Source organism: Leucobacter massiliensis (genome assembly GCF_002982315.1).
GTDB lineage: Bacteria > Actinomycetota > Actinomycetes > Actinomycetales > Microbacteriaceae > Leucobacter > Leucobacter massiliensis.
Genome location: NZ_MWZD01000022.1, coordinates 114,891 through 172,561 on the forward strand (window position 1 = coordinate 114,891; position 57,671 = coordinate 172,561).

At 70.6% G+C, this 57,671-nt stretch carries 46 protein-coding genes and 2 tRNA genes (2 of these 48 cut by a window edge); 31 read left to right on the forward strand and 17 right to left on the reverse strand.

All coding sequences use genetic code 11. The annotated features are described in order from the left end of the window. Together B4915_RS12755 and B4915_RS12760 are read left to right on the forward strand one after the other, a co-directional pair. Nucleotides 1-1,300, forward strand: the 3' portion of a protein-coding gene (locus B4915_RS12755) for a DNA repair protein RadA (RefSeq protein WP_105806191.1). Its footprint begins 83 nt before the window's first position; only the last 1,300 of its 1,383 coding nucleotides appear in the window; its start codon lies off the left edge, out of view; it ends in the stop codon at nt 1,298-1,300. 30 nt (nt 1,301-1,330) lie between these two features. Continuing rightward, nucleotides 1,331-2,818 carry a malate:quinone oxidoreductase gene (locus tag B4915_RS12760; protein WP_105806275.1) on the forward strand — a complete coding sequence of 496 codons (1,488 nt, stop codon included), beginning with the start codon at nt 1,331-1,333 and terminating at the stop codon, nt 2,816-2,818. A gap of 130 nt (nt 2,819-2,948) precedes the next feature. On the opposite strand, the gene B4915_RS12765 is transcribed toward B4915_RS12760, so the two are convergent. Continuing rightward, nucleotides 2,949-3,716: an HAD-IIB family hydrolase gene (locus tag B4915_RS12765; RefSeq protein WP_105806192.1), complete on the reverse strand. Its 768-nt coding sequence runs from the start codon at nt 3,714-3,716 to the stop codon at nt 2,949-2,951. Between the two features lie 243 nt (nt 3,717-3,959). After that, nucleotides 3,960-4,382 (reverse strand): DUF6941 family protein, encoded by a 423-nt coding sequence (locus B4915_RS12770; protein ID WP_105806193.1) that lies wholly within the window; start codon nt 4,380-4,382, stop codon nt 3,960-3,962. A 240-nt stretch (nt 4,383-4,622) separates the two neighbouring features. Here B4915_RS12770 and argF point away from each other — a divergent pair, with 240 nt between their 5' ends. From argF to tyrS, 3 genes are all read left to right on the forward strand, one after another. Continuing rightward, nucleotides 4,623-5,549, forward strand: coding sequence for an ornithine carbamoyltransferase (argF, locus tag B4915_RS12775; protein WP_105806194.1), 927 nt, complete (start codon nt 4,623-4,625; stop codon nt 5,547-5,549). Beyond that, the gene (gene argH / locus B4915_RS12780; RefSeq protein ID WP_425436378.1) at nt 5,546-7,012 is read left to right on the forward strand and encodes an argininosuccinate lyase; all 1,467 of its coding nucleotides are present in this window, start codon (nt 5,546-5,548) and stop codon (nt 7,010-7,012) included. Before argF ends, argH begins: the two co-directional genes overlap by 4 nt. A gap of 62 nt (nt 7,013-7,074) precedes the next feature. Further along, nucleotides 7,075-8,397, forward strand: a complete 1,323-nt coding sequence (gene tyrS, locus B4915_RS12785; RefSeq protein WP_105806195.1) for a tyrosine--tRNA ligase — start codon at nt 7,075-7,077, stop codon at nt 8,395-8,397. 73 nt (nt 8,398-8,470) lie between these two features. On the opposite strand, the gene B4915_RS12790 is transcribed toward tyrS, so the two are convergent. Continuing rightward, the gene (locus B4915_RS12790; RefSeq protein WP_105806196.1) at nt 8,471-9,199 is read right to left on the reverse strand and encodes a polyprenol monophosphomannose synthase; all 729 of its coding nucleotides are present in this window, start codon (nt 9,197-9,199) and stop codon (nt 8,471-8,473) included. Between the two features lie 140 nt (nt 9,200-9,339). On the opposite strand from B4915_RS12790, the gene secA reads away from it, so the two are divergent. The 4 genes from secA to B4915_RS12810 all read left to right on the forward strand — a co-directional run bounded on the left by secA (nt 9,340) and on the right by B4915_RS12810 (nt 14,452). Next, the gene (gene secA, locus B4915_RS12795) at nt 9,340-12,135 is read left to right on the forward strand and encodes a preprotein translocase subunit SecA (RefSeq protein ID WP_105806197.1); all 2,796 of its coding nucleotides are present in this window, start codon (nt 9,340-9,342) and stop codon (nt 12,133-12,135) included. Between the two features lie 51 nt (nt 12,136-12,186). Next, entirely contained in the window at nt 12,187-13,164 is a 978-nt protein-coding gene (locus B4915_RS12800) for a DsbA family protein (RefSeq protein WP_105806198.1), read from the forward strand. A gap of 61 nt (nt 13,165-13,225) precedes the next feature. Then, a tRNA-Thr gene (locus B4915_RS12805) sits at nt 13,226-13,298 on the forward strand. 221 nt (nt 13,299-13,519) lie between these two features. Beyond that, the gene (locus B4915_RS12810; RefSeq protein ID WP_105806199.1) at nt 13,520-14,452 is read left to right on the forward strand and encodes a DMT family transporter; all 933 of its coding nucleotides are present in this window, start codon (nt 13,520-13,522) and stop codon (nt 14,450-14,452) included. Nucleotides 14,453-14,488: 36 nt separating this feature from the next. On the opposite strand, the gene B4915_RS12815 is transcribed toward B4915_RS12810, so the two are convergent. Next, nucleotides 14,489-15,034, reverse strand: coding sequence for a nitroreductase family protein (locus tag B4915_RS12815; protein WP_245907500.1), 546 nt, complete (start codon nt 15,032-15,034; stop codon nt 14,489-14,491). A gap of 349 nt (nt 15,035-15,383) precedes the next feature. On the opposite strand from B4915_RS12815, the gene B4915_RS12820 reads away from it, so the two are divergent. The 5 genes from B4915_RS12820 to B4915_RS12840 all read left to right on the forward strand — a co-directional run bounded on the left by B4915_RS12820 (nt 15,384) and on the right by B4915_RS12840 (nt 25,065). Further along, nucleotides 15,384-16,937: an S-layer homology domain-containing protein gene (locus B4915_RS12820; RefSeq protein WP_105806200.1), complete on the forward strand. Its 1,554-nt coding sequence runs from the start codon at nt 15,384-15,386 to the stop codon at nt 16,935-16,937. Nucleotides 16,938-17,140: 203 nt separating this feature from the next. Further along, a complete protein-coding gene (locus B4915_RS12825; protein ID WP_105806201.1) occupies nt 17,141-19,525 on the forward strand; it encodes an HtaA domain-containing protein in 2,385 nt (794 codons plus the stop codon). A gap of 52 nt (nt 19,526-19,577) precedes the next feature. Then, entirely contained in the window at nt 19,578-20,504 is a 927-nt protein-coding gene (locus B4915_RS12830) for an HtaA domain-containing protein (protein ID WP_105806202.1), read from the forward strand. Nucleotides 20,505-20,948: 444 nt separating this feature from the next. Continuing rightward, complete coding sequence (locus tag B4915_RS12835) at nt 20,949-21,389, forward strand: hypothetical protein (protein WP_146120116.1); 441 nt, start codon at nt 20,949-20,951, stop codon at nt 21,387-21,389. Nucleotides 21,390-21,576: 187 nt separating this feature from the next. Beyond that, nucleotides 21,577-25,065, forward strand: a complete 3,489-nt coding sequence (locus B4915_RS12840) for an HtaA domain-containing protein (protein ID WP_105806204.1) — start codon at nt 21,577-21,579, stop codon at nt 25,063-25,065. A gap of 4 nt (nt 25,066-25,069) precedes the next feature. On the opposite strand, the gene B4915_RS12845 is transcribed toward B4915_RS12840, so the two are convergent. Then, nucleotides 25,070-25,885 carry a heme ABC transporter ATP-binding protein gene (locus tag B4915_RS12845; protein WP_219845124.1) on the reverse strand — a complete coding sequence of 272 codons (816 nt, stop codon included), beginning with the start codon at nt 25,883-25,885 and terminating at the stop codon, nt 25,070-25,072. Further along, nucleotides 25,885-26,961: a FecCD family ABC transporter permease gene (locus B4915_RS12850; protein ID WP_105806206.1), complete on the reverse strand. Its 1,077-nt coding sequence runs from the start codon at nt 26,959-26,961 to the stop codon at nt 25,885-25,887. The genes B4915_RS12845 and B4915_RS12850 overlap by 1 nt, the downstream gene beginning before the upstream one ends. 149 nt (nt 26,962-27,110) lie before the next feature. On the opposite strand from B4915_RS12850, the gene B4915_RS12855 reads away from it, so the two are divergent. From B4915_RS12855 to groL, 3 genes are all read left to right on the forward strand, one after another. Next, nucleotides 27,111-28,277 (forward strand): heme/hemin ABC transporter substrate-binding protein, encoded by a 1,167-nt coding sequence (locus B4915_RS12855; protein ID WP_245907501.1) that lies wholly within the window; start codon nt 27,111-27,113, stop codon nt 28,275-28,277. 229 nt (nt 28,278-28,506) lie between these two features. Continuing rightward, nucleotides 28,507-29,286, forward strand: coding sequence for a LytR C-terminal domain-containing protein (locus tag B4915_RS12860; RefSeq protein WP_245907502.1), 780 nt, complete (start codon nt 28,507-28,509; stop codon nt 29,284-29,286). Between the two features lie 182 nt (nt 29,287-29,468). Next, entirely contained in the window at nt 29,469-31,091 is a 1,623-nt protein-coding gene (groL, locus tag B4915_RS12865) for a chaperonin GroEL (protein WP_105806208.1), read from the forward strand. A gap of 183 nt (nt 31,092-31,274) precedes the next feature. Here the strand turns inward: groL and B4915_RS12870 are convergent, their stop codons facing one another. From B4915_RS12870 to B4915_RS12890, 5 genes are all read right to left on the reverse strand, one after another. Further along, a complete protein-coding gene (locus B4915_RS12870; RefSeq protein ID WP_105806209.1) occupies nt 31,275-32,882 on the reverse strand; it encodes a sensor histidine kinase in 1,608 nt (535 codons plus the stop codon). A gap of 1 nt (nt 32,883) precedes the next feature. Continuing rightward, nucleotides 32,884-33,585, reverse strand: coding sequence for a response regulator transcription factor (locus B4915_RS12875; protein WP_105806210.1), 702 nt, complete (start codon nt 33,583-33,585; stop codon nt 32,884-32,886). Between the two features lie 91 nt (nt 33,586-33,676). Continuing rightward, on the reverse strand, nt 33,677-35,353 hold the full coding sequence (locus B4915_RS12880; protein WP_105806211.1) for a DNA repair helicase XPB: 1,677 nt from the start codon (nt 35,351-35,353) through the stop codon (nt 33,677-33,679). Nucleotides 35,354-35,438: 85 nt separating this feature from the next. Next, on the reverse strand, nt 35,439-37,391 hold the full coding sequence (locus B4915_RS12885) for a helicase-associated domain-containing protein (protein ID WP_105806212.1): 1,953 nt from the start codon (nt 37,389-37,391) through the stop codon (nt 35,439-35,441). 13 nt (nt 37,392-37,404) lie between these two features. Next, entirely contained in the window at nt 37,405-37,671 is a 267-nt protein-coding gene (locus tag B4915_RS12890; protein ID WP_245907503.1) for a hypothetical protein, read from the reverse strand. Between the two features lie 131 nt (nt 37,672-37,802). Here B4915_RS12890 and B4915_RS12895 point away from each other — a divergent pair, with 131 nt between their 5' ends. From B4915_RS12895 to B4915_RS12925, 7 genes are all read left to right on the forward strand, one after another. Then, a complete protein-coding gene (locus B4915_RS12895; RefSeq protein WP_105806214.1) occupies nt 37,803-38,180 on the forward strand; it encodes a cold-shock protein in 378 nt (125 codons plus the stop codon). After that, the gene (locus B4915_RS12900; RefSeq protein WP_105806215.1) at nt 38,173-38,931 is read left to right on the forward strand and encodes a DUF3027 domain-containing protein; all 759 of its coding nucleotides are present in this window, start codon (nt 38,173-38,175) and stop codon (nt 38,929-38,931) included. The genes B4915_RS12895 and B4915_RS12900 overlap by 8 nt, the downstream gene beginning before the upstream one ends. Nucleotides 38,932-39,212: 281 nt before the next feature. Beyond that, nucleotides 39,213-40,004, forward strand: a complete 792-nt coding sequence (locus B4915_RS12905; protein ID WP_105806216.1) for a sugar phosphate isomerase/epimerase family protein — start codon at nt 39,213-39,215, stop codon at nt 40,002-40,004. Continuing rightward, nucleotides 40,001-41,188, forward strand: a complete 1,188-nt coding sequence (locus tag B4915_RS12910) for a Gfo/Idh/MocA family protein (RefSeq protein ID WP_105806217.1) — start codon at nt 40,001-40,003, stop codon at nt 41,186-41,188. Before B4915_RS12905 ends, B4915_RS12910 begins: the two co-directional genes overlap by 4 nt. Next, on the forward strand, nt 41,181-42,275 hold the full coding sequence (locus tag B4915_RS12915) for an ABC transporter ATP-binding protein (RefSeq protein WP_105806218.1): 1,095 nt from the start codon (nt 41,181-41,183) through the stop codon (nt 42,273-42,275). Before B4915_RS12910 ends, B4915_RS12915 begins: the two co-directional genes overlap by 8 nt. Then, nucleotides 42,272-43,171 carry an ABC transporter permease gene (locus tag B4915_RS12920; RefSeq protein WP_105806219.1) on the forward strand — a complete coding sequence of 300 codons (900 nt, stop codon included), beginning with the start codon at nt 42,272-42,274 and terminating at the stop codon, nt 43,169-43,171. Before B4915_RS12915 ends, B4915_RS12920 begins: the two co-directional genes overlap by 4 nt. After that, nucleotides 43,171-43,956 carry an ABC transporter permease gene (locus B4915_RS12925; protein ID WP_181158591.1) on the forward strand — a complete coding sequence of 262 codons (786 nt, stop codon included), beginning with the start codon at nt 43,171-43,173 and terminating at the stop codon, nt 43,954-43,956. The genes B4915_RS12920 and B4915_RS12925 overlap by 1 nt, the downstream gene beginning before the upstream one ends. Before the next feature lie 65 nt (nt 43,957-44,021). Here the strand turns inward: B4915_RS12925 and B4915_RS12930 are convergent, their stop codons facing one another. The 3 genes from B4915_RS12930 to B4915_RS12940 all read right to left on the reverse strand — a co-directional run bounded on the left by B4915_RS12930 (nt 44,022) and on the right by B4915_RS12940 (nt 47,805). Continuing rightward, entirely contained in the window at nt 44,022-45,023 is a 1,002-nt protein-coding gene (locus B4915_RS12930; RefSeq protein ID WP_181158592.1) for a LacI family DNA-binding transcriptional regulator, read from the reverse strand. Between the two features lie 218 nt (nt 45,024-45,241). After that, a complete protein-coding gene (locus B4915_RS12935) occupies nt 45,242-46,282 on the reverse strand; it encodes an extracellular solute-binding protein (RefSeq protein ID WP_105806222.1) in 1,041 nt (346 codons plus the stop codon). 293 nt (nt 46,283-46,575) lie between these two features. Next, nucleotides 46,576-47,805 carry a DmpA family aminopeptidase gene (locus B4915_RS12940; RefSeq protein WP_105806223.1) on the reverse strand — a complete coding sequence of 410 codons (1,230 nt, stop codon included), beginning with the start codon at nt 47,803-47,805 and terminating at the stop codon, nt 46,576-46,578. 252 nt (nt 47,806-48,057) lie between these two features. Between B4915_RS12940 and B4915_RS12945 the strand changes: the two genes are divergently transcribed. After that, a complete protein-coding gene (locus B4915_RS12945) occupies nt 48,058-49,200 on the forward strand; it encodes a DUF3500 domain-containing protein (protein WP_281258215.1) in 1,143 nt (380 codons plus the stop codon). An 11-nt stretch (nt 49,201-49,211) separates the two neighbouring features. Then, nucleotides 49,212-50,195, forward strand: coding sequence for an RraA family protein (locus B4915_RS12950; RefSeq protein WP_105806225.1), 984 nt, complete (start codon nt 49,212-49,214; stop codon nt 50,193-50,195). A 93-nt stretch (nt 50,196-50,288) separates the two neighbouring features. Here the strand turns inward: B4915_RS12950 and serC are convergent, their stop codons facing one another. Continuing rightward, on the reverse strand, nt 50,289-51,407 hold the full coding sequence (gene serC, locus B4915_RS12955) for a phosphoserine transaminase (RefSeq protein ID WP_105806226.1): 1,119 nt from the start codon (nt 51,405-51,407) through the stop codon (nt 50,289-50,291). A gap of 367 nt (nt 51,408-51,774) precedes the next feature. Here serC and B4915_RS12960 point away from each other — a divergent pair, with 367 nt between their 5' ends. The 4 genes from B4915_RS12960 (at nt 51,775) to B4915_RS12975 (ending at nt 55,284) form a co-directional block, all read left to right on the forward strand. Next, nucleotides 51,775-52,467, forward strand: coding sequence for an iron-dependent transcriptional repressor DtxR (locus tag B4915_RS12960; protein ID WP_105806227.1), 693 nt, complete (start codon nt 51,775-51,777; stop codon nt 52,465-52,467). A 151-nt stretch (nt 52,468-52,618) separates the two neighbouring features. Further along, entirely contained in the window at nt 52,619-53,971 is a 1,353-nt protein-coding gene (gene gdhA, locus B4915_RS12965) for an NADP-specific glutamate dehydrogenase (RefSeq protein WP_105806228.1), read from the forward strand. A gap of 335 nt (nt 53,972-54,306) precedes the next feature. After that, nucleotides 54,307-55,035 (forward strand): NlpC/P60 family protein, encoded by a 729-nt coding sequence (locus B4915_RS12970; RefSeq protein ID WP_105806229.1) that lies wholly within the window; start codon nt 54,307-54,309, stop codon nt 55,033-55,035. 176 nt (nt 55,036-55,211) lie between these two features. Further along, a tRNA-Arg gene (locus tag B4915_RS12975) sits at nt 55,212-55,284 on the forward strand. Between the two features lie 416 nt (nt 55,285-55,700). Here B4915_RS12975 and B4915_RS12980 read toward each other — a convergent pair. Together B4915_RS12980 and B4915_RS12985 are read right to left on the reverse strand one after the other, a co-directional pair. Then, nucleotides 55,701-56,066: an META domain-containing protein gene (locus B4915_RS12980; RefSeq protein ID WP_105806230.1), complete on the reverse strand. Its 366-nt coding sequence runs from the start codon at nt 56,064-56,066 to the stop codon at nt 55,701-55,703. 52 nt (nt 56,067-56,118) lie between these two features. Beyond that, entirely contained in the window at nt 56,119-57,285 is a 1,167-nt protein-coding gene (locus B4915_RS12985) for a Na/Pi symporter (RefSeq protein WP_219845125.1), read from the reverse strand. Between the two features lie 131 nt (nt 57,286-57,416). On the opposite strand from B4915_RS12985, the gene B4915_RS12990 reads away from it, so the two are divergent. After that, nucleotides 57,417-57,671, forward strand: the 5' portion of a protein-coding gene (locus B4915_RS12990; RefSeq protein WP_245907504.1) for a MarR family winged helix-turn-helix transcriptional regulator. 213 nt of this gene lie beyond the right edge of the window; only the first 255 of its 468 coding nucleotides appear in the window; its start codon is at nt 57,417-57,419; its stop codon lies beyond the right edge, outside the window.

Below are 57,671 nucleotides of genomic sequence, written 5' to 3' on the forward strand. Positions count from 1 at the left end.
GCAGTGGGGCACCGTCGAGGAGCGGGCGAGGGCCGGTGCCTCGCTCGCGCGCACGACGCGGGCCGCGGCGCCCCCGGCCGGGCGCGAGGCACGACCGATCACGGAGCTGGTCGGTGCCGCGGTGAGTCACCGGCCGACCGGCATCGGTGAGCTCGACCGGGTGCTCGGGGGCGGCGTGGTGCCGGGGGCGGCGATCCTCTTCTCCGGCGAGCCGGGTGTGGGCAAGTCGACGCTGCTGCTCGACGTCGCCTCGCGTTTCGCCGCGCCGGGCGGCTCCGCCTCAGCCGCCGGGCCCGCCGTGGCGGGGCCGGGGGCTTCCGCGGGGGCCGGCCGGCGCGTGCTGTACGCGAGCGGTGAGGAGTCGACGGGGCAGATCCGCATGCGCGCCGAGCGGACCGGCGCGCTCTTCGACGAGCTGTTCCTCGCGAGCGAGACCGATCTGGCCACGGTCCTCGGTCACATCGAGGCTGTGGATCCCGCCCTGGTCATCGTCGACTCGGTGCAGACGCTCGCGAGCGCCGAGGTCGAGGGCAGCGCCGGCGGGCCCGCCCAGGTGCGCGAGGTCGCGGCGGCGCTGATCCGCGCGGCGAAGGGGAGAGGGACGCCGGTGATCCTGGTGGGGCACGTCACCAAGGACGGCTCGGTCGCCGGGCCGCGCCTGCTGGAACACCTGGTCGACGTGGTCTGCCACTTCGAGGGCGACCGGCGCAGTTCGCTCCGCTTCCTGCGCAGCCTCAAGAACCGTTACGGGCCCACGGACGAGGTGGGGTGCTTCGAAATGACGGATCGTGGCATCTCCGAGGTGCCCGATCCGAGCGGTCTGTTCCTGAGCCGGGCCGCCGCGCCCGTCAGCGGCACCTGCGCGACGGTCGCGATGGAGGGGCGGCGGGCGCTGCCGGTCGAGGTGCAGGCCCTCGTCGCGAAGAGCGCGACGCCCAACCCGCGCCGGGTGACGAGCGGCGTCGATCCCTCCCGGGTGGCGATGATCCTCGCCGTGCTGGAACGCCGGGTCGGCGCTCGGCTCCACGACCAGGACGTCTACGTGTCCACCGTCGGCGGGGTGAAGCTCGGAGAGCCCGCCGCCGATCTTGCGATCGCGCTCGCGGTGCTCTCCGCCATCGGCGACCGCCCGCTGCCGCACGACCTCGTGGCCTTCGGTGAGATCAGCCTCGCAGGCGAGGTGCGGCCAGTGGTCGCGGGGTCGCAGCGGGCGGGCGAGGCGGCCCGGCTGGGCTATGTGCGCGCCCTCGACGCCGCGTGCGAAACGGTGGACCGGGCGCGGAGGGAGGCTGGACTCTAGCTTCGGGGAAGGCGAGTAGACTTGCCGACCGTGACTAACAACACGGTAGACGTCGTCCTGATCGGCGGAGGCGTGATGAGCGCCACCCTCGGGACGCTGATCAAGCAGGTGCAGCCCGACTGGACGATGGAGATCTTCGAGTCCCGTCCCGAGGTCGCGACCGAGAGCAGCAATGCCTGGAACAACGCGGGCACCGGCCACGCCGCCCTCTGCGAGCTGAACTACATGCCGGAGGCCGCCGACGGGAGCCTCTCCCCGGCGAAGGCCATCGACATCAACGAGCAGTTCCAGCTCTCGCGCCAGTGGTGGTCCTCGCTCGTGAGGCAGGGCGTGCTCGGTGAGCCCGCCTCCTTCATCAACGCCACCCCGCACATGACCTTCGTGCGCGGCGAGGCGAACGTCGACTACCTCCGCCGGCGCTTCGAGATCCTCAAGCGCGAGCCGCTGTTCTCCGACATGGAGTACAGCGAGGATCCGGCCCAGATCGCCGAGTGGGCGCCGCTGCTCGTCGATCGCCGCTCGAAGGACGAGGTCTTCGCGGCCACGCGCTCCGAGAGCGGCACCGACGTCGACTTCGGCGCGGTGACCCGTCAGCTCATCGACCACCTCGTGGCGGCCGGTGCACGTCTCCACCTCGACACTCCCGTGAAGAGCCTGAAGCGGCGTGCCGACGGCAGCTGGGACGTGGGCGTCAAGGCGATCTCGGGTGTCGGCGTGCGCAACGTCAACGCGAAGTTCGTGTTCGTCGGAGCGGGGGGCGGCGCGCTGCAGCTGCTGCAGTCCTCGGGCATCCCCGAGATCCGCGGCTTCGGCGGCTTCCCGATCAGCGGCAAGTTCCTCAAGTGCGACAAGCCCGAGATCGTGAGCCAGCACCACGCGAAGGTCTACGGCAAGGCGGCGGTGGGTGCTCCGCCGATGTCGGTGCCGCACCTCGACACCCGCGTGGTGGACGGCAAGATGAGCCTGCTCTTCGGCCCGTACGCCGGCTTCAGCCCCAACTTCCTGAAGAAGGGCTCCTGGTGGGATCTGCCCGGCTCGGTGCGCCCGCACAACCTCGGGCCCATGCTGAAGGTCGGACTCACGGAGTTCTCACTGGAGAAGTACCTGGTGGGTGAGGTCCTCGCGAGCCGCGAACAGCAGATGCGCACTCTGCGCGAGTACATGCCGACCGCCCGCACCGAGGACTGGGAGATGATCACCGCCGGCCAGCGCGTGCAGGTCATGAAGAAGGATCCGAAGAAGGGCGGGATCCTGCAGTTCGGCACGGAGGTCATCACGGGCGGCGAGGGCACCATCGCCGGGCTGCTGGGGGCTTCGCCGGGCGCCTCGACCGCCGTGCACGCCATGCTGGGCGTGCTGTCGCGCTGCTTCCCCGAGCAGTTCGAGCAGCGCTGGCGCGCTGAGTTCGTCCGCCACGTGCCGGCCTTCGGCACCGGCCTCAACGGCGACCCGGCCGCGGCTGCCGCATCGCTCGCCGAGACGGCCGAGGTGCTCGGTCTGGCGCCCGTCACCGCCTGAGCCCGCGCTCGCGCGCCGCCGGAAGGGGCGGGATCCGTCATCAGGGGTCCTGCCCCTTTCTCCGTGCGTGCCGCGGCCCCGGCGATCCGCGAGCCGGGGCCGCGGCACAGGCCCGCCTGCGTGGCCGCGCCTACTCGGCCGCGAGCAGGTCTTCGAGGTAGGCGGCGGTGTCCTCCCAGCCCTCGACCGCGTGGCAGTCGACGCCGAGGGCGAGCACCGGGTAGTCGTTGCCCTCGGGGTCGAGGCGGTCGCCCACGAAGCGCATCTCGCCGAGCGGGATCCCCGTGTGCTGTTCGAGCTTGCGCATGCCGTAGGCCTTGTCGATGCCGCGGCGGGTGATGTCGACCGAGGTGGATCCGCCGCTGCGCACCTCCAGGCCGGGCAGCCGCTCCGCCACTGCCGCGCGCAGCGCGTTCTTCTTCGCACCGTCCGCGTCCCACGCCTGCTTCACCGCGACCGGGGCGCGCTGCCCGAGCGCCGAGAAGGTGACCTGCGAGCCGCGGTCCTCGAGGATGTCGCCCCAGGGCTCCGCCTCCCACAGCCCCAGTCGCTCGGCCTCCTCCCGCAGCGCGGTCAGGGCCGCGTCTCGTTCCTCGGCTGTGAGATTCTCACGGTAGACGGTCACCCAGCGCCCCTGCTCGCGGCGCTCGTAGCGGGTGCCGCAGGTCGGCAGCAGGTGCAGGCGCTCCAGCGACGCTTCCGCGACGTCGGCGTAGGCGTCGAGCCGATTCACCAGCTGCGCCTCGAACTGCTCGAAGTTGCCGCCCGAGATCACGGCGACCGTGGTGCGTTCGAGGAGCCTCGCGAACACCGCGAGCATGCGCGGGTCAACCGGGGACTTCGAGGGGGCGAGGGTGTCGTCGAGGTCGAAGGCGATGAGGCGCGGGATCCTGGTCACCCGTCGATTGTTCCACAGCGGGGGGGGGGGGGGGCGGGGGGGGGGGGGGGGGCCGGGGGGCCCCCCCCCGCCCGGGGCGGGGGGGGGGGGGGGGGGGGGGGTATGTGAGCCCGGTGAGGGTCTGCCTGGTGGGGGGGGGGGGGGGGGGGGGGGGGGGGGGGGGGGGGGGGGGGGGGGGGGGGGGGGGGGGGGGGGGGGCGGGGGGGGGGGGGGGGGGACGGCCGGGGCGCGGGACCGCGCGGCCTACTCCTCGTCGAGTTCGGGCAGCGAGGTGGCGTTGGCGTAGAAGCGCACGTCGACGCGTTCGAGGCCGGTGCCCTCGAAGACGATGCGGTAGCTGCCCGGCATGGGGATCTGCGCCTCGTTCAGCGGGAACACCATCGGAATGTAGCCGAAGCTGTCGTTGCCGCCGCCCAGGCTGAAGTTGCCCTCCAGGCTGAAGAGCTCGCCCCCGCCGACGGCGGGCTCGCAGCGGGCGCGGAAGGAGCGTTCGGGGTCGCCGCGCCGCGCCTCGTTCTCGTCGTACTCGACGACGACCACGAGCGTCGCCCCGAGCGGGGCGGGATACTCGGGGCGGTTGATCGTGTTGATGAACCCGGAGAGCACGCCGAGCGTGCCCTCGCGCACGTTCGCCGCGTCCGCCAGAAATGCCGCAGCTACCCGCATGGGTGCCCCCTCGTGTGCTCGTCGTGGCTTCCACTCTCGCAGATCGCGGCTGCGAACGGGGAGAACGTCATCCATTCCCGACAACTCGCTGCACTCCCGAGCCCGCCCGAAGCCGGATCCGGCCCCCTTTTTCCGGGTTCGCGTTGACTCGGCCCCGGCATATGAGGCCGGATCCGAGGCGGGCGGAGTAGGGGAGAGGGGAGGAATGGGCCGGGGGAGGGGAGCGGGTAGGCTTGACGGGTGACCAGGCACTTCCTTCGCGATGACGATCTGACGCCCGCCGAGCAGCTCGAGGTGCTCGAACTCGCCGCGCGCCTCAAGCGAGAGCCCTTTGCGGAGCGCCCGCTCGCGGGTCCCCGCTCGGCCGCGGTGTTCTTCGACAAGACGTCCACGCGCACCCGCTTCAGCTTCGCCGCCGGCGTGGCCGAGCTCGGCGGCAACCCCATCATCGTGAACCCGGGCGAGGCCCAGCTGGGCGTGAAGGAGTCGATCTCCGACACGGCGAAGGTGCTCTCGCGCATGGTCGACCTCATCGTGTGGCGCACCTTCGCCCACTCGGGCCTGGAGGAGATGGCCGCGCACGCCACCGTGCCCGTGATCAACTCCCTCAGCGACGACTTCCACCCCTGCCAGATCCTCGCCGATCTGCAGACCATCCGCGAGCGGAAGGGCGAACTGCCCGGCCTCACCGCCGCCTACGTGGGTGACGCCGCCAACAACATGGGCCACTCCTACCTGCTGGGCTTCGCGACGGCGGGGATGCACATCCGGGTCGCCGGCCCCGAGGGCTACCATCCGCGAGCCGACATCGTGGCGGACGCGACGCGGATCGCCGCCGAGACCGGCGGCAGCGTGACGATCCTCACCGACCCGGTGGCGGCGGTGCGGGGCGCCGACGCCGTGATCACCGACACCTGGGTGTCGATGGGGCAGGAGGACGAGAAGGCGGAGCGCGTCGCGACCTTCGGCGCCTACCGGGTGACACCCGAGCTCATGGGGCACGCGCAGGCAGACGCGATCTTCCTCCACTGCCTCCCCGCCTATCGCGAGTTCGAGGTCGCCGCGGAGGTCATCGACGGCCCCCAGAGCGTCGTGTGGGACGAGGCCGAGAACCGGGTGCACGCGCAGAAGGCACTGATGACCTGGCTGCTGAAGGAGAGCAAGTGACCGAGAACACGAACCCCGCCGCCGGCGACCGCACCGCGGCCGAGAGCGCCGCAAGCGGCAACCGGGCCGCCGAGGCCGGAGCCCTGTGGGGCGGGCGCTTCGCGAGCGGCCCCTCGCCGGCGCTCGCGGCCCTGAGCAAGTCGACGCAGTTCGACTGGGTGCTCGCGCAGTACGACATCCGCGGCTCGAAGGCGCACGCCACGGCGCTCGCCGCGGCGGGATACCTCAGCGCGGACGAACTGCGCGAGATGCGCGCGGCACTCGACGAGCTCTCGGCGCGCGTCGCCGACGGCCGCGCGCTGCCCGCCGAGGACGATGAGGACGTGCACTCGGCGCTGGAGCGCCTGCTCATCGAGATCACGGGCGTGCAGCTCGGGGGCAAGCTGCGGGCGGGCCGCAGCCGCAACGACCAGATCGCGACGCTCGTGCGCCTCTACCTGCTCGATCACGCGGCGATCATCCGCGAGCGGCTGCTCGAACTGCTCGACGCGATCGCCGAGCAGGCCCGCAAGCACCCCGAGGCGATCCTGCCCGGCCGCACCCACCTGCAGCACGCGCAGCCGGTGCTGCTCGCGCACCAGCTGGCCGCGCACGCCTGGCCCATCGTGCGCGATCTGGAGCGCCTGCGCGACTGGTCGGCGCGCGCGAGCGCGTCCCCCTACGGCGGCGGCGCCCTCGCCGGGTCCTCGCTGGGCCTCGACCCTCGACTCGTCGCCGACGAGCTCGGTCTCGGAGAGCCGCTGGAGAACTCCATCGACGGCACCTCGGCTCGTGACGTCGTCGCGGAGTTCGCGTTCATCTGCGCGCAGATCGGCATCGACCTGTCCCGGCTAAGCGAGGAGATCATCCTCTGGAACACGAAGGAGTTCGGCTTCGTGCGGCTGCACGACGGTTACTCGACCGGATCCAGCATCATGCCGCAGAAGAAGAACCCGGACATCGCCGAGCTGGCGCGCGGCAAGTCGGGCCGCCTCATCGGCAATCTGACCGGTCTGCTCGCCACGCTGAAGGGCCTGCCGCTCGCCTACAACCGCGATCTGCAGGAGGACAAGGAGCCGGTGTTCGACTCCGTGCAGCAGCTCGAGGTGCTGCTGCCCGCCTTCACCGGCATGGTGGCGACGATGAGCTTCGACACGGAGCGCATGGCCGAGCTGGCCCCGCAGGGCTTCTCGCTGGCGACCGACGTCGCGGAGTGGCTCGTGAAGCAGGGGGTCATCTTCCGTGATGCGCACGAGATCTCGGGTGAGCTGGTGCGGTTCTGCGAGGAGCGCGGGATCGAGCTGCACGAGCCGAGCGACGCCGAGCTGGCGCAGCTGTCGCCGCACCTCACCCCCGGCGTGCGCGAGGTGCTCACGATCGAGGGCTCGGTGAACTCGCGGATCGGCGCAGGCGGCACGGCTCGTGTCCGCGTCGACGAGCAGCTCGCCCGCCTGGATGAGCGCATCGCCGAGTTCCGCGCGTAGCGCGGGCTGCGTGCCGAGGCGCACCGCGGCCGGCAGCGCCGCGGTGCGCAGGGCGCGGTACGATGGCAGGCGTGTCCGCAGCAGATGAACGAGCCGAGATCCTGGCAGCCCAGCGCAACGACGACAGCTTCGCCACCCTCTGGGAGGAACTGGAGTGGCGCGGTCTGATCCACGTCTCCACCGATGCCGCAGCCCTCTCCGAGCTCCTCGAAGGCGAGCCCTTCACCTACTACTGCGGCTTCGACCCGACGGCCTCGAGCCTGCACCTCGGTCACCTCGTGCAATTGCTGCTCATGCGCCGCCTGCAGCTCAAGGGGCACAAGCCGCTCGGCCTCGTCGGCGGCTCCACCGGCCTGATCGGCGATCCGCGGCCCACCGCGGAGCGCGTCCTCAACTCGCCCGAGACCGTGGCGGAGTGGGTGCGATCGCTCGGCGAGCAGGTCTCGCGCTACCTGAGCTTCGAGGGGGAGAACGGGGCCCGCCTCGTGAACAACCTCGACTGGACGGCGCCGCTGTCCGCCATCGACTTCCTGCGCGAGATCGGCAAGCACTTCCGCGTCGGCACGATGATCAAGAAGGACATCGTCGCGAAGCGGCTGAACTCCGAGGAGGGGATCAGCTACACCGAGTTCAGCTACCAGATACTCCAGGGCCTCGACTTCCTGGAGCTGTACCGGCAGCACGGCTGCCTGCTGCAGTCCGGCGGCAGTGACCAGTGGGGCAACCTCACGAGCGGCACGGAGCTGATCCGCAAGGTGGAAGGCGCCACGGCGCACGCCATCGGCACGCCCCTCATCACGAACGCCGACGGCACCAAGTTCGGCAAGAGCGAGGGCAACGCGATCTGGCTCAACCCCGAGATGTGCTCCCCCTACACCTTCTACCAGTTCTGGCTCAATCAGGCGGACGCGGATGTGATCGACCGGCTGAAGGTCTTCACCTTCCTCTCCCGCGCCGAGATCGAGGACTACGCCCGCCAGGTGGCGGAAGAGCCCTTCAAGCGCGCCGCCCAGAAGCGGCTCGCCTTCGAGGTGACCCGGCTCGTGCACGGGCCCGCCGCAACGCAGGGCGCCATCGACGCCTCCGAGGCGCTGTTCGGGCGGGGGGATCTCGGCGTGCTCGACGAGACGACGCTGCGGGGCGCGATCGGCGAGCTGCCGAGCGCCGAGGGGTCGGTGGGGGATCCCGTCGCGGAGCTGCTCGTCAGCTCGGGCCTCGTCGCGAGCAAGGGCGAGGCGCGGCGCGCCATCCAGCAGGGCGGCGTGTACGTCAACAACGAGGCCGTCCAGGACGCGGATCGCGTGCTCGGCCCCGAGGATCTGCTCCACGAGCGTTACGCCGTGCTGCGCCGCGGCAAGAAGGCCCTCGCCGGCTTTACGGCCTGAGCCGTCGCGGGCGGACGCCGCACCCGGGCAGCGGCGTCCGCCCGCGAGCCGGGGCCCGGTACGCGCCCGCGGCTCAGCGCCCCCGGCGCAGGCGCCAGCCCCAGCGCAGGACCCCCCACAGCGCCTCCGCCACGATCCCGGCGCTCATCTTCGACCGCCCCGCCGCGCGCTCGACGAAGGTGATCGGCACCTCCGCCACCGGGCAGCCGAGTCGCTCGAAGGTCCACGCCGTCTCCACCTGGAACGCGTAGCCCTCGGAGTCGATCCCGTCGAGCTCCAGCCGGGCGAGCCAGCGCGCATCGATCGCCCGGAAGCCGCTCGTCAAGTCCCGCAGTCGCGAGCGCAGCGCCACACGCGCAACCGCCGTGCCCGTGCGCGAGATCCAGCGACGGTACCAGGGCCAGCCGACGATCCTGCCCCCCGCGATCCACCGCGTACCGATCGCCACGCCCCCGCAGCTGCGCGCGGCCTCAACGAGACCCGGCAGCTCCTCCGGAAGGTGTGAGCCGTCTGCGTCCATCTCCACCACGATGCGATAGCCCTCGCGCAGCGCGCGCCGGAAGCCCAGCGCATAGGCGGTCCCGAGACCGAGCTTGCGAGCTCGATGCACCACGAACACTCCGGGCGTGCCGGCAGCGATCCGCTCGGCGAGCCGTCCCGTCCCGTCCGGGCTGCCGTCGTCGATCACGAGGACGTGCGCCCGGGGAAGGTGACGCCGGATCCCGGCGACCGTGCCCGCGAGCGAATCCCGCTCCTCATAGCTCGGAAGAATCACCAGCACCTCGGCGGCGGGCTCGGCCATGGTGATCCTCGATCCTGGCATCTCCCCAGCCGGGCGGGGCCCGCGGCTTGCTAAGCTGGGGAGTTGTCACAATTCGGCAACGGCGGTGACCCGCGTCGCGCGTGACCGGACCACCGTGCAAACCCTACAGGAGAGTCAACGTGGCGACAGTTCTCGAAAAGCTTCTTCGTGTCGGCGAGGGCCGCACCCTGAAGAAGCTCCAGCGTCAGGCCAAGCTCGTCGCCGAGCTCGAAGACTCCTTCGCGGAGCTCAGCGACGAGGAACTGCGGGCCGAGACCGACGAGTTCCGCGAGCGCCTGGACAAGGGCGAGACGCTCGACGACCTCCTCCCCGAGGCCTTCGCCGCCGTGCGCGAGGCCGCGAAGCGCACCATCGGCCTCCGGCCCTTCGACGTGCAGGTCATGGGCGGCGCCAATCTACACCTCGGCAACATCTCCGAGATGAAGACCGGTGAGGGCAAGACCCTCGTCGCCACCATGCCCGCCTACCTCAACGCGCTCGCCGGCAAGGGCGTCCACGTCGTCACCGTCAACGACTACCTCGCCAGCTACCAGAGCGAGCTGATGGGGCGGGTGTTCCGTGCGCTCGGCATGACCACCGGTTGCATCGTCGCCGGGCAGGACCCCACCGTGCGCCGCGAGCAGTACAACGCCGACATCACCTACGGCACCAACAACGAGTTCGGCTTCGACTACCTGCGCGACAACATGGCCTCCAGTGCCGAGGAACGCGTGCAGCGCGGCCACTTCTTCGCCATCATCGACGAGGTCGACTCGATCCTCATCGACGAGGCCCGCACCCCGCTCATCATCTCCGGCCCCTCCTCGGGGGAGGCCAACCGCTGGTTCGCCGAGTTCGCCCGCATCGCCCGCAAGCTCGAAGCCGGCGTCGACTACGAGGTCGACGAGAAGAAGCGCACCATCGGCGTGCTCGAACCCGGCATCGAGAAGGTCGAGGACCACCTCGGCATCACCAACCTCTACGAGTCGGTCAACACCCCGCTCATTTCGTTCCTCAACAACTCCATCAAGGCGAAGGCCCTGTTCACGCGCGACAAGGACTACGTCGTGCTGAACGGCGAGGTGCTCATCGTCGACGAGCACACCGGCCGTATCCTCGCCGGCCGCCGCTACAACGAGGGCATGCACCAGGCCATCGAGGCCAAGGAGGGCGTGCAGGTCAAGGCGGAGAACCAGATGCTCGCCACCGTCACGCTGCAGAACTACTTCCGTCTCTACGAGAAGCTCTCGGGCATGACCGGCACCGCCGAGACCGAGGCCGGCGAGTTCATGTCGACCTACAAGCTGGGCGTCGTGCCGATCCCCACCAACAAGCCCATGCAGCGCAAGGACCAGCCCGACCTCGTCTACAAGAACGAGGAGGCGAAGTTCGCGCAGGTCGTCGAGGACATCGCCGAACGCCACGAGAAGGGCCAGCCCGTTCTCGTGGGCACCACCAGCGTCGAGAAGAGCGAGTACCTCTCGCGCCTGCTCGCGAAGAAGGGCGTCCGCCACGAGGTGCTCAACGCGAAGAACCACGCGCGCGAGGCCGCGATCATCGCGCAGGCCGGCCGCCTCGGCGCCGTCACCGTCGCCACCAATATGGCGGGTCGCGGCACCGACATCATGCTCGGCGGCAACGCCGAGTTCCTCGCCGTGCAGGAGATGGCCGCCCGCGGGCTCTCCACCGAGGAAGACCCCGACGCCTACGAGGCCGCCTGGGACGACGTCTTCGCCGCCGTCAAGGAGGCCGTCGCCGAGGAAGCCGAGAAGGTCGTCGCCGCCGGAGGCCTCTACGTGCTCGGCACCGAGCGCCACGAATCGCGCCGCATCGACAACCAGCTCCGCGGCCGCTCCGGCCGCCAGGGCGACCCCGGCGAGAGCCGCTTCTACCTCTCGCTCGCCGACGACCTCATGCGGCTCTTCAACTCGGGTGCCGCCGCGGCGCTCATGAACCGCGACAGCTTCCCCGACGACCTCGCCATCGAGTCGAAGGTCGTCTCGCGCGCCATCCAGAGCGCGCAGAGCCAGGTCGAGCAGCGCAACGCGGAGATCCGCAAGAACGTCCTCAAATACGACGACGTGCTCGACCGCCAGCGCAAGGCGATCTACGCAGACCGTCAGCAGATCCTCGACGGCGAAGAGATCCAGCCCCGCATCGCCTCCTTCCGCGAGCAGACCATCGACGCGATCCTCGACTCCCACGGCCTCGACGGCGACTGGGACTTCGACGCCCTCTGGAACGACCTGCGCCAGGTCTACCCGGTCGGTATCACCGTCGACGAACTGCTCGCCGAGGCCGGCGGAGCCCGCGTCGACCGGGCATTCCTGCGCCGCGAGATCCTCTCCGACGCGGAAGTCGCATACCAGAAGCGCGAAGAAGAACTCGGATCCGAGGCGATGCGCGAGCTCGAACGCCGCGTCGTGCTCGCCACCATCGACCGCCGCTGGCGCGACCACCTCTACGAGATGGAATACCTCAAGGAGGGCATCGGCCTGCGCGCCATGGCGCAGCGCGACCCGCTCGTCGAGTACCAGCGCGAGGGCTACACCATGTTCGAGGGCATGATGGGGCAGATCAAGGAAGAATCCATGGGTCTCCTCTACAACCTCGAAGTCAAGGTGCGACCGGCGGAGGGCCCCAAGGACCACGTGCACCTCGAAGGCGGCGGGCTGGAGCAGCAGCAGACCCCCGACCAGTCCAAGCTCAGCTACAGCGCCCCCGACGAGGACGGCGCCCCCGCCCTCAGCGGCGCCGAAGAGCCCCCCGCGCAGCGCGGCAAGGGCACGACGGCGAAGCAGCGCGCCCAGGCGGCCGGGGCTGCCCAAGCCGCCCCCGCTCAGCCGCAGCAGCGTGGCGCCTTCGGGCAGAACGTGCCCGCCGACGGTGCGAACGGCGCGAACCGCGCCGAGCGCCGCGCCAACAAGAAGAAGTAGACACAGCGAACCGATCGTGCGCCCAGCGCACGACGCGACTGAGGGATATCAATGTCACACAACAACAGCGGGCGCGCGTCGAAGAACGAGCGCCGTGCCGAAGCCCGCGAGCAGGCGCGGATCGCGCGCGAGCAGGAGAAGAAGCGCGAGAAGCGCAACAGGCTCTTCCTGCAGGGCGGCATCGTCCTTGGAGTCGTGGCGGTGCTCGCCGTCGTCGCGCTCATCGTCACGCAGACCGTCAAGCCCGCGGGCCCCGGGCCCCGCAACATGGCCTCCGGCGCCGCGATCTTCACCAAGGACCTCAAGGTCGTCGAGAGTCCCGCGCTCCAGCCCGGCGAAGACCGTCAGGCCCCCGAGTTCGACCGCAAGGAGCTGCCGCTCGACGTCACCGTCTACGCCGACTACATGTGCCCCGCATGCGGCAACTTCGAGCAGCAGTACGGCACCATGCTCGAGAACTACGTCGGCAGCGGCGACATCGAGCTCGCCATCTACCCCATCAACTTCCTCGACGGCACCTCACTCGGAACGAAGTACTCCACGCGAGCCGCCAACCTCTTCGCCTGCGTGGTCGAAGAACAGCCCGACGTCGCCTTCAGGCTGCACAACCGACTGCTCAGCGCCGAAGTGCAGCCGGAGGAGCGCACCACCGGACTCACCGACGACCAGCTCCTCGAACAGGCCGAGGCCGCCGGTGCCGAGCTCACCACCGAGCTGCGCCAGTGCGTCAAGGACCAGCGCTTCGCCAGCTTCATCAGCGCCAACTACAAGTCGGTGAGCGAAGACGGGATCCTCGGACTCGCCAAGGGCGCCCAGCTCGTCGACGACCCGAACACGGGCGCGCTGCAGCCCGCAGACGGACCGCAGCGCCTGCGCAGCACCCCCACCGTGATCGTCAACGGTGAGCAGTGGGTCGCCGGCCGCGACGGAGACCTCGAGTCCTACCTGCTCAAGCTGAAGAGCGAGATCGAGAGCAAGGGATCCGAATCGGACTCGGGCGCCTCCGGCGACAAGGGCGATACCGAGTAAGCCTCCTCAGAGCAGTCGCCGCGAAGCGGTACACTGCAGGTGGCCCCGGCGGGCCACCCTCGCCGCCTTAGCTCATCTGGTAGAGCAGCGCCCTTGTAAAGCGCAGGTGGTCGGTTCGAGTCCGACAGGCGGCTCGGCAGGAAAGCGGGCCTCGCATCGCGAGGCCCGCTTTCTGTATGCCGAGCCGCCTGCCGGACTCTGAACCGACCCCGGTGCAGCGCAGCTGCACCGGCTTCCCGCGCGCAACGCTGCGCGTTGCCCCGAGCGCGGAAAGCGAGTCCGACAGGCGGCGCGCGCGGGACGTGGCTTCGCATCGCGAGGCCGGTCCGGCCGGAGCGGGGGTAGGGTTGGGGGAGTGACGAGGGAACGGCTGAGGGTGTGGGCGGCGCTCATCGGCTCCGGCCTGGCCGGAGTGCTGGTGGCCCTGCAAACGCGCGTCAACGGCGGACTGAGCCAGCAGCTCGGCAACGGATACCTGACCGCTGCGGTCTCCTTCGGCTCCGGGCTCCTCGTGATCTGGATCGTGCTGCTCCTCTCTCCTCGCGGGCGCCGCGGCCTCGGACTGCTGCGCACCGAACTGCGCTCAGGCCGGCTGCCGCTCTGGGCGATCTTCGGGGGCGCGGGCGGGGCGGCCTTCGTGCTCGGACAGGGGCTCGTCGCGCCGCTCACCGGGGTCGCGCTCTTCACGGTCGGGATCGTCGCCGGCCAGGTGCTCGGTGGCCTCGTCTTCGACCGGCTCGGCCTCGGCCCGGGAGGCAGGATCGATCCGACGCTCACGCGCATTGCGGGCACCGTGCTCGCAATCGTCGCCGTGGGCATCGCGGTGGGCGTCGATCCCGGGCCCTACGTGCTGCTGGTGATCTTCCCCGTGGTCATCGGCGTGGGCGTGGCGGCGCAGTCCATGGTCAACGGACTGGTGCGGGCTGCGGCGCAGAGCGCGCTCACCTCCACGCTCGTCAACTTCGTCGTCGGCGCGACGCTGCTGTGGATCATCGCCGCGGTCTCGCTGCTGCTGCAGGGGTGGCCGCCGGCGTGGCCCAGCGAACCGTACTTCTACATCGGGGGCGTCGTCGGGACGATCTTCATCGCCATCGCGGCGGCGCTGGTGCGCACGGCCGGGGTGCTGCTGCTGAGCATGTCGAACGTGGCCGGTCAGCTGATCGCGGCGGTCGCCTTCGAAGCGGGTGCGCCATTGAGCGACGGCCTCACGAGCGGCATGGTCGCGGGCGCCGCCGTGGCACTGCTCGCGGTGGCCATCGCCGCGATCCCCGTCCGCCGAAGGCGGTAGCCCGGGATCCGGATCGCATGCGCGCCCGGAAGCCGATCAGAGCGCGGTGAGGTGGCGGCTCGCGTCGAGCGGCTTGCGCGGCTTCGGCTTGCGGTCGCGCTCGGGGATGCCGCCGACGTACAGCCAGCCGAGCAGGTATTCGGGCTTCTTCACGCCGAGGGCCTTGCGCACGGCCCGGTCCCGAGCCGCCGATCCGCTCTTCCAGATCGAACCCCAGCCCGCCTCGTGCAGCAGCAGACCGAGGTAGTGGGCGACGCCGCTCGCCACCGCCTCCTGCTCCCACAGCGGCACCTTCCCGCTCGCGCGCGGGCTCACCACGATCACCAGCACGAGCGGGCTCCGCTTGGCCTTCGCGACGTACTTCTCCCGGTCCCCGCCCGCCGCCTTCGCGAGGCCCTCGCCGAGCCGGGCGCGCGCCTCGCCGCGCAGCTCGATGATGCGCCAGGGGCGCAGCGAGGAGTGGTCGGCGACGCTCGACATGGCCGAGAGCAGTTCTTCGAGCTCAGCGCGGCTGGGCGCCTCATCGGTGTGCTTGGAGTGCGAGCGCCGGAGCCGCAGCGCCTCGAAGGCGGGGCCCGTCACCGCAGCACCATTCGGGTGCGCGCTCCGGCGCGTGGCATGGGGACGGCGCGGGGCGGTCGGGGCGGAACGAGGTGCATGGCGGCCTCCGGGAGCACGTGAACGGTCCGGCCCAGTGTACGCGGTACGGCTCGGGCTTTCGTGCCTGCCTGAGGCGGGTCTGCCTGGCCGGGGGCAGCCCGTTCGGAACCGTCCACGTGCACGAAACCCAGGCTCGACTTGCATCATCTGATGAAAGCGGCCAGACTTGAGCCCGGCGCTGAGGTAAGGCATGCCTCAGTTCGATCCGATGAGCGATGACCCGCCCGCGGTGGCCGATCCCCTAGAGAACAACTGAAGGAGTGCGCTCGGAATGACTGCACAGAAGAGCATGCGGAGACGAATCACTTCGCTCCTCGCCACCGGCACGGCCGCGCTGCTCGCGGCGAGCGGCCTCGCCCTCGCCCCGACCGCCGCGTTCGCCGAGGACGTCGCGACGCCGACCGTCACCGTCTCGAAGACCACCGGTCTCAACCCCGAGGGGGAGCAGATCACCGTCTCCGGGAGCGGCTTCGCGCCAGCGGGGTCGGCGACGAACGGTACGCGTCCGCCGCTCGCGGGCAAGTTCGGCGGAGCGTACGTGGTCTTCGGATCATTCCTGGACGCGTGGAAGCCGTCTGAGGGCGCGCCGTCCTCGGCGCGCAAGGTGCTGTCGCAGAAGTGGGCCGTGAGCGGTTCTGACATGGCCATCATCGGCGGCCCGGAAGGCGGCGCAGTCGAGGTCAGTCCCGAGGGCACCTTCTCGACCACGCTCACGGTGAGCAAGGACGATGCTGCGGCGCTGGCGGACGGTAACTACGGGATTTACACGTATCCCGGGAGCGGTGTGAGCTACGCGCCGTTCGAGACCTACACGCCGATCTCCTTCACGGAGGCACCCGCTGCTCCGACCGTCGCGGCGAACGTCACCGCTGCGTCGACCAGCGGCCTGACCGTTGCCGCGAACTTCACCGGTGCGAATGGAATCACCATCCCCGCGGGGGTGGGGGCACCAGGCCCGAGCGCCGGCGTCTACGCCGCCCTCGTCGAGGCTGGCACCTCGGGGGATCTGTCCATGGAGGATCAGGGCATCGCCGCGGCCTTCGTGCCGAATGCGCAGATCTCCGGCGGCGCGGGCAGCGCCACCCTGAGCCCGGCGAAGGCCGATCTCGACCGGAGCAAGAGCTACGAGGTGCTGTTCTGGTACGCGCACTCGAACCCGGTGCCCGAGACCATCATCGGCGTCGTCCCGCTCACCGTCACCGCGGCTCAGTGGGATGCGGTCTTCCCGAAGCCCGTCGATCCGAAGCCGACCGTGAAGTTCACCGATGTGAAGTCGGGCGACAAGTTCTACAAGGAGATTTCCTGGATGGCCGTGGAGGGCATCTCGACCGGCGTCCGCCAGAAGGACGGCTCCCTGCAGTACCAGCCGAAGAACAACGTGACCCGTGAGGCCATGGCGGCCTTCCTCTACCGCGCCTACGGCGAGAAAAACTTCACCGCTCCGGCGAAGTCGCCCTTCACCGACGTGAAGCCGGGCGACAAGTTCTACAAGGAGATCTCGTGGATGGCCGCCAAGGGCATCTCGACCGGCGTCCGCCAGCCGGACGGCAGCAAGAAGTACCAGCCGAAGTCGGGAATCACCCGAGAGGCAATGGCGGCCTTCATGTACCGGCTCGACACGGATGCGAAGCCGCGAGTGCCCGCCTCGTCGCCCTTCGCCGACATGAAGCCGGGGGACAAGTTCTACAAGGAGATCGCCTGGATGTGGCAGGCGAAGCTGTCGACGGGCAACAAGCAGCCCAGCGGCAAGCCCACCTATTCGCCGAAGAGCAACGTTACCCGTGAGGCGATGGCGGCGTTCCTCTACCGCGCAGACGCTCGCTGAGCGAGAGTCGCAGGCACATGCAGCGGGCGGGTCGTCTTCGGGCGGCCCGCCCGCTGCGCGTCCGGCGCGTGCGACTTGCATCATCAGATGAACTTGGCGATACTGGATCCGGAGCGAGTAAGGCTGACCTTACTGCCCGCCGGAGGAGATTAGGCGCCCGGCGGATCCGTCTCGCCGGAGTCCCGGGAAGGTGTTCTGAAACCATGGCTTCACGCTCGCGCACGCACGCCGCGCTCACCTCGGTCCTTGCCGCGCTGCTCGTCACAGGCTCCGCGCTGCTGGCCGCGCCGGCTGCTCACGCCGAGCCGGCCGCGCAGCCCGACGGCACCCTGGGCGCGGAGCCGCAGCAGGCCCCCGCTGAGCAGCAGGCCGCTCCCGATCAGGCGCCGGCCGATCAGGCCGCGGCTGAGCAGAAGCCGGATCCCGACGCCGTTCAGGCGGGATCCGACACCGCAGTGGCGGACGCCGCGGGGGATTCGCCCGTAGCTGACGCGACGCCCGACGCAGTGCCCGAGGAGGAGGCGGGAGCCGAGGCTCGCGACGCCGCTCCGCTGCCTGCGGATCAGGGAGTCACGGTGGAGCCGCTCGAGTTCCTCATCGCCCCTCAGGAGTCGCTCACGGTGACCGTCGTGGCCTCTGGTTTCGACGCTTCGGTCGACTCGATCGAGGCGGCGCTCATCCCGCGGGGAACCGAGGGCGAGGTGCGCCCCGACAGCGGGTTCGTCGCCCGTGCCGAGCCCGCGAGCGTGCTCGACGGAAAGGTCGAGCTCGCGCTCACGGCCGATGCGGCCCGCCTTGAGCGGGGCACTGAGTACGAGGTGCTGCTCTGGAAGCGGGACGAGTTCCCGCCCGCCGCGGGGAGCATCTACGCCCGAGCCGAGGCGGCGCTTGACGCGGCTCAGTGGGACGCGCTGCTCGGAGCGGCGCCGGTGGATCCGGCCTGGAACGAGAATGCGGCGGTGGGCTCCTTCGAGTGGGGCGTCCGCGCCTCGTTCCGCAAGTACGTCGAGGGGCCCATCGCGAAGGGCAAGATCACGGTGGTGAAGCCCGCCACCGGCACCGACGTCTACCGTTTCCCGCAGACCTCAAACGCCTGGGATCCGGAGTCGCGGACCGGCACGGCGTCCTACGCGGGGCGGGTGAACTTCAAGGGCCACGGCGGGGTTCTCGACCTCGACTTCGCGAATCCCACTGTGGAGGTGGTGAGCGCTTCGCGTGCCGCGCTGCTGGTCCCCTACGAGGGGAAGGCTCTCACGATCGCGACCATCGACCTGCAGGCTCCCGCGGATCAGAGCGGCCCGGCTGCGAAGACCCGGAAGCTGAGCGACGGATCGATCCGCTTCGAGCACGCGAAGGTGAAACTCACCGAGGCGGGCTCCAAGACCTACTTCGAGGAGTACGTGGGCGTCGACTACGAGCTCGACCGGCTCAGCTTCACCGTGGGTGCCGACTCGAAGACCGACAAACCGGTCGTGCCGCCGAAGAAGCCCGAGCCGGGCTCGAAGCCGAAGCCGAAGCCCGAGACGCCAAAGCCTCTGCCCGCAACGGACGGCACCGGAGCCAGCGGGGTCCAGGCTGCGGGCTCGCTGAACTGGGGGATCTCCAGTGCCTTCGCGAACTATGTCACGGGGCCGATCGCCAAGGGCTCGATCTCCACGAACGGGGTCGGCAGCTCGGGCGGAGGATACCTCTTCCCGCAGGCGGCGGGCGGCAGCTGGAACGCGCAGACCCACACCGGCACGGTGCAGTACTCCGGGGTGGTCACCTACACCGGCCACCGAGGGCTGCTGTCAGAGAGTTTCGCGAACCCCGTCATCACCGTGTCCAGCGAGACGACGGGGACGATCTCAGCTGGAGGCCGCAGCTTCACCCTCGATCTCGCCTCCGCGAGCAAGTCGGTCGGAGCCAACGGCGAGGTGAGCTGGAGCGGCGTACCCGTGCTCGGGGGCATCTCGGGTGGTGCCTCGGGTGGAAGCCAGTACACGCTCGCCGTCGATCCGCTGAGCTTCACCGTGGGTGCCGTCTCGCAGCTGAGCTACGGTTCGACCGAGGCCGGGGTGACCGCCAAGGTCAAGCGGACCCCGGCGGCCGCGCCGCCCGCCACGAGCGGGATCCGCGTGCTCACCGATGCTGAGAAGCTCACCGCCGGGGGGCGTATCGAGATCGAGGCAGGCGGCTTCGAGCCGGGCGACGAGGGGGTTCTCGTGGTCCTGTATTCCGACCCGATCGTGCTCGACGAGAACGCCACGGCCGACGCGAACGGCACCGTGCGATGGTCCGGCACCCTGCCCAAGGATGTCACGGGCACGCACACGATCACGCTGCAGGGCAGCACCGACGCGGGCGCCGTCATCGAGATCCGCGAGACGGACGATGCGAAGCGCACGAAGCTGGGCGACACGGTGGAGCTCGCTGCACTGGAGGACGGGGCCATCGCGGAAGCCGGCGTGGTCCCCGCGGTGACGGGCCGGGGCGGGCTCGCCCTCTGGGAGTGGTGGGCGAGCGCGCTCGGCCTCGTCGCCATCGCCGCGTGCACGACCACGCTCGCCATCCGTCAGCGCCGCGCCCAGCAGCCTGTCCGTCTCTAGCCACTTTTCCCGCGCGACGTGCGCGACACCCATCCAGGAGGAACCACCCGTGATGACCCGCTCGCTCCGCCGTGCCGCCGTGATCCTGGGGGGATCGGCGCTCGCCGGATCCCTGCTGATCGTTCCGGGGCTCGCCCCGGGCACTCCGGCATCCGCGGCCGAGGAGGCGTGCACGGTTTCCGGTGGCACGCTCGTCTGGGGGGTGAAGGAGAGCTTCCGCTCCTACATCAGCGGGAGCATCGCGAACGGATCCTGGGAGACGAGCGACGGCGCGGAGTACGAGACGCCCGCATTCTCCTTCACCGGGGCAAGCGGTGAGATCGATCCGGAGACCGGCACCGGCTCCGTCTCCTTCGCCGGCACGGTGCACTTCACCGGCCACGAGGGCGTGCTCGACCTGACGCTCGCCAACCCCACCGTCGAGTTCGAGGGCGACGGCACGGCCGCGCTGCTGCTCGACGCGCGCAGCACCGACGTGGAGGGAGAGGTGACGGTCGACGCCGAGCAGGAGTGGGTCGGCGAGGTCACCGTCGCGGATCCGCTCGCGCCGCAGGGAGGCGCGCTGCGGCTGAGCGATCTCCCGACCTCACTGACCAACTCGGGGGCGAAGGCCTTCGCGGGTTTCTACGAGGCAGGAGCGGAGCTCGATCCGCTGACGCTGTCGCTCGAGTTCGACGCCTGCGATGCGGCCGGAGCCGCTGCCCCCGCACCGGCGGACGAGGCCGGCGATGGGGCTGCTGCACCCGCCGCGACGGAGCCCGTCTCGGGCGCCGAGGATCCCTCCGGCGGCCTCCCGTGGCTGCCAATCGGCATCGGCGCCGCTGCGCTGCTCGTCATCGGCGTCACCGTGGGAATGCTCCTCGGCGGGCGCAAGCGGTCCCCCCTCCCGCAGCAGGCTGACGCGCCGCAGCAGGGCACTGCCCCGCAGCAGGCCGAAACGCCCGCAGCCCCCGGTACCCAGCCGCCGGCAGCCGACTGATCCCAGCTCCCGAGTGCGAGGCCGCGTCCCATCGTGCCCGGCCTCAGCGGCCTCGGCGCGGGGTGCCGCGGCGCGCGCCGGGACGACTGCCGCGGCGATGCTTGCCGCGGGGCCCAGCGATGCGCAGCGCTGCGCGCCACCAGCGCGCATCAGAGCTCCGGTTCGTCCTTGTGCGGGACTCCCGGGTGCAATAATCTGATGAAGGTTAGTCTGACCTAACTCTGGGAGTTCGCCGCGAATCAGGCAAGCGCCCAGGGCGGTCGGCGAACCCGTCCGAGGGGGCGGTCCGCCCCGAGTGGCGGGGTGGGTGCCCCGACGTCCAATCCAGGCACCCACCCTGTGACCGCCGACCTCGGGCGTGCGCGCACGCGATCGCGTGCGCGTGGAAACGGCGGCGTGGTCGAACGGCCAGGTCGCATCTTATCTACCGAAATGGAGATCGAGATGGGTATGAAGAAGCGCATGCTGAGCGGAGTCGCGGCGGGGATCGCAGCGGTGGGCCTCCTGGCGGGAGGGGCGAGCGCCGCGAGCGCGCTCAGCTACACCCCGACCCCCGCCGTCGACGGCTCGCCGATCACCGTCACCTCCACGGGCAGCCTCCCGGCGGGCGGCTACCGGGTCGGCGTCTGCACCGTGCAGACCTTCGGATCCGGCCCGACCGCGGCCCCGGCCTGCGGCGCACTCACGAACGTCACCCACGGCGGCGGCGTGCTCGTCGCGACCACCGGCACCGTGTTCGAGACCGGCAACGCGAACGCGCACAGTGTCCCGGCCCTGCCCGCCCAGCCGGCCGACTTCGACTGCGACGCCCCCGGCTCCTGCGAGGTCGTGATCGTCAACCACTCGACTCGCGCCACGGTCGAGAGCGCGACGCTGGCGTTCTGACGCCGTCACCGGGCGGGCCGGGGCGCACACGCCGTCCCGGCCCGCCCGGTCCCGCCGCGACCGCGGCCCACCACCCCTTCTTTCAAAGAAAAGGCGGCATCCCGACCCCGCCCCGGTTCGGGGGGCCCGGGAGTAGTTAAAAAGAGCCGGTCCCCGGCCCGCACCCCGAACGGAACCGTGACCGCCGATGCGCACACCGACCTCCCAGCACCACCGCCCCCGTCCGCGTCTGCCCCGCCTCGCAGCCGCCCTCGCTCTCGCCGCTTCGCTCCTGGTCGCGCCCGCCGTGTCCGCACCGGCGGCCCTCGCCGACGAGGGCACCGGCGTGTCGATCACCGAGGGCTCGGTGATCTGGGGCTTCAAAGAGTCCTGGCGCGACTACATGGGAGCGGACGGCACCGAGCTCGCCGGCGGCGTCGAGTGGACGGAGGACGGGCTCTTCGCCTTCCCCGTGGAGCGGGGCAGCTTCGAGCCGGAGACCGGCACGCTGATCCTCGAGCTCGCAGGGTCGCTGCACTTCACTGGATACTGCGGTGACGGCTTCTGCCAGCTCGATTCGCGGTTCGAGGAGCTGCGAGTCGAGATCGGGCCCGAACAGCAGCTCGTGCGCGGCACCTACTCCGGACGCCCGCAGGACGACCCCACGGGTCCGATCACGCGCCAGGAGGACGCGGTCTTCGGCGTGCTCGACATCTTCGACGTCACCCCCGAGACCCGTGACGGCGTCACGAGCTGGGACCGGATCCCCGCGGCCTCCGGCGGCATCCTCTACGGGGCGGGCACCCCCATTGATCCGGTCTCGATCCGCTACACCGGTCCGGGCGGCAAGCCCGACCTCGCCGAGCGCTGGAGTCCGCAGGGCGTCCCCGCCTTCACGCCCGGAGCAGAATGGACCTCGCAGCCTACCGCGAGCAGCGCCGCCGCGCCGGCCGTGCGCCTGTCCGAGTCGGAGCCGATCCTCTTCGTCACCGAATTCCTCGGCACCGACGTGGCGGGCCGTGCGCGGACCGTGTTCCGCGCCCTCGACCCGGTGACCCTCGAGGAGCGCGCCGCCACGGAGTTCGCCGCCGGATCCACGCAGTACCTGCGCACCGCCTTCGATCCCATCGCCAACACCACCTTCTTCATGGTCGGCGATACGGTCGACGAACAACGGACAGTGACCCTGCATGCGGCCCGCTGGACAGGCGACGGCTTCAGCGTCGAGGCCGTCGACAGCGTCGCCGGGGGCGCCGGGATCACCTCCTGGCCGCTCGCCGGGGGCGTGCTGGCGTGGACCGGCTCCGAGCTGCTGTGGTCGACGCTGCTGCGCGACCCCGGCGTCGACTTCACCACCGGCCACGTGCTGCACGGCTACCGGCCCACTGACTCCGGCTGGGAGCACACCCCCTACGCGGTGGAGCTTCCACCCGAGACACTGCAGGGCAGCGCCGCACGTGCACGGACCTTCTTCGGCAACGGCTCCGCCACCGACCGCAACGACCGGGGGCTCGTCGTGCAGGGCGACGGCAGCCTCGTCCTCGCGCCCGGCGGCAGCTACCAGGATCTCGCGGGTGCCACGGCGCCGCGACCGCTCGTGCGGCTCGCCCGCTCCGAAGACGCCACCCGCTGGACCGCGCGGCATCTCCCCGGGACGGTGGCGGAGAAGCCGGGAGTCGCCGCGCAGGCCTTCACCGGCATCGCCCGCGGTGCCGATGGCGGGCTCCTGGCCCACTCGGCGCCGGGGGTCGACGTGATCCAGTATCTCGTGCTCGAGGGCGACACCGTCGCCTCCTCCGAGACGGTGTCGCCCAGTGACACCCGGGCGGGCTCCGGCACCGCCGTGGCCGCCGATCCCGCGCTCGGATTCGACTACGCACTGAGCCCCGCCACCGGGACCGCTCAGGTGCTCTCCGGGCATCGCACCGTCTCCGAGCTCGAAGTGCCGAATGCCCTCACCCGGACCGCGGTCTTCGTCGTCCTCCCGGACCACGCGCTGCTCACCTCGGCGCACGCCGCAGACGATGGGACGATCACCCTCCGCAGATACGACTTCGCGGGCCTCAGCCCCACGATCTCCGCGCACCCGCAGCCGGCCTCGGTGGTGCTGACCCAGGGCGCGCTGAGCGCCCCCGCCGATCTCTCGGTCGTCGTCACCCCGGAGGCCGACGCGGAAGTGCAGTGGCAGCGGAAGCTACCCGGGCAGTCGCGGTTCCAGAACGTCGAGGGCGCGACCGGCACCGAGTACCGTCCCGAGCTCGGCCTCGAACTCGACGGTGCCGAGTACCGCGCGGTGGCCGCGAACGCCGCCGGACGGGTCGTCAGCGAGGCTGCTGCGGTCAGCGTCGCCAGCGCGCCGCGCTTCGAGGCGCAGCCGGTGAGCCTCACCGTCTACGCGGGGGATCGCGCCACGTTCTCGGCGCCGATGACGGAGGACGTCACGGGCGAGCAGCGGTGGGAGCGCCTCGTCGACGGTGCGTGGACCGCGATCGAGGCGGATGCGGAGCTCGAGCCCGCGGGGCACAAGCTCCGGGTGCACGCATCACAGGAGCTGGACGGTGCGATCTTCCGATCGGTGCTGTCGAACGAGGTCGGCGAGAACGTCTCCGAGGAAGTGACCCTGACGGTGCGGCCGCGGAGCGAAATCCCGCCCGAGGGGCTGCGCTTCACCGGCGTCGGCTTCGAGTGGGAGTTCAGTGAGGAGATGCAGGCGCGGCCGCCCTATGGCGGGGCGAACCACTTCAGCGCCGGCGTCTCCGATGGATCCGAGGCGAGCTACCGGGCCGCCTCAGGCACGGTGCGCATCCAGCACGTCGCGGCGGACGGCAGTCGCACGGACGCCTCCTACGCGAGCCGCTCGGCCTTCGTCGCCGCAGCTTCGCGGCAGCTCGTCACCCTCGGCGGCGGCGAAGCGCGCCTGATGCCCGACGGATCGGCGACGGTGCGCTGGAATGGGTCGTTCTCCGTGAACATGTACGGCGGCCTGGTCCCCTTCACGCTGACCGATCCGGTGCTCACCGTCGATCCCGCGGGCGACGGGCGGCTGTCGGCGGAGCTGGCCGGCTACGCCGGCGACATGTCGAACCCGGCCGCGAAGACGCCACTGGATCCCGTGAAGGACGCCACCGTCGCGGAGTTCTCCGGAGTGCGGGTCGACGTCCTCAACGGCTTCACCGTGGAACCGCACTACGCAGGTGTGGAGGCGCGCATCCCCGACGGGCACGCGCCCCAGTTGCGCGACGTCGAGGGGTGGGGGTCCTGGCCGCAGCCCTTCGTGGACTTCCAGCTGGCGACCGGCCTGTCCTCCTACTGGTACACCTCCGGCAGCACCTTCGACGCGAAGAAGGCCCCGAGCGCGATCCTCGTCGATTTCAGCTCCGCCGAGCAGGTGGTCGAGGGGCCCGGCTCCCCGGGCGGAGCGGATCCCGCGGGCGACACAACCGGAGACGGCACTGCGGCCGGGAGCGACGGCGGATCCGCGGCCGCGGACGCGGCGGCCGGCGGCGGTTCCGGCGCGGCGGCTGGCGGCGGCTCGGATCCGCGGGCGGACGGGCTCGCGGCCACCGGTTCGGAGCCGGGCGGCCTGCTCGCGGCCGGAGCTGCTGGCATGCTGCTCCTCGCAGGAGGTGCGGTGCTCCTCGCGCGCCGAGGCATGGCGGGGCGCTCGGGCGACGGCAGGGAGCCCGCCGAGGGGTGACCGCTCAGCTGCGGAGCGGGAGCACGATGCCGGCGCCGGTCACCGGGTGGGGGATCACCTCGACGGGGGTGCGATAGACCGCGCTCACGATCTCCGCGGTGAGCACCCGGCCGGGGCTGTCGCACGCCACGATCCGCCCTTCGCGCAGCAGCGCGATGCGGTCGGCGAAGGCGCTCGCGAGGTTCAGGTCGTGCAGCACGACGAGCACGGCGTCGCCGGCGCGGGCGCGATCCCGGGCGATGCCCAGCACCGCCTCCTGGTGTCCCAGGTCGAGGGCAGCCGTGGGCTCGTCGAGCATCAGCACGCCGGTGCGTCCGGCGATGACGCGCGCGAAGGCTGCCCGGGCGCGCTCACCGCCCGAGAGCGACGGCACCCTCCGGTTGCCCAGGTGGGCCACGTCGGCCACGCGGATCGACTCCGCGATCGCCTCATTGTCCTCCTCCTCGAGCGGGGTGCGGCGCCACGGCGCACGGCCCATCTCGACGACCTGGTGTACGGTGAAGGGGAACATGAGCTGGTTGTCCTGCAGCAGCACGCCGCGTCGCCGGGCGAGCTCGGGCAGTGACCACTCCGCGATGTCGCGACCCGCGAAGATGATGCGTCCGCTGTCGGGCGGAGTGTCGCCCGAGAGCAGGTTCAGCAGCGTCGACTTGCCGGCGCCGTTCGGTCCGAGCAGCGCGAGCACCTCACCGGCCTTGAGCTCCAGCGAGACGTCGTCGAGCAGCCTGCGCCCGCCGCGCGCGAGCACCACCGACTCCGCGGCGCAGACCACCGTCCCGGGCTCGGGCCGCTCGGGCAGCGTGAAGTGCCGGGCGGCCATCATCCCCACCCCCCGGAGCGCTTGCGGGTGCGGCGGAGCAGCCAGAAGAAGAACGGCCCGCCGACCAGGGCGGTGAGCATGCCGATGGGCATATCGGCGTTGGGTACGATCGTGCGCGCCGCGAGGTCGGCGAGGGTGAGGAGCAGCGCCCCGCCGAGAGCGGACGCGGTGACCAGCGGCAGGTGCGCCGGGCCGAGCACCATGCGCATGAGGTGCGGGATCACGAGCCCCACGAAGGAGATGATCCCTGCGAAGGCGACGGCCGCCCCGGTGAGCAGCGCGACGACGAAGATCATGGCGATGCGCAGCACCTCGACGTTGACGCCCAGATGACGGGCGTTGCGCTCGCCGAGCGAGAGCAGGTCCAGTTTGCGGGCGGCGAAGTACGCAGCCAGCAGCCCGAAGGCGACGACGGGCGCGACGATGAGCACCTGCGTCCAACGGCTCCCGGCGAGGCTTCCCAGCTGCCAGAACACGATCTGCTCCCGCGACTGCGTGTCTCCGAGGAAGGTGAGGAGTGCGATCGCGGCGCCCGCGATCGCGTTCACCGCGATGCCGGTGAGCACGAGCGTGACGACCTCGGTGCGGCCGTCGGCGCGGCTCATGGCGTAGACGAGCAGCGTCGCGCCGAGGCCAGCGGCGAAGGCGAACACGGCGGTGGTCCACTCGCCGAACACGGTCAGCCCGAAGACGATCGCGAGGCCCGCGCCGACGGCTGCGCCCGAGGAGATGCCGATCACGCCGGGCTCCGCGAGCGGGTTCCCGAAGATCGCCTGCATCAGCAGACCCGCCACCGAGAGGCCGGCCCCCACGAGCGCGGCCATCGCCACGCGGGGGAACCGGATCGCCCACAGCGTGGCGTCACCCGCGGGGTGCGCCGGGAGCGGCAGCCAGTCGATGCCGATCCGGTGCAGCAGCGAACCCAGCACCTCCTGCGGCGGCACGCCGAGCTGCCCTGTGCCTGCCGAGACGATGACGGACGCGATGAGCGCGAGCGCGAGCGCGACGAAGAGCGCGGTCTTCGTCGTGGTGCGGTGCGCCACAGCGGGTGACACGGTTGCCGGGGGAGAGCTCATGCGTGATGCGGTCGCCTTCATGCGGACGCGCCGGCGGGCCAGGAGCCCGTGCGGCGCGGCGAGGTGCTGGATCTTCGAAGTCCAGAATCATCCTACCTTCGTTGGGTTAGGCTAAGCATGGTCATTCATCAGATGAGGGAGTTCGCACTGTGGCACTGGGCGGAGCGGGAGAGCGCGACACGGTTTCGGTGTCGCCGGCCACGACTCGGGGGAGGTGGCGCAGGGGCACGGCCCTCGCCGTGCTCGCCTTCGCCGCGCTCGGCTTGGCGGGCTGCCAGACCGGTGCCTCGGGGGGCGCACCGGACGCTGCGACGTCCGTCGAACTGCCGCCGCTGAGCGAGCTCACCCCGCTCGAAGACCCCACCGCCTACGAGGGCCCCACCACGGCCGTGGTCGGCGGCCCCAGCATCCCGCCCCTGGATTCCGCCCCGGATCCGGAGCTCCCCGTCACCGTCGTGTCGCACGATCGTGGCGGCGAGGCCGAGGTGACCGTGTCGGACGTCTCCCGGGTGGTGCCGCTGTCGCTCAGCGGCTCCGTCGGCGAGCTGGTCCACGCCTTCGGAATGTCGGGGAACATCGTCGGCCGCGATATCTCGACGAATTTCCCGGGCAGCGAGGACATTCCGGTGGTGACCCGTGACGGGCACTCGGTCGATGCGGAGGGGGTGCTGGCGCTCGATCCCTCGCTGATCATCACGGACGGCAGCATCGGTCCTACCGACGTGGTGCTGCAGCTGCGCGACGCGGGCATCCCGGTCGTCACGGTGGATCGCGCGATCGACGCCGAGTCGAGCTACGTCACGGCGCAGCAGGTGGCCGATGCGCTGGGCGTCGGCTCGGCGGCCCCGGCCCTCATCGACAGGCTGCAGCAGGCCATTGCCGACACGGAGGCGGAGGTGCGGACCCTGCTGCCCGCCGAGGAGTCGAAGCGTCCGCGGGTGGCGTTCCTCTACGTGCGGGGGACCGCGGGGATCTTCTACCTCTTCGGGGAGGGAAGCGGGGTGGACAGCCTCATCCGCTCGATCGGCGCGGTCGACGCAGCGGAGGAGATCGGCTGGGAGGGGGAGAAGCCGATGACGGAGGAGGCGCTCATCGGCATGGACCCCGACATCATCCTCGTCATGAGCAAGGGCCTTGAGAGCGCGGGCGGCGTGGACGGCCTGCTCGCCGCTCAGCCGAGCATCGCGCTGACGACGGCGGGCCAGCACAGGCGCATCATCGACGTCGACGACGATGTGCTGTTCGCGGGCGGCACGCGCATCCCCGACGTCATCGACGGCCTCGCCCGCGCCGTGTATGCACCGGACTCGCTCTGAGCGACGCGCAGCGTCGCGCGGTCCCGTGCCGGGCGCGCCCTCGCGCCCGGCTGACGTGCGCAGCACGGAGGAAGACTCGCTGTAGGCGACGCGCAGCGTCGCGCGGTCCGGTGCCGGGCGCGCCCTCGCGCCCGGCTCTCCCTGTCATCTTCTTGGCAGGCGTGCCGTTGTACGCTTGTGGAATGCCGCCCTGGGGGTGGTTGCGCCGGCGAGCAAGAGGGAGATGAGCGTGACGCAGACGAGCGAGCAGGCTGCTGAGCGCCGTGGGTCGCGTGGCGACTTCCCGGAGGATCGCTTCGATCGCGTGGAGCCGAGTGGTCGTGTGGGGGCTCATCGCATCACTGCTCGCCCACGGTACGTGTGGCAGTACCTGGTGGCCGGGCTGCTCGGTTTCGCCCTGCTGACGACGCTCGGAATCGTGGTCGTCCAGGGAATGGGCGGCGCGGATGCGCTGCCGCTCGGCCGGGGGGACGGCGAGTCGGCGGCGCCGGCCCGCGTGCAGGCGGAGCTGAACCCCGATGCGACGGTCGCGGTGCTGAACGGGACGGAGACCCCGGATCTGGCGGCGACGGTCGACGGGATCATCACCTCCGAGCAGTGGGGGCAGATTCGCTTCTCGGGGGCGGCCGCATCCTCGGATGTGTCGATCTCGGCGGTGTTCTACGCGGATCCCGCCGACGAGGCCGCTGCGGAGGGTCTCGCGGCGAAGCTGGGGGGACTCTCCACCTACGTGACGGAGGACTACGCCGACTACGGGGTGCAACTGGTCGTGCTGCTCGGAGCCGACTACGCGGGACCCGGCTTGGAGGAGGCGCAGCAGGGCGGCGACGGCTCCCCGGAGGGATCGGACGCGCCGGAGAGTGACGAGGCCCCGGCGGGCGGTGAAGCGGACGGCGAGGCTGCGCAGACGGATCCGGCGACGGGGTGGCCGATCGATCCGGCGACGGGGTGGCCCGTCGATCCCGCGACGGGTCAGCCGACCGATCCTGCGACGATCCCCGCGGGCTGAGGCCGGCGTCGGGGACGCGGGCCGTGTTCGCTCTTCGCGAGCGAATCTGCTTGCACTCGTGATGCCTGAGTGCCAAGATTGGTGTTAGCAGTCGATTCGACTGAGTGCCAATATCCGTGATCCGGCGCCTGGCGCCGGCACGGAGATCAACACCACCGATACCTCCAGGAGGGGCGAACTACATGGCAAAGATCATTGCGTTTGATGAGGAAGCGCGTCGCGGGCTGGAGCGGGGTCTCAACACCCTCGCCGACGCCGTGAAGGTCACGCTCGGCCCGCGCGGTCGCAACGTGGTGCTGGAGAAGAAGTGGGGCGCCCCCACGATCACCAACGACGGCGTCTCCATCGCGAAGGAGATCGAGCTCGAGGATCCCTACGAGAAGATCGGCGCCGAGCTCGTCAAGGAGGTCGCGAAGAAGACCGACGACGTCGCGGGTGACGGCACCACGACCGCGACGGTGCTCGCCCAGGCGCTGGTGCGCGAGGGCCTGCGCAATGTCGCCGCCGGCAGCGACCCCATCGCGATCAAGAAGGGCATCGAGAAGGCGGTCGCCGCCGTCTCGGCGAAGCTCCTCGAGAACGCCAAGGAGATCGAGACCACGGACGAGATCGCGGCCACCGCGTCGATCTCCGCCGCTGACGAGCAGATCGGCCAGCTCATCGCCGAGGCGATCGACAAGGTCGGCAAGGAGGGCGTCGTCACCGTCGAGGAGTCGAACACCTTCGGCACCGAGCTCGAGCTGACCGAGGGCATGCGCTTCGACAAGGGCTACCTCTCGGCGTACTTCGTCACCGACGCCGATCGCCAGGAGGCGGTCTTCGAGGATCCCTACATCCTCATCGTGAACAGCAAGGTCTCGAACATCAAGGACCTGCTCCCCGTCGTCGATCCGGTGATCCAGTCGGGCAAGCAGCTCCTCATCATCGCCGAGGACGTGGAGGGCGAGGCGCTCGCGACCCTCGTGCTCAACAAGATCCGGGGCATCTTCAAGTCGGCCGCCGTCAAGGCTCCCGGCTTCGGCGACCGTCGCAAGGCGATGCTGCAGGACATCGCGATCCTCACCGGCGGCACGGTGATCTCCGAGGAGGTCGGCCTCAAGCTGGAGAACGCGACGCTCGACATGCTGGGCACCGCGCGCAAGGTCATCATCACCAAGGACGAGACCACGATCGTCCAGGGCGGTGGCGATGAGGAGCAGATCCAGGGCCGCGTGCAGCAGATCCGCCGCGAGATCGACACGACCGACAGCGACTACGATCGCGAGAAGCTCCAGGAGCGTCTCGCGAAGCTCGCCGGCGGCGTCGCCGTGATCAAGGCCGGCGCTGCGACGGAGGTCGAGCTGAAGGAGCGCAAGCACCGCATCGAGGACGCGGTGCGCAACGCGAAGGCCGCCGTCGAGGAGGGTGTGCTGCCCGGTGGCGGCGTCGCGCTGATCCAGGCCGGCAAGGACGTCTTCGACTCGCTCGACCTCGCGGGTGACGAGGCCGTGGGCGCGAAGATCGTGCAGGCCGCCGTTGAGGCTCCGCTGCGTCAGATCGCGCTCAACGCCGGGCTCGAGCCGGGCGTCGTGGCCGACCGCGTCGCGAACCTGCCCCTCGGTCACGGCCTGAACGCCGCGACGGGCGAGTACGGCGACCTCGCCGCGCAGGGCATCCTCGATCCCGCCAAGGTGACCCGCTCGGCGCTGCAGAACGCCGCGTCGATCGCCGGCCTCTTCCTCACCACGGAGGCCGTGGTCGCCGACAAGCCGGAGCCCGCCTCGGCTGCGCCGGCCGGCGATCCGACCGGTGGCATGGACTTCTAGTCCGAACCGGATGACCTCAGGGGGGCCGCACCGTCAGGTGCGGCCCCCCTGCTGCGTCTGCGGCGCTCCGCACCGCCGCCCGCGCACGCGGGGAGAGGCGCGTGCGCACCCCGGGGGCGCCGGCTCCGCGATGCATGCGTCCGGGCCGCAACCCCCGATCGCGCCGGTGCGCGAGCGGATGCTTCAGGGGCGAAGCCGGGGGACCGGGACGGTGTCGTCGGTCGGGCCGGCGGCGGGGAGCTCGACGCGGAAGGTCGCTCCGCCACCCGGGGTCTCGTGCACGCTGACGCGGCCGCCGTGCGCATCGACGATCGATTTCACGATGGCGAGGCCGAGTCCGGAGCCGCCGGTCTCCCGGTTGCGCGAGGTGTCGGCGCGCCAGAACCGCCCGAAGATCTTGTCGCGGATCTGCTCGGGCACGCCCTCGCCGTGATCGACGATGTCGAAGCGTGCCATCGGGGTCTCCGGCGGCACCGGGCGGGTGGTCGCCCCGGACGTGCCGCCCGGGCGGGGCGTCTCGGCGGGGCCGTGCGGCGTCTCGGAGGAGCCGGGGGCGCCTTCGGGCTGCGCCGTCCCAGCGGACACCACGATCTCGATGGGGCTTCCGGCCGGGGTGTGGCGCATGGCGTTTCCGATGAGGTTGGTCATGAGCTGCCGCACCTTGTGCTCGTCTCCGACGACCTCGGGTCCGCTGGGGTCCTCGACCACCGTGACCTCCCGCTCGGGGGCCTGCGCGCGGGCGTCGAGGGCGGCGTCGTGGGCGAGCCGGTTGAGGGGGAGCGGGGCGAGTTCGAGGGGACGGCGCTCGTCGAGCCTGGCGAGGGCCAGCAGATCCTCGACGAGGGAGGTCATGCGGATCGATTCCTTCTCGATCCGCTCCATCGCCTGCGCGATCTGCTCCTGATCCTGCAGCGCGCCCATGCGGTAGAGCTCGGCGTAACCGCGGACCGAGACGAGCGGGGTGCGGAGCTCATGGCTGGCGTCGCCGATGAAGCGCCGCATCCGCTCGATGGTGCGGGCACGGTCCTCGAGGGATCCGTCGAGGCGGTCGAGCATGACGTTGAGTGATTCGCCCAGGTGACCGACCTCGGTGTGCGGGCTCGTCACCATGATCCGCTTGGAGTAGTCACCGCGGGAGATCTCGAGCGCGGTCTTCTCGACCTCCGCGAGGGGCAGCATCGTGGCGGTGACGAGCAGGCGGGTGAGAGCGGCGCCGAGCAGGATCACGGCGATGCCGAATGCGGTGAAGATGACGACGTAGTTGGCGATCGTCTGCGTGATGTACGAGGTGGAGCTGGCGATCAGCAGCGAGCCGCTGGGAACGTTGTTGTCCCGGATCTCGAGGAGGATGGCGCGCCACTCCGTGCCGCTGGGGCTGCGCAGTGTGATGAAGTCGCCGCTGCGCTGGTGCTCTGCGACCACGTCGAGGGTGAGCGGCTGGGCGGGCAGCTCGGGGAGGGCGCGCTCGGTGGCCTCGTTCGCCCCGACGAAGCGGTTGTCGCGGATGAGCGTGCCGTCGGCGTCGAGGATCGCGACGTAGTACTCGCGGTTGGCGAAGAGCACGTCGTTGGCGGTGAGCCGGCCGAGGTCGGCGTTGGGGGCGAGGGCCGGGCTCGGATCGCTGCGCAGCTGCTCCAGCTCGGTGGTCTGCTGGTTGATGAGGGTCGGCCGCAGCAGCGCCATGGTGCCGACCCCCGCCACGATCAACCCGAGGAACAGGATGAACACCGTGACGCCGGTGATCTTCGCGCGCAGCGAGACATCGGTCCAGCGATCGGCGAGACGGGACACCCTACTTCGTTTCGGTCTTCAGCATGTACCCGAAGCCGCGCTTGGTCTGGATGAGGGACTCCTCGGTCAGCGGGTCGAGCTTGCGCCGCAGGTAGGAGATGTACGATTCCACGATCCCGGCGTCGCCGTTGAAGTCGTACTCCCACACGTGATCGAGGATCTGCGCCTTCGACAGCACGCGGTTGGCGTTCTGCATGAGATAGCGCAGCAGCTTGAACTCGGTGGGGGAGAGCTCGACGGCGCTGCCCTCGACGGAGACCTCGTGCGTGTCCTGGTCCATGGTGATGGGGCCGACCGTCAGCACCGACTCCTCGTCCTCCTGGATGGTGCGGCGCAGCACCGCCTTGATGCGGGCGATGATCTCGTCGAGGCTGAAGGGCTTGGTGACGTAGTCGTCGCCGCCGACGGTGAGCCCTTCGACCTTGTCCTCGGTGTCGTCCTTCGCGGTGAGGAAGATGATGGGGGCGGTGTAGCCGGCCGAGCGCAGGCGCTTGGTCACGCTGAAGCCGTTCATGTCGGGGAGCATGACGTCGAGGATGATGAGATCGGGTTCTTCCTCGAGGACGGCGGAGATGGTCTGGGCGCCGTTGGCGACGGCGCGGACGCCGAAGCCGGCGAAGCGCAGGCTGGTGCTGAGCAGCTCGCGGATGTTCGGCTCGTCATCGACGATGAGGATCCTGGGTCCCTTGTGCTGTGGTGTCATGCCCCCAGCATCTGATAGTTCGCTATGAAGTGGCTGACAATGCTGGACGGGGTGCAGACGGTCGGGGCGGCGACGCCCGAGTCCGGCCGGCTCAGTGACTCGGGGAGCCCGCGAGCTCGTCGGCGTCCATGATCGTGTAGCTGTAGCCCTGCTCCGCGAGGAAGCGCTGCCGGTTCTGCGCGAAATCCTGGTCCACGGTGTCGCGCGCGATGAGCGTGTAGAACGACGCGGTGAGCCCGTCCGCCTTGGGGCGCAGCAAGCGGCCGAGGCGCTGCGCCTCCTCCTGGCGGGAGCCGAAGGAGCCCGAGATCTGGATCGCGACGGAGGCATCGGGCAGGTCCACCGAGAAGTTCGCGACCTTGGAGACGACGAGGATCCGCTCCTCCCCGTCGCGGAAGGCCTGGAACAGCCGCTCCCGCTCGTCCACCGGCGTCTGGCCGGTGATGAGCGGAGCGCCCAGGGCCTCCGCCATCGCCTCCAGCTGGTCGATGTACTGCCCGATGACGAGCACGCTCTCGCCTGGGTGACGCTCGATGATCCTGCGCGCGACCGCTTGCTTCGCGAGCGTCGAGGAGGCGATGCGATAGCGATCCTGATCCTCGGCGACGGCGTACTCCATGCGCTCGGAGTCGCTGAGCGCGATCCGCACCTCGAAGCAGGCGGCCGGGGCGATGAAGCCCTGCGCCTCGATGTCCTTCCAGGCCGCGTCGTAGCGCTTCGGGCCGATGAGGCTGAACACGTCACCCTCGCGGCCGTCCTCCCGCACGAGCGTCGCGGTGAGCCCGAGGCGGCGGCGCGCCTGCAGCTCGGCGGTGAGCTTGAAGACGGGAGCGGGCAGCAGGTGCACCTCGTCGTAGACGATCACGCCCCAGTCCTGCGCGTCGAGCAGCGAGAGGTGCTGGTACGCGCCCTTCCGCCGGCTGGTGAGGATCTGGTAGGTCGCGATGGTGACGGGCTTCACCTCCTTCACCTGCCCGGAATACTCGCCGATCTCGTCCTCGGTGAGCGAGGTCCGGCGCAGCAGCTCGTCGCGCCACTGGCGGGCCGAGACGGCGTTCGTGACGAGGATCAGGGCCTTCGCGCCGACAGCCGCCATCGAGGCCGCGCCTACGATGGTCTTGCCGGCTCCGCAGGGCAGCACGACGACGCCCGAGCCGCCGCGCACGAAGGCCTCGACGGCTTTCGCCTGGTACTCGCGCAGCTGCCAGCCCGACTCGGCGAGCTCGATGTCGTACGGCTCGCCGGGCGTGTAACCCGCGAGGTCCTCCGCGGGCCAGCCGCGGGCGACGAGCTGCTGTTTGAGCTCGCCCCTGGCCCACGCCTCGACGGGATAGCTGCGATCGTCGAGTCGGTTGCCGAGCAGCGGAGCGATCTTCTTCGCGCTGGTGACCTCCCGCAGGATCGCGGGGTCGTCGCAGCGCAGGATCAGCTCGCCCGCCAGTTCCTCGCCGAACTCCTCTGCCGAGGCCCGCTCGATCGTGAGGCGGCCGTAGCGGCGCATGGTGTCCTCGATCTCGCTCGCCACGCCCGTCGGCACGGGGAACTTCGCGTGGCGGTTGAGGGTGCCGAGGATCTCCTCGGCGGTGTGGCCCGCCGCGCGGGCGTTCCACAGCCCGAGCCGGGTGACGCGGTAGGTGTGGATGTGCTCGGGCGCGCGTTCCAGCTCGGCGAAGACGGCGAGCTCGTGGCGCGCTTCCTCCGCGTCGGGGTGCCCGACCTCCAACAGCACGGTGTGGTCGCTCTGCACGATGAGGGGACCGAGAGTCATAGCGGTCAAGTCTACGCCGCCCGTCTGCGGGCCGGCTGCGGCCGAGCGGTGCGAGGCGGCTCGGTCCCTGCGGGGGCGGAGCGGCTCAGGCCGGTTCGACCGCGGTGATGAGGTTCACGGGGAGGGTGCGCTCGACTCCCGCCGCCGGGTCGCTGGCTCGGAGCCTGCCGGCGTTGAGCGAGACGGGCAGGAGAACGAACTCGTGGAGCCGGCCGCGCGCTTCGGCGGTGACGCGCACCGTTGCCCGGTCGCGGATCGCGAGCTCGAGGCGGCGCGTGAAGTCGCCGCTGCCCGGCTCGGCGCGCGCCGCGGCGTGGACCCGCTCCACCAGCTCGGCGAGCGCGGCGGGGAGGGGCGGAGGCTCCGCCGCCCGGCTCATGCCCGGCGCCGCGGCGGTCGGGGATCCTCGCCCGGCCGCCCCTGCGGGCGCTCTCGCCCCTCGGGGCCCCGTTTCGTCGGCCGCCGTGCCGGCCTCGTCGGGGGAGCCGGCCTCGTCGGGAGAGCCGGACTCGGCGGGCGCCGGCCGGCTCGGCTGCGAACGTGAGGCGAGGTAGCGCGCGTCGGAGAGGGCCGTGAGCACGTGATCCACGCGCAGCCGGGAGGCGAGCGTCGTGTCGTCGATGCGCTGCAGCTGGAGATGCTGGAGCGCGCGATCCACGGCGAGCGTGTCGGCGAGTTCGGGGCGGGCCACCTGGATGCGGGTGCGACCGCCGCCGTCGAGCGACTCGCTCACGACGAGCCCGCCCACCCGTTCGGCGAGCGAGCCCAGCAGGTAGTCGAGGGGCTGCGGGATCCCGGTGAGCGAGACGCGAGCGAACAGGGCCCGCGCCTCTTCCGGCGCGGTGCCGTCGGCGAATGCCTCGGCGAGCGATGCCTCGGTGATCCGGCGCGTCGATGCGGCGCCGATGTGCTCCGGGGCGGTGAGCGCGGCGAGCGCGGCCTCGTCGCGCGGGTCGAGGGGGCCGGGGACGATGACGCTGAGGTCGGGCTGCACATACACCCCGGGCGCGGGATCCGGCAGCAGCTCCTCGGCGAGACGCTGGGCGCGGCTTCGCTCCCCGCGCAGCAGCAGGGCGCCGGTGCGGCTGAGCGAGCCCCGCGAGCTGAGGCCGAGGTATTCGGCATCGGCGAGGAAGTCGTCGACCGCGGCGAGCTCGGGGGCGGGAAGCAGCGGGTAGCGCCGGGGCAGCGACGCCGCCGCCGCGGCGAGCGCGTTCGAACCGCCGAGTGCGTCGCGGAGCGGCTCGGGCATCGCCGAGCTTGCAGCGACCGCGAGTGCGCTCCAGCGTCCGCGGTGGTCGGCGGCGAGCCAGCTCTCCGCTTCGCTCGTCACGAGCAGCGCCGTGGCGACCGGCGCGGTGAGTCCCGCGCGTGCGATCGCGGTGAGCGCGTGCGTCGCCTGCGCGGCCTCGATGCCGATGCTCTCGGCGAGGGCGCGCACCGCCGCGACCGCAGCGGAGCCGTTGCGGTTCAGCCGCAGCGGACGCGAGCGCAGCAGGCGCAGGCACTCCGCCGCGTGCCCGACCGCGGTGAGCGCTGCGGTGACCCAGCTGCCCTCGTCCTCGTCCGGTGCGCCTGCGGCAGTGTGCTCCTCTGCGACAGCGGCGGGGCCCGCCGTCTCCGGCGGGCGAATCGTGCGGGCGTCGGAGGTGCCGCCTGCGGGTCTGGGGCGGGCGAGCGCGTCGGGGTCCGTGCCGGCCGCCCGGAGGGCCTGGTGCAGCGCCTCCGTGACCTCGGGGAGGGCGACGGGGCGGTGCTGCTCGATGCCGACGAGCCCGTCGGCGCGGAGGGCGTCGAGGATCGTCTCGTCACCGTCCCGAATCTCCCCCTGTGCGAGGCGAAGGAGCCCGCCGAGTGCCTCGCCCCGGAGCGGGGTGAGCGCGCGGAGGATCGCTTCCGGGCGGAGCAGCTCGGAGGCGAGGCCGATGGGGTCGGCGACGCCTGCGGGGGCCTGGGGTCGCCGGCGTCGGACGAGCCGTTCGAGCTCGCTGCGGTCCATCTCCGCGATCGCGGAGGCGAGCGCCAGCGTCCCGCTCATGGTGTCGCCGCGGTTACTGCCGCTCGCCGCGGCGGAACTCCGCGCGCCGGCGGCGCTGGCTGATGATGAGCAGCGCGATCAGCAGGATGAAGCCGAGCGGGAGACCGATGAGCGAGATCCCGTAGACGAACGGCCACAGGCCCTCGGCCATGGCGTAGCGATCGTTCAGCCCCACGATGAGGGTCGCGAAGAACGAGAGGAGCGCCGTCGCGATGATCGCGAGGGACGCGTAGGCGAGGATCCTTTCGAGGATCGACGGTGGTCTGGATTCGGTGGGCATCCGTGCCATGGTATCGGCTGTGGCGCAGAGGCGGACGGAGGGGAGCGAGGTAGACTGGGCGGTGTATGCGAGCGCAACGGCTCGCGGCAGATGGACACGGGCGGGGCGACTCGCTGGAGAGGGACGAAGGCATGCCGAACGGCAAGGTCAGGTTCTACGACGAGGACCGCGGCTTCGGGTTCATCCAGGGGGATGACGGAGCTCAGGTGTACCTCCACGCCTCGGTGATTCCCGATGGCGCCGACATCGCGGCCGGCACGCGCCTGGAGTACAGCGTCGCGGACGGCCGCAAGGGTCCGCAGGCGCTCTCGGTCCGGGTGATCGACACGCCGCGGCTGGCGAAGCGCAACCGCAAGTCGGCCGACGAGATGGCCGTGATCATCGAGGACCTCGTCAAGCTGCTCGACGGGCTCGGGAGCCGGTTGAAGCACGGTCACTACCCCGAGCGCTCCCAGTCGCGCAAGGTGGCCACCATGCTGCGCCGGGTCGCGGACGACTTCGATGTCTGAGCGCTCCGGGAGCGCCGAGGCCGCCGAGCTCGCGGTGACGGACGAGGGGTCGGATCTCTCGGCGGAGGGGGACTCTGCGCCCTCGGGTGCGCCTTCCGCGGACGAGGCGCTCCTCGCCGCGAGGGATCAGGCACGTTCGGCGCTCGCCGAGATCACCGATCCTCGCACCGTGGGAGCGGACGACGGCCACGAGGTCCACGAGGACCACGTGCTCACCCTGTTCTTCGAGTGCCGGCTGCCGGGCTACCCGGGGTGGCGCTGGGCCGCCACGCTCGCGCGGGTCGACGAGGGCTCGCCGGTGAATGTGCTCGAGGTCGAGCTGCTGCCCGGTCCTGGGGCCGTTGTCGCGCCCGAGTGGGTGCCCTGGTCGGTGCGCCTCGCTCAGTATCGCGAGTCGCAGGCGCGGCAGGCCGCAGACGAGGCCGGTGCGGCGGAGGCGGCCGCAGCTGAGCTGGCCGATGACGGGCTCGACGAGGACGACATCCTGGAGAACGACTTCAGCGACTTCGACGATGAGATCGACGGCGTCGAGCTCGAGGACGAGCTGGGTGACGCTGAGGGCGGATCGGATGCCGAGGGCGACGAGGACTCCGACCCTGAAGGCGATGACGGTGACGACTCGGAGGATCGGGCGGACGAGGCCGACGACACCGAGCTCTTCGACGACGAGGACGATGATCCCGACGACGCCGAGGAGGACGACGCCTCCGACGAAGACGCCGAGGAAGCCCCCGGCGCCGAAGAGGAGTAGCGGCAGGGACACCCGCCTCAACCGAGTGCCCCGCGGTCCCTCCGGCCGCGGGGCACTCGCGTCTTGTGGCGCCGCACACGGAGCGCCTCCGCCGCCAGGCTGCCCGCAGCTGCCGCTCGCTCTCGAGCGCGCCAGAATGACATCGATTGGAAAATGACTCATTCATGGCTCGGGACAGGCTGCGTCATTCAGTCAAAAGGCTATGAAAAGTCAGCACTTGACAGGCTCTAGCGCGTCGCGGAAGATGGTGAGGGTCAAAATGAAATCGATTGTGAGGAACGATGTTGTTATCCGCAACGACGGTGGTCTACCCGCAGGGTGAGCTGCCGGCCGCCGTTCGGGACGTCGCGAGCGCCGGACTCGACGGGATCGAACTGCAGGGGCACCACGCGCTCTGGCTGCTCGCCGACGAGGCGCGAGAGGACGCCTTCCGGAGCTTGCTCGCGCGCAGCGGACTTCGCGTGAGCGCGGTGATGCTCGGGTACCTCGACTCCGAGGAGGCGCTGCAGCAGCTGTCGCGGGTCGTCGACCTCGCCGCCCGCCTCGGCGCAGGAACCGTCCCGGTGCTTCCGCCGCGCAACGGCACCGCGGACGATGCCGCATTCATCGAACTGCTCGGACGCCTGGCACACCATGCCGAGGGAGCAGGCGTCCGCATCGCCGTCCATCACCACCTCGGCACCCTCGTCAGCGACGCGGAGGACATCGACCGGCTGCTCGACGCGACGCTCGGGCTGCCGGGCGTCGGACTGCTCCTGGACACGGCTCACCTCGCGCTCCACGGCCCCGGCCTCGAGGAGCACCTCCGGCGATGGAGCGGCCGGATCCTCCACGCGCACCTCAAAGATCTCGTGGCCGATCACGGCGTCAACGCGGAGCGCGCCGGCCCGCGCGACGCCCAGCAGCATTTCCGCACGCCGGGGGAGGGGGCGCTGGAGCTGGGCTCCGTGGTGCGCACCCTCGCCATCGAGGAGGCCCGGCCCTGGCTGAGCCTCGAGATCGAGACCTTTCACCGCCCCCCGCTGGACTCGCTGCTGATCGGCAAAGCCACTATCGAAGGAGCACTGCAATGACCGTTCGCGCCGCACTCGTCGGCCTCGGATTCGCCGCCCAGGAGCTGAAGCTCCCCGGCTACCTCGCCGCTCGCGACCTCGTCGAGATCGTCGCCGTCGCCGACCCCGATCCGCACGCCCGCGCCGTCATCGCCCAGCAGCTCGGCCTCCCCCCGGAGGCCTGCCATGAAGGGTACGAGGAACTGCTCGCGCGGGCCGACGTCGACTACATCGATGTCTCGACGCCCCACCTCACCCATCTGCCGATCCTCGCGCTCGCCGCTGAGCGGGGGGTGTCCGTCATCTGCGACAAGCCCCTCGCGATGTCCGTCGCGGAGGTCGACGAGATGATCGGCCTGGTCGAACGCTCCGGCATCCGGGCTGGGGTGCACCACAACTACGCGCACTTCCCCTCGCACGCTGAGATGCTGCGGCAGATCGGGGCGGGCGCGATCGGGCGCGTCGACACCGTCACGATGAGCGCGCACTCCGTGTACGCCCCCGGGGTGATGCCGGGCGAGGACGGCTGGCGGGGCGTGGCCCGGCTCGCCGGCGGCGGGATTCTCATGGATTACGGGATCCACCTGCTCTACCTCTCCCTGCGGCTCCTGGGCCCGGGCTTCATCCCGCGCACGGTGACCGCGCGGGTCGACAAGCGCCGGATCCGCGCGGACGCCGACGTCGAAGACACCGTCACCGTCCACATCGAGGGGGAGCGCGGCGAGACCGCTGCGCTCACGCTGACCTGGGGCACGGGCACGAGCGGTCACACCGTCGTCGACGGGGAGACCGGCACTCTCCAGATCCGGTACCCCGACGGCTTCTCCGCGCAGCACAACGTCGCGCACGAGCTCCAGATCATGCGCGGGCGGCTCGGTGATCCCGAGTCGATCCCGGTCGAGTGGGAGCGGCTGCCGCTCGAGTGGTACTACGGTGGCTCAATCCGCTCCTTCGCCGAGTACGTGCGCGGCGGCGAGCCGAGCGGCGTCGCCACCCTCGACGAGGCGCGCGCGACCATCTCGCTCGCGCTCTCGGCGTACGAGTCCGTCGCACTCGACCGTCCGGTCGAGGTCCCGCTGTCGCCCGCTTCGCCACTGTACAGCCTCGGCGTGACGGGAGTGCACCGGATGGAGCTCGCCTCCGACAACGTGATCCGGCGCAGGGGACTGTACCGTCCGGCGAGTGATGAGGGTGCGCATGAGTAAGGTCACGCTGACAGGGCTGCTGAAGTCGCCCTCGCCGCAGCAGCACGGCGCGCGAGTCGAGATCACCGGGCTCGCAAAGAGCTATGACGGCCGCTCATGGGCGGTGCAGGACCTGGAACTGAGCGTGGAGCCCGGCGAGTTCCTCACGATCCTCGGCCCGAGCGGTTCGGGCAAGACCACCGCGCTCATGATGCTGGCAGGCTTCGAGACGCCGAGCCGCGGGGAGATCCACCTCAACGGCGAGCCCGTCGCGGCGCTCCCCGCGTACAAGCGGAACATCGGCATGGTCTTCCAGAGCTACGCCCTCTTCCCGACGATGAGCGTCGAGGACAACATTGCCTACCCGCTGAGGATGCGCAAGACGCCCCGTGCCGAGCGTGAACGTCTCGTCGACGCGTCGCTCGAGCTCGTGCAGTTGCAGGCGCATCGGAAGAAGCGGCCCGGTCAGCTCTCCGGCGGACAGCAGCAACGCGTAGCCCTGGCACGCGCGACGGTCTTCACCCCGGGACTCCTGCTCATGGACGAGCCGCTGGGCGCCCTCGACCGCAAGCTGCGCCAGACCATGCAGAACGAGATCGCGAACATCCACCGCTCGCTGGGCGTCAGCGTCGTGTCGGTCACGCACGACCAGGAAGAGGCGCTCAGCCTGTCCGACCGCGTGCTCATCATGGCGGACGGGAGGATGCAGCAGCTCGGCACGCCTGCCGAGATCTTCGAGCGCCCCCGCAACGCCTTCGTCGCGGACTTCATGGGGGAGGCAAACGTCATCGACGCCACCGGCGGGCGCCTCGCCGCAGGCTGCATCGACGTGCGCGGCTCGGCCGAGCTCGGTGGGGCGGCGCTCGTCAGCGTGCGCCCCGAGCTCGTCGCCCTCGCCCCCGCGCCGCTGGATGCCGCTTCGGGCACCGTCACCGCGGTGACGTACCAGGGCAGCACGGTCCGCTACGAGATCCGCCTGCGGAACGAGGAAACCGTCGTGGCGCGGCTGGCGACCGGGCCGGCGCAGACGCCGCTCGCGCGGGGCGAGTCGGTGCGGCTCACGGTCGACGCCGGCTCGATCGTGCCGCTGGAGGATGCAGGGCGATGACGGCGACGTTGACCGCCGCGAGCCCGCGGGACGAGGTGCCGGCCGTCGCCAAGGCGCGCTTCACCGTGCGCCAGTTCGCCGTGCTGCCGATGCTGGTGCTCTACGCCGCCCTGCTCGCGTACCCGATGGGACTCATCGCCGTGCGCGCGTTCACCTCATCTGACACGGGGGAGTGGACGCTCGCCAACTTCAGCCGGCTCGTGACCGAGCCGGTCACCGGCATCGTCGTGCTCGACACGCTCCGCGTCGCGGGCGTCACCACGCTGTTCTGCCTGGTCCTCGGCTACGTCGTCTCGTACACGATCGCCCGCATGCCTCGCTGGGGGTCCTTCCTCGAGGGGCTCGTGCTGATCCCGCTGATGACGAGTGTGCTGGTCCGCGCCTTCGTCTGGATCGCGCTGCTGGAGGACCGTGGAGTCGTCAACACCCTGCTGATGACGCTGGGCATCACCCAGGAACCGATTCAGCTCGTCTACAACGAAACCGGAGTGCTCATCGGCATGGTCCACGTCATGCTCCCGCTCACGATCATCCCGATGCTCGCCGTCTTCCGGCAGATCGATCAGCGCCTGCTGCGCGCCTCGGACTCGCTCGGGGCGAGTCCGTGGACGACGTTCTGGCGCGTCTACCTGCCGCTCAGCCTTCCCGGGGTGATCGCGGGGGGCCTGCTGTGCTTCGTGCTCTCGCTCGGCTTCTACGTGACGCCGGCAATGCTCGGCGGCGGGCAGACGATGCTGCTGGCCCAGCAGATCGAGGTCCAGGTGCAGCGTCTGCTGCAGCTCAATCAGGCGAGTGCGCTGTCGCTCAGCCTGATCCTGCTCGTGCTGGTCGCGTGGGCGCTCGTCGCCATCGCGCGGATCGCGCGGCGCGCCACGCGAAAGGGGGAGGAAGCATGATGCGATTCCGGATCGGGGGCGCGGCCGTCACGCTGCTCGCGCTGCTCACGCTCGTTTACCTGGTCGCGCCGACGATCCTCGTCTTCGGCATGGCCTTCAACTCGGCGCCGGACCTTTCGTTCCCGCCGAGCGGCTTCTCGATGCAGTGGTTCCAGTCTTACCTCGAGAGCCCGGTGTGGGTCGATGCGACGATCCGGAGCCTCGTCATCGGCGTCGTCTCCTGCGCACTCTCCGTGATGTTCGGCACGGCGGCCGCTGTCGGCCTCGCACGCACCCGCGGACCGGTGTTCAATGCGATCAGCGCGATCATCGGCCTTCCGCTCGTGGTGCCCGGGATCATCATCGGCCTGGCGCTGTTCGATCTGTACTCGCGCATGCATGTCGTCGGGGACCTCACCGCGATCATCCTCGCCCACACGATGCTCGGGGTGCCCTACGTCTTCGTCAACGTCATGGCGAGCTTCACGCGGTTCGATTTCCGCTTGGAGCAGGCCTCCCTGGGACTCGGCGCGGGGCCGTGGTCCACGTTCCGCCACGTCACCTTCCCGGGGATCCTCCCCGGGGTGATCGCGGGATCGTTCTTCGCCTTCATCTCCAGCTGGGACGACCTCGCCGTCACCATGCTCATCGCAGGCAGCACGAGCCGTACCCTGCCGGTGGTCATGTTCAGCGGGATCCGCTTCAACGTGGACCCGACGATCGCGGCGGTGGCGGCAATCCTGACGGCAGTCGTGCTCGTCCTGGCGGCAGCCCGCACGCTCCTCGAGCGTCGGATGCTCCGCTGAAACAATCTCCTGGCGGGGGCGGGGTCCGTCCAACCCTCTCCCGCCAGGAACCTCCCGAGGGCCGGTTACCGGGTGGACTCGCGCTCGCGCAGCATGCCGTGGAGCACACGGCGCCGGGGCCCCTGCGGCTCCCGTCCCTCGATGAGTTCGAGGATCGTCGCGCTGGCGATGCGGCCGAGTTCCCTGGTCTGGCCCGAGACCGAGGTCACCGGCGGCTTCGCGACGCGGAACCAGCTCGGGTCCTCCATCGCCGCGAGGCCGAGATCGTCCGGGATGCTCACCCCGCGGTCGCTGAGGGCACCCATCACGCCGGCCATGAAGCTGTTGCTGGTCACGAGGACCGCCGTCGCCTCCCCGGATGAGAGCTCGCCGGCGATGCGGGCGCCCTGCTGGTAGCCCCATTCCTCTGAGTAGCTGCCGTGACAGAGCACCACGCTGACCTCGGGGGAGGACTGCGCGGCGGCCACGGCGCCCCGTCCGCGCAGTCGTGCGGTGCTGAACTCTTCAGGCCCCAGCACCACGTAGATCCGGGTGTACCCCCGGCCGATGAGGTGCTTCGTGGCGAGGGCAGCGTCGCCTTCGTCGTCCATGCAGATCGAGTAGCGGCTGTCATTCTCGCTCTGACGGATGATCTCGACGACGGGAGGGTGCACCGCGCCGGAGAAGGCATCGTCAACGCCGCGCGGGGTGCAGGGCGCGTGCAGGATCCCGTCGACCATCTGGCTCTGGAAGGCGAGGGCGTAGCGCCGGTCCAGTTCGGGGTCGTTCAGCGACTGGCCGATGATGAGCCCGTAGTCGCGCTCGTTGAGCTCCAGTTGGATGCTGGACACGAGAACGTTGAACACCTCCGAGGTGAGGTCCGGGATCAGGACGCCGATCATGCCCGTGCTCGATCGGCGGAGCGCGCGGGCCTGGAAGTTCTGGACGTAGCCGAGCCGGGATGCCTCCTTGAGGACGCGTTCGCGCGTGTCCGGCTTCACCAGGGAGGACTCGTTGAGCGCGCGCGACACGGTCGACGGCGAGAGGCCCAGCTCACGCGCGATCGAGTAGATGGTGGGTGGCTTCATTCCTGCTCCAATGCTCTGGCACTCGCTGGTTTGCCCACGCGCTGTGATGACGGTGTCGCGCTGGTGCCCGATCTCACTCGGGGTCGCCGGTCCGCGAATCGCCCGGCGGCGGCGCGCGGCGCCGCGACGCATCGTGGTCATCCTACTCAATGTTCGACGCGGAGCGGGGCAGGCGGAACAGCGTCCGCCTGCCCCGCTCCGCGTCGGGCCCCTCGGGCTCAGCCGTAGAGGAAGGACTGCCAGGCCTCCATCATGGAGGTGGCGTTCTCCGCGTAGAACTTGGCGTCGGGCCGGAACTGCACCGACATGGCCTGCTCGCTCGTCGGCAGCGTCTCGACGACGGCGGGATCGAGGCCCTCGAGTGCGCCCTTGTTGGTACCGGCGTAGTTGATCTCCTCGACGAAGGCCTGTTGCTGTCGCACCTGCGTGGCGAAGCGGATCAGTTCCTTCGCCTGCTCCAGATTCGGTGCGCCCTTGGGGATCGCGATCCAGTCGGTCGCGAGTGCCGCCTCGTTGAAGGTGAAGGACCTGCCTGCATAGGCGCCGCCGCTGGGCAGCACGCCCAGGGTCGCCTGCCCGCTCGACACGAGCTGCAGGCCCTGGGCGTTCGAGTCGTAGACGATGAAGCTGTCACGGATCTCCGCGAGCTTGTCGAGTGCGCGGTCGACGTCGAGCGGGTAGAGCTCGTCCTTGTCCACGCCGTCGGCGATCAGCGCGAACTCAAAGAGCTGAGCGTCGGGTCCCCAGGACGGGACGGCCCGCTTGCCGGGGAACTTCTCGAGGTCCCAGAAGTCCTCCCAGGACTGCGGTGCCGAGTCGCCCTCCCCGAAGGCGCCCGTGTGCCAGGCCATGACGTTGGAGGAGAAGTCGAGTCCGACCGCGTAGTCGGTCACCGCTCCCTCGATGAAGTCGTCAGGGTCGACGACGCCCGAGATGTCCTCGAAGAGCCCCTTGCCGGTGCCGAGGCCGAGATCGGTGGTGGATACCGTGACCGCGTCCCACTGCACGTTGCCGGTGTCGACCTGCGTCTGGAGCGCCGCGATGCCCGTATCGGCATCGGCGACGGCGATCCCCGTCTCCTCGGTGAAGGGGTCGAAGAACGCGGCGCGCATCGCCTCCGCGTATTTGCCGCCCCAGCTGGCGACGGTGATCGCCTGCGGCGCCCCGTCCGCTGCGTCGCCGGACGAGCCCGGTGCACTGCAGCCGCTGAGCAGGAGCAGGCCGCCCGCGAAGGCGGCGATGGTCTTGCCGAATCTCATGTTTCAATCCTCTCGTGGTTTCCGCGGACGGCGGCGCGCTGCGGTGCGCGTCGTTCCCCGCCCCCGGGGGGTGCGTTCGTGCGGGCGAGCGCTCCGCGCCGTCCCGAGGATATGCCGGCCGCCGTGCTCAACTATAGAATCGATTGCATTCGCTGTCTAGAGGGAGATTGTGCGGAAATCGAGCAAGTAAATGGATCAATCCCGAAAGCGTGGCCTCAAAAGATAGATCGATTGCATTCCGCACCCGACGGCCTGTGGGCCGTCTCCGAGAGCGCCGCGGCACAGCGGCCCCCTCAGCCCGCGAAGGCGGCCCTGATCTCGTGGTGCGGTAAGGCGTAGCTCCGGTGCCCGTCACGGCCCTCGCAGTCGCGAGCCGCGACCAGGGCGTTCACCACCGCCTCCTCGGTCGCCTGCACGACCGCCTCGAACAGCGGATCGACGGCGCCCCACGCCAGGTGCTCCAGCCGCTCCCTGCCGGCCTGAGCGGGACCCATGCGCGAGGAAAGCACACCCTCATTGGCGGTGGAGAGCGCGAGGAAGATGTCCCCAGAGAAGTGACTGCCCGTCGTTCCGGTGCGGGCGAGACCGAGCGGCACTCGGCGCGCGAGAGCGCGGCACTGATCGGGCAGCAGCGGTGCATCGGTCGCCACCACGACGATCACGCTGCCCGCCCCCGGCGGCAGCGCGGCGCCGGTGCCGGACTCGCGTTCGAACCATCCGCTCGTCTCCAGCGGACTGGGCGCCGAAGAGCCCGGTCCGAGGGGCCGCCCGGCGACGCGCAGCTCGCGCCGGGAGCCGAAGTTGGCCTGCAGGAGCACGCCCACCGTCCAGCGCTCCCCGCCGGCGGCGGCAATCCGTGAGGCGGTGCCGGTGCCGCCCTTGAAGCCGTAGCAGTTCATGCCCGTGCCGCCGCCCACGTTGCCCTCCGGCACCGGACCGCCTGTGGCTGCCTCGAGCGCAGCCGCTGCGTGCTCCGGCCGCACCGCGTCGGCATTGATGGAGTTGAGATAGCCGTCCCAGGTCTCGCCGACGACGGGAAGCATCCACGCGCGAGCCGCTTCGGGGTGGTGCTCCGCCATCCAGTGATCGATGCCCCGATGGACCGCGCCCACCGCGTGCGAGTTGGTGATGGCGATGGGAGCCTGGAGCTGACCCGACTCCTCGATCCAGCTACGCCCAGTGAGCTCGCCGTTGCCGTTGAGCACCGCCACCCCCGCCGCGCACGGGAGCGCGGCCCGGTCCTTGCCGCGGGGGAGGATCACCGTCACCCCCGTGCGGACGACCGGATCGTCGTCTGCGCAGAGCGTGACGAACCCCGTCTCGAGGCCGGGGACGTCGGTGATGGCGTTCCAGGCCCCGGCTTCGCCGTCGAACGGCACGCCGAGTTCCCGCGCACGGGGGTCGTGGACATCGGTGCCCGCCTCTGCGCCCGCTGGCCCGACCGGTCCCGCGCCTTCGCCGGCGTTCGCCGGCTCGCAGGCCCGCGCGCCTGCTGCCGGGTCCGGGTGGGTGGCGGCACCCATCTGGGAACGTCTTGTCGTATTCTCCACAGTTCCTCCACAATCGATGTCAATACGAACACATCATTCGTCCGCCAGGGGGTGAAGTCAAGTCGGCACTGGACTCCGCGGGGCCTTGCGCACCCGACTCGAGGAAGCCCGGGGCTCCCGGGCTTCCCAAAGCTGCAATCGATTGATATGTTGTGCCGAGAACGATCCAGGATCCACGCACCGGACAGCGACCGGGCGTGGTTCGACGCATGAGAGAGGTGGTCCGTGTCCACTCGAAATACGGCAGCATTCATGGCCGAAGAAGCGAGCGCGCTCCTCAGCGCGCTCACCGCCCAACAGCGAGCGCGCATCTGCGCCCCGGCGAACGACCGCGTCGGCCGTCACTGGTATTTCACCCCGGCCGAGCGAGACGGCGTCGCCCTCGCTGACCTGAGCCCGCGCGCGCAGCAGAACGCCCTGCGGCTCCTGCGCAGCGGGCTCAGCGAGGCGGGCTTCGCGCTCGCCACCTACATCCTCGGGCTCGAGAACCTGCTCGCCTGCGAAGAAGGATGGATGGAGCAGTACCCGGGACGCCCCGGACACGGCCGCTCGCGGGATCCCCAGCTCTACTTCGTCAAGATCTTCGGCGATCCGGCGGACGAGACCTGGGGGTGGCAGTTCGCCGGCCACCACCTCGTCGCGCACGCCTTCGTCGAAGACGGCCGAGTCGCGAGCCTCACCCCCCACTTCATCGGGGTGAATCCCGCCGCCGCGCCGTCGATCGGCCGCAACCAGTTCCGCCCGCTCGCGGGAGAGGAACAGATCGCCATCGAGCTCGTCGCGGGTCTGAACGGCGCGCAGCGGCAGCGCGCGGTATTCTCGAGCGTCGCCCCGAGCGATATCCTGCAGCAGAACCGGCCCCTCGTCGACGACGCGGCGCTGCCCTCCGCTCCGGCCGACATCTATCCGGCCGACGTGCCGCGCGAAGAGGTCGTCGGCTTTCTCGCCGGCCTCGGCATCGACGCCGAGGCCGCCGATGCCGCGCCCGACGGCCCCGAGATCGCCGCATACGCCGCGACGGACGCGGGCGCTCGGGGCGTGCGCGTCGCCGAGCTCGACCCCGCAGGGCGGGAACTGGCGTCCGAGTTGCTCGCCCACTACGTCGAGCGTTTCCCCGAGGACGTGCGTCACGCCGTGTTCGGCTGGGAACCCGGCGAACCGCTGCCCGCGGATCTCCGCTTCGCCTGGGCCGGGAGTCCGCAGCAGGGCTCCGGACGCTACTACTGCCTCGATTCGGCGAACCTCACCATCGAGTTTGACAACACCCAGAACCGCGCGAACCACATTCACAGTGCGCTGCGCAGCCGGCGCAGCGACTTCGCGAGCGACATCCTGCGCGCGCACTACCTCGCCGAGCATCCGAACTGAAAGCGGAAACCGTGACCCATCACCCCAGCCTCAGACTCGTCAACCTGGGAGGAGTCTCTCCAGACCTCGAACGCTGCCTCGCCTTCTTCGAGGCGGCCCCGGGCACGCGCGTCCTCGGCCACGCCGACGCCTCGGGCACGCCGTACCTGCGCCTCGCGCTCGGGCCGATCGCCGTCAACCTGTTCGTGCAGCCCGTGTTCACCGCGTCGCCCGTGACCGCGGGCTGGAGCCACGTGAGCCTCGAAACGGACCGGCTGCAGCCCTTCCTCGACGCACCGGAGTGGGCCGCGGTCATGACCCGTGAGCCCTGGACGATCGAGACCCTCGGCGAGTCTCGTCGTATCGCATTCTTCGAGCCTGCACCCGGCCTGCGCGTGGAGATCATGGAGATCACCCGGGAGCTGCCGCCCGTCGAGCAGGTGCCCGGAGTCAGCACCGTCTACGAGGCGCAGGGACGCCGCGGGGAGGCCGCGGGACTGACGCACCGCGCCGGACCGCCGGCCCTGCTGGGTCGCGCGCTCACAGTGCAGTGCCAGACCGGCGACAACCTCGCCGTCCACCGCGCTGTCGCGCGCGCCACGGCGGGCGACGTCCTCGTGATCGCGGGAGGCGACGCCTCCGTGGGCTATGTCGGAGACATCCTCGTCCGGGCAGCCGTCGAGCGCGGGATCGCGGGGCTCATCGTCGACGGGGGCGTGCGCGACATCGACGAGCTCAGAAGCATCGGGCTCCCGGTGTGGTCGACCCGGGTGGCCATCACCGGTGCCACGAAGGTGAGCCCCGGACGCATCGGCGAGCCGCTCGTGTGCGCCGGGGCGGCCGTCGAGAGAGGCGACGTCGTGCGCGCAGACAGTGACGGCGTCGTGTTCGTCGCAGTTTCCGAGTGGCCTGCGGTGCTGCACGCCGCCCGCGAGCGAGACGCCTTCGAAGAGAGCGTCGCAGACCGGCTCCGGGCCGGCGAGACCACCCTGCAGGTGTTCGGCCTGCGCGACTGAGCGCCTCCTCGAGGCGGTCGGGGCAGCTGCGGCCACCGGGGCAGCCGGGGCCACCGGGCGCCGTGCGAGCGGGCACAGCGGCCCCGGCCGTGCTCAGCTCATGCGCTCCAGCACATGGTCGATGCAGGCGGTGAGGGCGCGCGCATCGTCCGGCTCGATCGCGGTGAAGGTCGCGACACGGAGCTGGTTGCGGCCCAGCTTGCGGTACGGCTCGGTGTCGACGATCCCGTTCGCGCGCAGCGTGCGCGAGATGGCGGCCGCATCGACGGAGTCATCGAAGTCGATCGTGACGACCACCTGCGAGCGGTGATCCGGACCCGAGACGAACGGCGTCGCCACCGGGCAGCGCTCGGCCCACTCGTACAGCACCCCAGAGGACTCCGCGGTGCGGGCGGCGGCCCAGCCGAGCCCGCCCTGCGCGTTGATCCAGCGGATCTGCTCGTCCATCAATCCGAGCGTGGCCAGCGCCGGGGTGTTCAGCGTCTGGTTCTTGCGCGAGTTCTCGACCGCGCCTGCCAGGTTCAGTGTCTCGGGAATGTAGCGTCCCGAGGCGGTGACGCGCTCGATGCGCTCGATCGCCGCGGGGGACACGAGCGCGAACCACAGCCCGCCGTCGGAGGCGAAGTTCTTCTGCGGGGAGAAGTAGTAGACGTCCACCTCGCTCGCGTCGAAGTCGATCCCGCCCGCCCCGCTCGTCGCATCGACCACCGTCAGCGCCCCCGCGTCACCCGCCACCCGGCGCACCGGGGCCATCACGCCCGTGGAGGTCTCATTGTGCGGGAAGGCGTAGACGTCGACGCCGGCGACCGCCTCGGCCTGCGAACGGGACCCGGCATCGGCGGTGCGCACATCGGGATCCTCGAGGAACGGCGCCGCACCGGCGGCCTTCGCGAACTTCGCGCCGAACTCGCCGAAGGCGAGATGCTGGCTCCTGCGCTCGATCAGGGAGTGCACGGCCGAATCCCAGAAGGTCGTCGCCCCACCGTTTGCGAGCAGGATCTCGTAGCCCTCCGGCGCCCGGAACAGTTCGGCGAGCCCTTCGCGCACGCTGCCGACCAGGTCCTTCACCGGCGCCTGCCGGTGCGAGGTACCCAGCACCCGCGGCTGCAGGGAGGCGAGGAACGCGAGCTGCTCGTCCCGCACCTTCGAGGGGCCGCATCCGAAGCGGCCGTCAGCGGGCAGAAGGGAGGAGGGGATGGTGATTTCGGCCATGCGACGATTCTAGTGTCGCGCGCCGGAGCCGCGTTCCAGGGTCCATGGCCGGTCCGGGGTCCGGGGTCCGGGGTCCGTGGCCGGTGAACGGAACCGGGAGGAGGCACCCTGCGCTGGGCGACGCCCCTGCACGACACGCCGGCACTGCGGACCGCGGCGGAACGGGCGCGGCCGGGCGGTGCTCCGGGCCCGCCGATGCTCTAGTCTGTGAGGTGAGCCTCAGCGTGCGCCGACCGGTGGGAACGGGAGACGGGCGGAGCGGAACAGGGCCCGGCCGGACCCGAGCACCGAATCCACCGCCCGGAACACCGGACGTTTTCACGGGCGCCGGCCACCGCGAGGCGCGGAACGAAACGAGAGGGCGGCGATGGCGGATCTGATCGACACGACAGAGATGTACCTGCGCACCATCCTCGAGCTCGAGGAAGAGGGCATCGTGCCGCTGCGCGCCCGCATCTCGGAGCGGCTCGGGCACTCAGGACCCACCGTGTCGCAGACGGTGGGCCGGATGGAGCGCGACGGCCTCGTGGTCGTCACCGACGACCGGCGCCTGGAACTGACCGTGTCCGGGCGGACCAAGGCGATCCACGTCATGCGCAAGCACCGCCTCGCCGAGCGCCTCCTCTCCGACGTCATCGGGCTGGAGTGGCCCTACGTGCACGACGAGGCGTGCCGCTGGGAGCACGTCATGAGCGAGCGCGTCGAACGCAAGCTGCTCGCGATCCTCGGCAACCCCACGGAGTCGCCCTACGGCAACCCCATCCCGGGCCTCGACGAACTCGGCGCGATCCGCGCCGGATCGTTCCAGACAGGGGTCACCGGCCTCGCAGAACTGCTCATCGAGGCCGATCGGCCCGTCACTGCGCGCATCAGGCGGCTCGCCGAGCCGCTGCAGGTGGATCCCGTGCTGCTCGAGCAGCTCTCCGCGGCCGGGGTCCTTCCCGGGAGCACCGCCACCTTCACCCGGCGCGGCGCCGCCGTGCACGTCGAGGTCGAGGGGTCGAGCGAGGCGCTCGACCTGCCCGGTGAGGTCGCCGCACACATCTTCGTTTCCGTCTAGCCGGGCGGAACGCGTCGCCGCGGCCCGGTCGTGGTGACGCGGCATGCCCCGCAGCGGTCGGGGCGCTCCGCGGCCGAAATCGCGAATGTACACCGAGGCGGCCTGAGGGGGCTGTCCACAATGGAGTCGATAGACCACAGAGGAGTCGTACGTGACGTTACCCACCCCCGAAGCCCATCTCCGTGACGTCTCGCGCGTCGTCGGGCAGCGCAGCGCCGGAGAGCCCGAGTTCCTGCAAGCGGTGCGGGAGGTGCTCGAGTCGCTCGCGCCCGTGCTCGCCGAGCACCCCGAGTTCGTCGAGGGCGGGATCCTCGAACGCCTCGTCGAACCCGAGCGGCAGCTCATCTTCCGCGTCCCGTGGACCGACGACGAGGGCCTCGTGCGCGTGAACCGCGGCTACCGGGTGCAGTTCAACTCCGCCCTCGGGCCCTACAAGGGCGGCCTCCGCTTCCACCCCTCCGTGAACCTCTCCGTCATCAAGTTCCTCGGCTTCGAGCAGATCTTCAAGAACGCGCTCACCTCCCAGCGCATCGGCGGCGGCAAGGGCGGATCCGACTTCGATCCGAGCGGCCGCAGCGATGCCGAGGTGATGCGCTTCTGCCAGAGCTTCATGACCGAGCTCGTGCACCACATCGGCGAGCACACCGACATCCCCGCCGGAGACATCGGCGTCGGCGCCCGCGAGATCGGGTACCTCTTCGGCCAGTACCGGCGCATCACCCAGCGCTACGAGGCCGGAGTGCTGACGGGGAAGGGCGTGGGCTGGGGCGGCGCCGAAGTGCGCACCGAGGCCACCGGGTACGGCGCCGTGTTCTTCGCCGAGGAGATGCTGCTGCGCGTGGGCGAGGGTATCGAAGGCCGGCGCGCGATCGTCTCCGGCTCAGGCAACGTCGCCACCTACGCGATCGAGAAGATCCAGCAGCTCGGCGGAACGGCCGTCACCGCCTCCGACTCCGGCGGGTACATCGTGGACGAGGCCGGGATCGATGTCGAACTGCTCAAGCAGGTCAAGGAGGTGGAGCGGGCGCGGATCTCGCGATACGCCGAGCTGCGTCCCTCGGCCCGCTTCGTCGCCGGCGGCTCCGTGTGGGATGTCCCGGCGGAGCTCGCCTTCCCGTGCGCCACGCAGAACGAACTCGGCGAGGCCGGCGCCCGGGCGCTGATCGCGAACGGTGTCCGCGCAGTGGTCGAGGGCGCCAATATGCCGACGACGCCCGCCGCAGTCGAGCTTCTGCAGGACGCGGGCGTGCTGTTCGCGCCGGGCAAGGCCGCCAACGCCGGGGGCGTGGCGACCTCTGCGCTCGAGATGAGCCAGAACGCCGCGCGTTCCCGCTGGGACCGCGACAAGAGCGAGACCCGCCTGCACGACATCATGCGCGAGGTGCACGGAGCCACCTACGCGGCCTCGGAGCGCTACGGGCGCCCCGGCGACTATGTGCTCGGCGCCAACTCGGCGGGCTTCGTGCGAGTCGCGCAGGCGATGCTGGAGCAGGGCGTCATCTGAGGCAACGCGCGGCGGCGCCCGCGTGGGCGCCGCCGACACCGAAGATGCTCGGCGCTGAGGGCGCCCCGGGCACTCCGGGCGCCCGAGGAGCTCCGCGGAGCACGCGCGCTATCGCCCTGGGCGGGAAGCGGTGAAGCCGTGCTTCCACAATCGCTCGACGCCGAGAAGAACGGTCTCGCCGGGCGCGCGCAAGGATGCCAAGTTTCAACCAACATCGAAGGTTTCGTGATCGGAACGTGACATTCGATACGTCTTCGGTTAGCCTTGAACGGTCGCGGCCCCGGAGGGCCGTTTCTCGCAGTGAACGGCAAGCGAACGATAGGCAGATTATTCTCGTGATTCAGAACCCCAGCACGGACGTCGTGCTCTCCGGCGAAGCCGCGAAGCCGGCTCCCGCGAAGGCAAAGCGAATCGCTCAGATGGCCGGTGCCGCGGCGCTCAGCTTCGGTCTGGTGGGCACCTTCAGTATCCCCGCCTACGCCACCGCGCCCGAGGCGGAGGGAATTCCCGACGGCTTCGCCGCCGCCCAGACGCTGCAGACCGCTGACGTCGACGACACGGTGCTCCCGCTCGCCGCCCCCGAAGGTCAGGTGAGCACGGTCGTGCTCGAGCAGGAGCGCGCCGAGAAGGAAGCCGAGGAGGCCGCAGCCCGCGCCGCCGAAGCGCAGGAGCAGGCCGCGGCGGCGAGCCAGACGCAGGGCTCCAAGGAGTTCACCGGACAGGACGTGCCCGCCGGCGCCGGCGCCCAGGGCATCGTCAACGCGGCACTCGCGCAGCTCGGCCAGTTCCAGGACTGCACCGCGCTCGTCGAGCGCTCGCTGCGCGCCATCGGCATCCCCGCCGGCGACCTCGGCACCCAGGTCGGCGAGTACACCGGTCTCGGCGGATCGCTCGTGACCAGCGGCGACTACGCTCCCGGTGACGTGCTCATCTGGTCCGGCCGCCACGTCGCCGTCTACATCGGCAACGGCCAGGCCGTCCACGGCGGCTTCGGCGGCAACCAGACGGTCGTCGCCAGCGCCTTCATCGACGGTTCGCCCGACGGCGTCGTCCGCTTCGGCTGATCCACATCACACTCGCGAGGGGCGGGCGGGGCTTCGGCTCCGCCCGCCCCTCGCGTATGCGGGTGAGCTGTCGTGACAGTGCTCCGCGGGATGAGGGCCGAGACCACCGCGCGGGAGTTCCGTGCTCACCACGACTGCTAGAATCGATGCTCGGTGCGCAGCCACGGTTGCCCCACGCCTTGGTAGCTCAGTGGATAGAGCACCGCTCTCCTAAAGCGGGTGTCGGAGGTTCGATTCCTCTCCAGGGCACTTCGGTCGCTTCGCTCCCTTCGTGCCCTGTCGAGGAATCTCTGAGAACCTTGAACGCGGCCCGAGGACGGGCTGCGCGCCGTGGCCGCGCGACGCGATGCGTCGCTCTGAGCGGCCGGGCGGGTTCGATTCCTCTCCAGGGCACTTCGGTCGCTTCGCTCCCTTCGTGCCCTGTCGAGGAATCTCTGAGAACCTTGAACGCGGCCCGAGGACGGGCTGCGCGCCGTGGCCGCGCGACGCGATGCGTCGCTCTGAGCGGCCGGGCGGGTTCGATTCCTCTCCAGGGCACTTCGGTCGCTTCGCTCCCTTCGTGCCCTGTCGAGGAATCTCTGAGAACCTTGAACGCGGCCCGAGGGCGGGCTGCGCGCCGTGGCAGCCGCGCGCACTCGCTGGGCTCGCCTCGGCGCGGCCGCGGATCAGTCGCGGTGGGGGAGGCGGGTGACCTCGTTGCCGTCCTGGTCGAGCAGCACCAGTTCGTCTCCGTCGACGCGGGCGGACTCGGGCCAGGGCTCGATCACCTCGGCGTCGTCCAGGCAGGCCATCTTCGTCTGGGCGAGGGTGCCGAACACGAAACGGTCGCCGTCGAAGGACCCCATTCCCGAGAGCCGGTTGCAGCCGTCCGTGCCGGACACCCGGCCGTCGTCCTCGATGGTGATGTTCGGCGACGGATCGTCGCCGCCCCAGCTCCCGACGAAGTCGGAGGAGCCGGAGGAGGCGCAGCCGCCGAGAGACAGCAGGGCGGCGCCGGCCAGGATCAGGATTCCCACGCGATGAGTGCTCATAGAAGACACTCTCGCATGAAGAAGTGCGCACAGGAAAGGGAAAGATTCCGTGCTACACGATCCCGACGAACACGATCACCAGCAGCGGGATCGCGATGAACGCCGCACCCAGGTACAGGGGGATCACCCAGCGATGCGCCGAAGCGAGGCGAGCGAAGTTCTCGGCCAGCCACAGGGGGACCGGCCGCAGCACCGGGATCACGTAGATGAGCAGGATCGCGAATGCGTTGTAGAGCAGGTGCACGAAGGCCGCCTGCAGGCCGATCTGGGCCGTGCTGCCCGCCCCCTCGGCCGCGAAGGCGGCGAACACCACCGTGAGCGTCGTCCCGAGGTTCGCCCCAACCGTCACCGGGTAGATCTGCCGCGGCGTCAGCACCCCCGCGCCCGCGAAGGGCACGAGCACCGAGGTGGTGATCGTCGACGACTGCGTGAGCACCGTCACCCCCAGCCCCGTCGCCATCGCCGCGTAGCGGTTGCGGCCCACCGCCCGGGTCAGCGCCTCGCGCGCCCTCCCCACCATGAGGCCCTTGAGCAGCTTGCCGAGGTACTTCACGGCGACGAGGATCAGGATCGCGCCGAGCACGACGTTGAAGAGCGGCCCGAGATGCTCGCTGAGGGCGCGCGTGAGCGCGAGCACGGAGTCGACGAAGGGATTCGTGAGCGTCTGCACGATATTGAAGTGCGAGGGATCCGGCAGCCAGCTCGTCTCCGAGAGCTGCGTGGCGAGCGCACCGCTCATCCGCTCCAGCGGATGCCAGGCCAGTTCGATCGGGAAGAAGATCGCGAGCGACAGCCAGTTGTAGAAGTCGTGGATCGACGAGGCGCCGAGCGCGCGGCGCAGCTCCACCCGGTCTCCCAGGAAGGTGAGCGCGACGAGGGTGGTGGTCACCGTGGTGCCCACATTGGCGCCGAGGATCACCGGGATCGCGCCCTGCACCGAGAGCGCCCCGGCGCCGACGGCGGTGACCGCGATAGCCGTCACCGTGGTGGAGGACTGGATCACCACCGTGCCGAGCACGCCGACGAAGAGGCCCACCCAGGGATGATCGGCGAAGGCGAACAGCGCGCGCGCAGCGTCGCCGCTCAGGCCGGCGAAGCCGCGGCTGATGATGCTCACCGCGCAGATCAGCAGGTAGATCAGCGCCGCCGTTCCGCACCAGCCGAGCACTCGCTCCCATTGCGGAAGCGCCCGGGGGTGCCCATCGGCCTGCACGCTCACGCACCCATGGTACCCCCGGCGATCAGTGGGCAGTGCTACCGCGATGAGGAAGCTATGCGGTGCGCCTGCTCAGCGCGGACGCGGTGCCCCGGCCGTTCCGGAAGTCGCGTCGAAGATGATGGAATGGGACCATGATGCACAGTGCGCCACGCATGAACCCGCTGGAGTCGCGGGCCTGGCTCGGGCTCGTCGGCGTTTCGCAGGTGCTGCCGCACGTCCTCGATGCGCAGCTGCTGCGCGACTCCCGGCTCACGCACTTCGAGTTCACCGTGCTCTCGGCGCTGTACACGGCACCCGACGCCACGCTGCGCATGTCCCAGCTCGCGGATCGCACCGCAGCGACGCTTCCCCGGCTCTCGCACGTGTGCACGCGCATGGAGAGCCGG

Bases quoted from the DNA above. Each gene is read 5' to 3' on its own strand.
- B4915_RS12980 (WP_105806230.1), bottom strand. From the start codon at position 56,066: ATGAGCACTCATCGCGTGGGAATCCTGATCCTGGCCGGCGCCGCCCTG.
- B4915_RS12940 (WP_105806223.1), bottom strand. From the start codon at position 47,805: ATGGGTGCCGCCACCCACCCGGACCCGGCAGCAGGCGCGCGGGCCTGC.
- B4915_RS12895 (WP_105806214.1), top strand. From the start codon at position 37,803: ATGCCGAACGGCAAGGTCAGGTTCTACGACGAGGACCGCGGCTTCGGG.
- B4915_RS12905 (WP_105806216.1), top strand. From the start codon at position 39,213: ATGTTGTTATCCGCAACGACGGTGGTCTACCCGCAGGGTGAGCTGCCG.
- B4915_RS12960 (WP_105806227.1), top strand. From the start codon at position 51,775: ATGGCGGATCTGATCGACACGACAGAGATGTACCTGCGCACCATCCTC.
- B4915_RS12840 (WP_105806204.1), top strand. From the start codon at position 21,577: ATGCGCACACCGACCTCCCAGCACCACCGCCCCCGTCCGCGTCTGCCC.
- B4915_RS12850 (WP_105806206.1), bottom strand. From the start codon at position 26,961: ATGAGCTCTCCCCCGGCAACCGTGTCACCCGCTGTGGCGCACCGCACC.
- B4915_RS12920 (WP_105806219.1), top strand. From the start codon at position 42,272: ATGACGGCGACGTTGACCGCCGCGAGCCCGCGGGACGAGGTGCCGGCC.
- B4915_RS12770 (WP_105806193.1), bottom strand. From the start codon at position 4,382: ATGCGGGTAGCTGCGGCATTTCTGGCGGACGCGGCGAACGTGCGCGAG.
- B4915_RS12925 (WP_181158591.1), top strand. From the start codon at position 43,171: ATGCGATTCCGGATCGGGGGCGCGGCCGTCACGCTGCTCGCGCTGCTC.
- B4915_RS12845 (WP_219845124.1), bottom strand. From the start codon at position 25,885: ATGGCCGCCCGGCACTTCACGCTGCCCGAGCGGCCCGAGCCCGGGACG.
- groL (WP_105806208.1), top strand. From the start codon at position 29,469: ATGGCAAAGATCATTGCGTTTGATGAGGAAGCGCGTCGCGGGCTGGAG.
- tyrS (WP_105806195.1), top strand. From the start codon at position 7,075: ATGGCAGGCGTGTCCGCAGCAGATGAACGAGCCGAGATCCTGGCAGCC.
- B4915_RS12835 (WP_146120116.1), top strand. From the start codon at position 20,949: ATGGGTATGAAGAAGCGCATGCTGAGCGGAGTCGCGGCGGGGATCGCA.
- B4915_RS12935 (WP_105806222.1), bottom strand. From the start codon at position 46,282: ATGAGATTCGGCAAGACCATCGCCGCCTTCGCGGGCGGCCTGCTCCTG.
- B4915_RS12890 (WP_245907503.1), bottom strand. From the start codon at position 37,671: ATGCCCACCGAATCCAGACCACCGTCGATCCTCGAAAGGATCCTCGCC.
- B4915_RS12930 (WP_181158592.1), bottom strand. From the start codon at position 45,023: ATGAAGCCACCCACCATCTACTCGATCGCGCGTGAGCTGGGCCTCTCG.
- B4915_RS12820 (WP_105806200.1), top strand. From the start codon at position 15,384: ATGACTGCACAGAAGAGCATGCGGAGACGAATCACTTCGCTCCTCGCC.
- B4915_RS12790 (WP_105806196.1), bottom strand. From the start codon at position 9,199: ATGGCCGAGCCCGCCGCCGAGGTGCTGGTGATTCTTCCGAGCTATGAG.
- B4915_RS12830 (WP_105806202.1), top strand. From the start codon at position 19,578: ATGACCCGCTCGCTCCGCCGTGCCGCCGTGATCCTGGGGGGATCGGCG.
- B4915_RS12800 (WP_105806198.1), top strand. From the start codon at position 12,187: ATGTCACACAACAACAGCGGGCGCGCGTCGAAGAACGAGCGCCGTGCC.
- B4915_RS12900 (WP_105806215.1), top strand. From the start codon at position 38,173: ATGTCTGAGCGCTCCGGGAGCGCCGAGGCCGCCGAGCTCGCGGTGACG.
- B4915_RS12915 (WP_105806218.1), top strand. From the start codon at position 41,181: ATGAGTAAGGTCACGCTGACAGGGCTGCTGAAGTCGCCCTCGCCGCAG.
- B4915_RS12880 (WP_105806211.1), bottom strand. From the start codon at position 35,353: ATGACTCTCGGTCCCCTCATCGTGCAGAGCGACCACACCGTGCTGTTG.
- B4915_RS12875 (WP_105806210.1), bottom strand. From the start codon at position 33,585: ATGACACCACAGCACAAGGGACCCAGGATCCTCATCGTCGATGACGAG.
- B4915_RS12825 (WP_105806201.1), top strand. From the start codon at position 17,141: ATGGCTTCACGCTCGCGCACGCACGCCGCGCTCACCTCGGTCCTTGCC.
- B4915_RS12910 (WP_105806217.1), top strand. From the start codon at position 40,001: ATGACCGTTCGCGCCGCACTCGTCGGCCTCGGATTCGCCGCCCAGGAG.
- serC (WP_105806226.1), bottom strand. From the start codon at position 51,407: ATGGCCGAAATCACCATCCCCTCCTCCCTTCTGCCCGCTGACGGCCGC.
- B4915_RS12885 (WP_105806212.1), bottom strand. From the start codon at position 37,391: ATGAGCGGGACGCTGGCGCTCGCCTCCGCGATCGCGGAGATGGACCGC.